The sequence below is a fragment of the Acidithiobacillus sp. IBUN Pt1247-S3 genome (assembly GCF_041146875.1).
In the GTDB taxonomy this organism is placed as follows: Bacteria; Pseudomonadota; Gammaproteobacteria; order Acidithiobacillales; family Acidithiobacillaceae; genus Igneacidithiobacillus.
On record NZ_JBFRXP010000020.1, the window covers coordinates 1 to 53,898 of the forward strand.

Annotated in this window: 56 protein-coding genes and 1 tRNA gene; 25 read left to right on the forward strand and 32 right to left on the reverse strand. The window is 57.1% G+C overall.

Annotation, left to right across the window (positions count from 1 at the left end; genetic code table 11):
* The first annotated feature begins 391 nt into the window (after positions 1-391).
* The 3 genes from AB4090_RS12320 (at position 392) to AB4090_RS12330 (ending at position 4,333) form a co-directional block, all read left to right on the forward strand.
* Positions 392-2,728 (forward strand): TonB-dependent receptor, encoded by a 2,337-nt coding sequence (locus AB4090_RS12320; protein WP_369574182.1) that lies wholly within the window; start codon positions 392-394, stop codon positions 2,726-2,728.
* A gap of 219 nt (positions 2,729-2,947) precedes the next feature.
* On the forward strand, positions 2,948-3,862 hold the full coding sequence (locus AB4090_RS12325) for a hypothetical protein (RefSeq protein WP_369574183.1): 915 nt from the start codon (positions 2,948-2,950) through the stop codon (positions 3,860-3,862).
* A gap of 165 nt (positions 3,863-4,027) precedes the next feature.
* Positions 4,028-4,333, forward strand: a complete 306-nt coding sequence (locus AB4090_RS12330) for an Lpp/OprI family alanine-zipper lipoprotein (protein ID WP_369574184.1) — start codon at positions 4,028-4,030, stop codon at positions 4,331-4,333.
* Between the two features lie 49 nt (positions 4,334-4,382).
* Here the strand turns inward: AB4090_RS12330 and AB4090_RS12335 are convergent, their stop codons facing one another.
* From AB4090_RS12335 to glgA, 6 genes are all read right to left on the reverse strand, one after another.
* Positions 4,383-5,309: a L,D-transpeptidase family protein gene (locus tag AB4090_RS12335; protein ID WP_369574185.1), complete on the reverse strand. Its 927-nt coding sequence runs from the start codon at positions 5,307-5,309 to the stop codon at positions 4,383-4,385.
* A 61-nt stretch (positions 5,310-5,370) separates the two neighbouring features.
* Entirely contained in the window at positions 5,371-6,420 is a 1,050-nt protein-coding gene (locus tag AB4090_RS12340; RefSeq protein WP_369574186.1) for a hypothetical protein, read from the reverse strand.
* Positions 6,413-7,048, reverse strand: a complete 636-nt coding sequence (gene nth, locus AB4090_RS12345) for an endonuclease III (RefSeq protein WP_369574187.1) — start codon at positions 7,046-7,048, stop codon at positions 6,413-6,415. Before nth ends, AB4090_RS12340 begins: the two co-directional genes overlap by 8 nt.
* Before the next feature lie 34 nt (positions 7,049-7,082).
* Entirely contained in the window at positions 7,083-7,505 is a 423-nt protein-coding gene (locus AB4090_RS12350; RefSeq protein WP_369574188.1) for a hypothetical protein, read from the reverse strand.
* A 73-nt stretch (positions 7,506-7,578) separates the two neighbouring features.
* Complete coding sequence (locus AB4090_RS12355) at positions 7,579-8,970, reverse strand: MBL fold metallo-hydrolase (protein WP_369574189.1); 1,392 nt, start codon at positions 8,968-8,970, stop codon at positions 7,579-7,581.
* A gap of 35 nt (positions 8,971-9,005) precedes the next feature.
* The gene (gene glgA / locus AB4090_RS12360; protein WP_369574190.1) at positions 9,006-10,445 is read right to left on the reverse strand and encodes a glycogen synthase GlgA; all 1,440 of its coding nucleotides are present in this window, start codon (positions 10,443-10,445) and stop codon (positions 9,006-9,008) included.
* Positions 10,446-10,573: 128 nt separating this feature from the next.
* Here glgA and AB4090_RS12365 point away from each other — a divergent pair, with 128 nt between their 5' ends.
* The gene (locus AB4090_RS12365; protein WP_369574191.1) at positions 10,574-11,149 is read left to right on the forward strand and encodes a 3-deoxy-D-manno-octulosonic acid transferase; all 576 of its coding nucleotides are present in this window, start codon (positions 10,574-10,576) and stop codon (positions 11,147-11,149) included.
* 3 nt (positions 11,150-11,152) lie between these two features.
* Here AB4090_RS12365 and AB4090_RS12370 read toward each other — a convergent pair whose 3' ends face one another.
* The 8 genes from AB4090_RS12370 to AB4090_RS12405 form a co-directional block, all read right to left on the reverse strand.
* Positions 11,153-11,662 carry a hypothetical protein gene (locus AB4090_RS12370; protein WP_369574192.1) on the reverse strand — a complete coding sequence of 170 codons (510 nt, stop codon included), beginning with the start codon at positions 11,660-11,662 and terminating at the stop codon, positions 11,153-11,155.
* Complete coding sequence (locus AB4090_RS12375) at positions 11,662-11,991, reverse strand: DUF3579 domain-containing protein (protein WP_369574193.1); 330 nt, start codon at positions 11,989-11,991, stop codon at positions 11,662-11,664. The genes AB4090_RS12370 and AB4090_RS12375 overlap by 1 nt, the downstream gene beginning before the upstream one ends.
* 83 nt (positions 11,992-12,074) lie before the next feature.
* Positions 12,075-12,974 (reverse strand): UTP--glucose-1-phosphate uridylyltransferase GalU, encoded by a 900-nt coding sequence (galU, locus tag AB4090_RS12380; RefSeq protein ID WP_369574194.1) that lies wholly within the window; start codon positions 12,972-12,974, stop codon positions 12,075-12,077.
* Between the two features lie 27 nt (positions 12,975-13,001).
* Positions 13,002-13,658, reverse strand: a complete 657-nt coding sequence (locus AB4090_RS12385) for a DUF502 domain-containing protein (RefSeq protein ID WP_369574195.1) — start codon at positions 13,656-13,658, stop codon at positions 13,002-13,004.
* Between the two features lie 89 nt (positions 13,659-13,747).
* Positions 13,748-15,130 (reverse strand): sigma-54-dependent transcriptional regulator, encoded by a 1,383-nt coding sequence (locus AB4090_RS12390; RefSeq protein WP_369574196.1) that lies wholly within the window; start codon positions 15,128-15,130, stop codon positions 13,748-13,750.
* On the reverse strand, positions 15,127-15,372 hold the full coding sequence (locus AB4090_RS12395) for a hypothetical protein (protein WP_369574197.1): 246 nt from the start codon (positions 15,370-15,372) through the stop codon (positions 15,127-15,129). Before AB4090_RS12395 ends, AB4090_RS12390 begins: the two co-directional genes overlap by 4 nt.
* Positions 15,373-15,629: 257 nt before the next feature.
* Positions 15,630-16,583 carry an IS1595 family transposase gene (locus AB4090_RS12400; protein ID WP_369574198.1) on the reverse strand — a complete coding sequence of 318 codons (954 nt, stop codon included), beginning with the start codon at positions 16,581-16,583 and terminating at the stop codon, positions 15,630-15,632.
* Between the two features lie 94 nt (positions 16,584-16,677).
* Positions 16,678-18,153 (reverse strand): ATP-binding protein, encoded by a 1,476-nt coding sequence (locus AB4090_RS12405; protein ID WP_369574199.1) that lies wholly within the window; start codon positions 18,151-18,153, stop codon positions 16,678-16,680.
* A gap of 165 nt (positions 18,154-18,318) precedes the next feature.
* Between AB4090_RS12405 and AB4090_RS12410 the strand changes: the two genes are divergently transcribed.
* Positions 18,319-18,831, forward strand: coding sequence for a hypothetical protein (locus AB4090_RS12410; protein WP_369574200.1), 513 nt, complete (start codon positions 18,319-18,321; stop codon positions 18,829-18,831).
* Here the strand turns inward: AB4090_RS12410 and recN are convergent.
* The 3 genes from recN to AB4090_RS12425 are packed head-to-tail and all read right to left on the reverse strand — an operon-like array spanning position 18,808 to position 21,733.
* Positions 18,808-20,493 (reverse strand): DNA repair protein RecN, encoded by a 1,686-nt coding sequence (gene recN / locus AB4090_RS12415; protein ID WP_369574201.1) that lies wholly within the window; start codon positions 20,491-20,493, stop codon positions 18,808-18,810. The two genes, AB4090_RS12410 and recN, sit on opposite strands and share 24 nt — an antisense overlap.
* A complete protein-coding gene (locus AB4090_RS12420) occupies positions 20,493-21,368 on the reverse strand; it encodes an NAD(+)/NADH kinase (RefSeq protein WP_369574202.1) in 876 nt (291 codons plus the stop codon). The genes recN and AB4090_RS12420 overlap by 1 nt, the downstream gene beginning before the upstream one ends.
* Positions 21,369-21,382: 14 nt before the next feature.
* On the reverse strand, positions 21,383-21,733 hold the full coding sequence (locus AB4090_RS12425; protein WP_369574203.1) for a superinfection immunity protein: 351 nt from the start codon (positions 21,731-21,733) through the stop codon (positions 21,383-21,385).
* Positions 21,734-21,939: 206 nt separating this feature from the next.
* On the opposite strand from AB4090_RS12425, the gene AB4090_RS12430 reads away from it, so the two are divergent.
* From AB4090_RS12430 to AB4090_RS12460, 7 genes are all read left to right on the forward strand, one after another.
* Positions 21,940-22,206: an HPr family phosphocarrier protein gene (locus tag AB4090_RS12430; RefSeq protein ID WP_369574204.1), complete on the forward strand. Its 267-nt coding sequence runs from the start codon at positions 21,940-21,942 to the stop codon at positions 22,204-22,206.
* Positions 22,203-23,924, forward strand: coding sequence for a phosphoenolpyruvate--protein phosphotransferase (gene ptsP / locus AB4090_RS12435; RefSeq protein WP_369574205.1), 1,722 nt, complete (start codon positions 22,203-22,205; stop codon positions 23,922-23,924). Before AB4090_RS12430 ends, ptsP begins: the two co-directional genes overlap by 4 nt.
* Positions 23,914-25,167: a hypothetical protein gene (locus AB4090_RS12440; RefSeq protein WP_369574206.1), complete on the forward strand. Its 1,254-nt coding sequence runs from the start codon at positions 23,914-23,916 to the stop codon at positions 25,165-25,167. Before ptsP ends, AB4090_RS12440 begins: the two co-directional genes overlap by 11 nt.
* Positions 25,164-26,204, forward strand: coding sequence for an A/G-specific adenine glycosylase (mutY, locus tag AB4090_RS12445; RefSeq protein ID WP_369574207.1), 1,041 nt, complete (start codon positions 25,164-25,166; stop codon positions 26,202-26,204). Before AB4090_RS12440 ends, mutY begins: the two co-directional genes overlap by 4 nt.
* A 96-nt stretch (positions 26,205-26,300) precedes the next feature.
* Entirely contained in the window at positions 26,301-26,576 is a 276-nt protein-coding gene (locus tag AB4090_RS12450) for an oxidative damage protection protein (RefSeq protein ID WP_369574208.1), read from the forward strand.
* 320 nt (positions 26,577-26,896) lie between these two features.
* A complete protein-coding gene (locus AB4090_RS12455) occupies positions 26,897-27,280 on the forward strand; it encodes a hypothetical protein (protein ID WP_369574209.1) in 384 nt (127 codons plus the stop codon).
* Between the two features lie 615 nt (positions 27,281-27,895).
* Positions 27,896-28,138 carry a hypothetical protein gene (locus AB4090_RS12460; RefSeq protein WP_369574210.1) on the forward strand — a complete coding sequence of 81 codons (243 nt, stop codon included), beginning with the start codon at positions 27,896-27,898 and terminating at the stop codon, positions 28,136-28,138.
* Positions 28,139-28,217: 79 nt separating this feature from the next.
* On the opposite strand, the gene AB4090_RS12465 is transcribed toward AB4090_RS12460, so the two are convergent.
* Positions 28,218-29,915, reverse strand: coding sequence for a hypothetical protein (locus tag AB4090_RS12465; protein WP_369574211.1), 1,698 nt, complete (start codon positions 29,913-29,915; stop codon positions 28,218-28,220).
* A gap of 177 nt (positions 29,916-30,092) precedes the next feature.
* On the opposite strand from AB4090_RS12465, the gene AB4090_RS12470 reads away from it, so the two are divergent.
* From AB4090_RS12470 to AB4090_RS12485, 4 genes are read left to right on the forward strand one after another with little or no spacing between them, the layout of a single operon-like run.
* Positions 30,093-30,539 (forward strand): DUF1841 family protein, encoded by a 447-nt coding sequence (locus tag AB4090_RS12470; protein ID WP_369574212.1) that lies wholly within the window; start codon positions 30,093-30,095, stop codon positions 30,537-30,539.
* 11 nt (positions 30,540-30,550) lie between these two features.
* Entirely contained in the window at positions 30,551-32,335 is a 1,785-nt protein-coding gene (locus tag AB4090_RS12475; protein ID WP_369574213.1) for a M3 family oligoendopeptidase, read from the forward strand.
* Positions 32,335-33,723, forward strand: coding sequence for a class II fumarate hydratase (fumC, locus tag AB4090_RS12480; protein ID WP_369574214.1), 1,389 nt, complete (start codon positions 32,335-32,337; stop codon positions 33,721-33,723). The genes AB4090_RS12475 and fumC overlap by 1 nt, the downstream gene beginning before the upstream one ends.
* Before the next feature lie 24 nt (positions 33,724-33,747).
* Entirely contained in the window at positions 33,748-34,869 is a 1,122-nt protein-coding gene (locus AB4090_RS12485) for a 3-deoxy-7-phosphoheptulonate synthase (protein WP_369574215.1), read from the forward strand.
* 72 nt (positions 34,870-34,941) lie between these two features.
* On the opposite strand, the gene metG is transcribed toward AB4090_RS12485, so the two are convergent.
* Genes metG through AB4090_RS12500 form a run of 3 tightly spaced genes read right to left on the reverse strand, consistent with a single transcriptional unit; the run spans position 34,942 to position 38,794 of the window.
* Positions 34,942-36,969, reverse strand: coding sequence for a methionine--tRNA ligase (gene metG / locus AB4090_RS12490; RefSeq protein WP_369574216.1), 2,028 nt, complete (start codon positions 36,967-36,969; stop codon positions 34,942-34,944).
* Positions 36,970-37,018: 49 nt separating this feature from the next.
* Entirely contained in the window at positions 37,019-37,798 is a 780-nt protein-coding gene (locus tag AB4090_RS12495; protein WP_369574217.1) for an HAD family hydrolase, read from the reverse strand.
* 3 nt (positions 37,799-37,801) lie between these two features.
* On the reverse strand, positions 37,802-38,794 hold the full coding sequence (locus AB4090_RS12500; RefSeq protein ID WP_369574218.1) for an aminoglycoside phosphotransferase family protein: 993 nt from the start codon (positions 38,792-38,794) through the stop codon (positions 37,802-37,804).
* 106 nt (positions 38,795-38,900) lie between these two features.
* Here AB4090_RS12500 and AB4090_RS12505 point away from each other — a divergent pair, with 106 nt between their 5' ends.
* On the forward strand, positions 38,901-40,238 hold the full coding sequence (locus tag AB4090_RS12505; RefSeq protein WP_369574219.1) for an aminopeptidase P N-terminal domain-containing protein: 1,338 nt from the start codon (positions 38,901-38,903) through the stop codon (positions 40,236-40,238).
* A 25-nt stretch (positions 40,239-40,263) separates the two neighbouring features.
* On the opposite strand, the gene AB4090_RS12510 is transcribed toward AB4090_RS12505, so the two are convergent.
* The 8 genes from AB4090_RS12510 to AB4090_RS12545 all read right to left on the reverse strand — a co-directional run bounded on the left by AB4090_RS12510 (position 40,264) and on the right by AB4090_RS12545 (position 48,224).
* Positions 40,264-40,818: a hypothetical protein gene (locus AB4090_RS12510; RefSeq protein WP_369574220.1), complete on the reverse strand. Its 555-nt coding sequence runs from the start codon at positions 40,816-40,818 to the stop codon at positions 40,264-40,266.
* Between the two features lie 154 nt (positions 40,819-40,972).
* Positions 40,973-41,719, reverse strand: coding sequence for a type III pantothenate kinase (locus AB4090_RS12515; RefSeq protein WP_369574221.1), 747 nt, complete (start codon positions 41,717-41,719; stop codon positions 40,973-40,975).
* A complete protein-coding gene (locus tag AB4090_RS12520) occupies positions 41,716-42,549 on the reverse strand; it encodes a biotin--[acetyl-CoA-carboxylase] ligase (RefSeq protein ID WP_369574222.1) in 834 nt (277 codons plus the stop codon). The genes AB4090_RS12515 and AB4090_RS12520 overlap by 4 nt, the downstream gene beginning before the upstream one ends.
* Before the next feature lie 67 nt (positions 42,550-42,616).
* Positions 42,617-43,879 carry a glutamate-5-semialdehyde dehydrogenase gene (locus AB4090_RS12525; protein ID WP_369574223.1) on the reverse strand — a complete coding sequence of 421 codons (1,263 nt, stop codon included), beginning with the start codon at positions 43,877-43,879 and terminating at the stop codon, positions 42,617-42,619.
* Positions 43,880-43,958: 79 nt separating this feature from the next.
* Positions 43,959-44,966, reverse strand: coding sequence for a DNA polymerase III subunit delta (gene holA, locus AB4090_RS12530; protein WP_369574224.1), 1,008 nt, complete (start codon positions 44,964-44,966; stop codon positions 43,959-43,961).
* On the reverse strand, positions 44,966-45,457 hold the full coding sequence (gene lptE / locus AB4090_RS12535; protein WP_369574225.1) for an LPS assembly lipoprotein LptE: 492 nt from the start codon (positions 45,455-45,457) through the stop codon (positions 44,966-44,968). The genes holA and lptE overlap by 1 nt, the downstream gene beginning before the upstream one ends.
* The gene (gene leuS / locus AB4090_RS12540; protein ID WP_369574226.1) at positions 45,457-47,925 is read right to left on the reverse strand and encodes a leucine--tRNA ligase; all 2,469 of its coding nucleotides are present in this window, start codon (positions 47,923-47,925) and stop codon (positions 45,457-45,459) included. Before leuS ends, lptE begins: the two co-directional genes overlap by 1 nt.
* On the reverse strand, positions 47,922-48,224 hold the full coding sequence (locus AB4090_RS12545) for a YhbY family RNA-binding protein (RefSeq protein ID WP_369574227.1): 303 nt from the start codon (positions 48,222-48,224) through the stop codon (positions 47,922-47,924). The genes leuS and AB4090_RS12545 overlap by 4 nt, the downstream gene beginning before the upstream one ends.
* 74 nt (positions 48,225-48,298) lie before the next feature.
* Here AB4090_RS12545 and AB4090_RS12550 point away from each other — a divergent pair, with 74 nt between their 5' ends.
* Both AB4090_RS12550 and AB4090_RS12555 read left to right on the forward strand, forming a co-directional pair.
* The gene (locus AB4090_RS12550) at positions 48,299-48,925 is read left to right on the forward strand and encodes an RlmE family RNA methyltransferase (protein WP_369574228.1); all 627 of its coding nucleotides are present in this window, start codon (positions 48,299-48,301) and stop codon (positions 48,923-48,925) included.
* Positions 48,926-48,937: 12 nt separating this feature from the next.
* Positions 48,938-49,014: transfer RNA gene (locus AB4090_RS12555), tRNA-Arg, on the forward strand.
* A 156-nt stretch (positions 49,015-49,170) separates the two neighbouring features.
* On the opposite strand, the gene AB4090_RS12560 is transcribed toward AB4090_RS12555, so the two are convergent.
* Entirely contained in the window at positions 49,171-49,374 is a 204-nt protein-coding gene (locus AB4090_RS12560) for a helix-turn-helix domain-containing protein (protein WP_369574237.1), read from the reverse strand.
* 178 nt (positions 49,375-49,552) lie between these two features.
* Between AB4090_RS12560 and AB4090_RS12565 the strand changes: the two genes are divergently transcribed.
* Genes AB4090_RS12565 through AB4090_RS12580 form a run of 4 tightly spaced genes read left to right on the forward strand, consistent with a single transcriptional unit; the run spans position 49,553 to position 52,211 of the window.
* A complete protein-coding gene (locus AB4090_RS12565) occupies positions 49,553-49,789 on the forward strand; it encodes a hypothetical protein (protein WP_369574229.1) in 237 nt (78 codons plus the stop codon).
* On the forward strand, positions 49,782-50,996 hold the full coding sequence (locus AB4090_RS12570) for a DUF3596 domain-containing protein (protein WP_369574230.1): 1,215 nt from the start codon (positions 49,782-49,784) through the stop codon (positions 50,994-50,996). Before AB4090_RS12565 ends, AB4090_RS12570 begins: the two co-directional genes overlap by 8 nt.
* On the forward strand, positions 50,989-51,294 hold the full coding sequence (locus AB4090_RS12575) for a hypothetical protein (protein WP_369574231.1): 306 nt from the start codon (positions 50,989-50,991) through the stop codon (positions 51,292-51,294). The genes AB4090_RS12570 and AB4090_RS12575 overlap by 8 nt, the downstream gene beginning before the upstream one ends.
* Positions 51,291-52,211, forward strand: coding sequence for a TraI domain-containing protein (locus tag AB4090_RS12580; RefSeq protein ID WP_369574232.1), 921 nt, complete (start codon positions 51,291-51,293; stop codon positions 52,209-52,211). The genes AB4090_RS12575 and AB4090_RS12580 overlap by 4 nt, the downstream gene beginning before the upstream one ends.
* Before the next feature lie 181 nt (positions 52,212-52,392).
* On the opposite strand, the gene AB4090_RS12585 is transcribed toward AB4090_RS12580, so the two are convergent.
* Positions 52,393-52,731, reverse strand: a complete 339-nt coding sequence (locus tag AB4090_RS12585; RefSeq protein WP_369574233.1) for a YbjQ family protein — start codon at positions 52,729-52,731, stop codon at positions 52,393-52,395.
* Positions 52,732-52,970: 239 nt separating this feature from the next.
* Between AB4090_RS12585 and AB4090_RS12590 the strand changes: the two genes are divergently transcribed.
* Together AB4090_RS12590 and AB4090_RS12595 are read left to right on the forward strand one after the other, a co-directional pair.
* Positions 52,971-53,249, forward strand: coding sequence for a BrnT family toxin (locus AB4090_RS12590; RefSeq protein WP_369574234.1), 279 nt, complete (start codon positions 52,971-52,973; stop codon positions 53,247-53,249).
* Positions 53,209-53,529, forward strand: coding sequence for a BrnA antitoxin family protein (locus tag AB4090_RS12595; protein WP_369574235.1), 321 nt, complete (start codon positions 53,209-53,211; stop codon positions 53,527-53,529). Before AB4090_RS12590 ends, AB4090_RS12595 begins: the two co-directional genes overlap by 41 nt.
* Here the strand turns inward: AB4090_RS12595 and AB4090_RS12600 are convergent.
* A partial coding sequence (locus AB4090_RS12600) for a BrnT family toxin (protein WP_369574236.1) occupies positions 53,496-53,898 on the reverse strand: 403 nt, incomplete at its 5' end. The genes AB4090_RS12595 and AB4090_RS12600 overlap by 34 nt on opposite strands.

Sequence of the window (53,898 nt, forward strand, 5' to 3'; positions counted from 1 at the left end):
CACTGGTATGACCTGGAAGTGCAGACTCACAGCCACCGCTGGCAGCTTGCCGGCCATGTGGAAACCGGCGAGGAAAGCTGGTCCGATCCCGCCAATACGAAGCCGGTTTTGGTGCTGTAAATTTATGTTGTTGTACTGTGGTGAGAGATGGGCATGGCCTCATTTTTGGCTACTGGATCTCTCCCTGTCTGCAACACTCCATTGCGTTGCATTTTACGAATCTCTAATAAGCGAAAATAGCACTTTATCGATGACTATTGCCCGTTGTTAACTAACCACAACAGCCACTGGTGACTGTCTCATCAGAGCCCCGCTCAGGGTGCAAGACGGGATTCATGGTCGCCTCCGGCTGTTTCATTGTGAACCATCAGCAGATAAAGAGGGAGAAAATATGGACCACCATCCACAGCAAGTAGTAGGGAAAATAAGTAGGCGGGCGACGTGGACAGCAGTCTTGTCGGCCTTATCTTTGTTGTCTGCTGCCCACGCTATGGCGGCCGATGGTGCACCAGTGGCCGCTGTTGCCGCAGATACACAGAGCACCGCAGCGGTTACCGATATTGGCGGTGTCAAAAAAATTGCCCCACCGGAGAAGGCGGTTACGTCCGTGAGCAAAAAGACCGTCGATCATGCCTCTCCAGCACAGAACTTCCAGTCGGTTTTGAAACATGTGCCGGGCATGAACGTGATTTCCCAGGGGCCAGGTAATCTGTCGGCGACAGACAATGAGTTTACCTATCAAGGATTTACCAGTAGTCAGATGGCTTCCAATTTTGATGGTGTCCCCATCATCAATACATTCCGTGGTGGCGCCGGCGGAACCGGCGATGATCACGCCTATACTCCCCTGACGATGGGCCAGATCTCCACGGTCAAGGTCTACAGTGGCGCCAACCAGCCGTCCCAGAATGGAATCAACTCGTTGGGCGGTACGATTTCCTATGAGCCAGCTCTACCCACGCCCGATTTTTATGTGGATCTGAATTCCTCTGGTGGAAAATATGGTTATCGTGGCGGAAACTATACATCGGGCTTTGCGGTGAACTCGGGTGCGTTGCCAGGTACCGGTACAGAAATGTTGTTTAAGTATTCCTATACGCACGCGCCCAGTTTTTTGAACAATATCTACGCGGACATCAACTCTTACTATGCGGCCATTGTCCAGCCATACAATCATGGGCTATCGCAGATCAAACTTATCGCGGTTTATAATAACGAGCAGGCGCGCCAACCGTCGTTGGTGCCACTGGCGTTGATTGACAAATACGGGCGTTCCTATCAGGCGCCCCTGGATGTCGCCTATAGTGCAACCCATACCCATGCGCTGAATGTGATCCTATCCTGGAAGAGCCTGCTAAACGAATACATGATGGCCAAAACCAAAGTCTTCATTCAGCAGCAGTCTGCAAACCGTACATCTTTTACTAGCGCCGCATATTACGACCCTAAGCACTATGGCTACGCGATCTATGATGGGTATCCGGTAGGAACAAGCCTAGAACCTTGGGCCTCCCCGCCATCCACTAACAACAGTTACGATCCTGCCGCGTTGTTTGGTTCTGGCGTGAACGGTACTCAATATCACAATTATATTGATGATATTCAGAGCGTGGGATTTTTGCCATCTGTTTCCTTCTTTGTTCCACATAACACGGTAGAATTAGGCGCCATGGTGGACTATAGCCAGGACCACAGTGCCGAGTATTGGTATGGAAGCAGCCCCGTGCCGAATATCGATGGCTATAACAACGCCTGGAATGAGCATGATACCAGAAACTACAACTATGTTTATCTTCAGGACAATATCGATTTGTTGGATGGAAAACTGCACGTGTATCCAGGCGTGAAATACAACATTGTCACTACTGGTTGTGATGATGTGGCTGGGTACTACTACACCTATGGCGGGCATGTGGGAAATACCTACAATTTCTGGGAACCATCTTTAGGTTTTTCCTATACACCTATACACGATGTAAATCTGTTTTTCAGCGTGGGAAAAACTAATAAGGTACCGAACATCAGCGCCTACTATTCGGCTATTGGCACAACGCCAACGCCAGCGGCAATTAGTGTGAAGCCGGAAGGTGATATCAGCTATGATTTTGGTGCCCGCTATTCGAGTGCTGTGTTCTCTGGGAGTCTGTCCTTTTTTCGCAGAAACTTCAGCAATATATTCAGCGAATATTATAATTCTGCGACTGGGCAGACGTTTGAGTACAACAATGGCTCTGCGCTTTACCAAGGCGTGACTCTGGGGTTGGAGGTTCCTGTTGTAGACCATGTTGGTTTGTTCGGAACCTACAACTACACCAGTGCGAAATATGCCACTCTATCTGTTGGTACCAATGGCACTTCTTATCCTGGCGAATATCGACCCTATGTCCCGACTTATACCGCCACTGCAGGTGTGCGGTATCAGAATGGTGGGCTGTACGCTGCATTGACAGGACATTTCGTGGGTAGGCAATATATGGCCACCAACAAGGGGCAGACCATCGGTTTGACACTTCCGGCTTACGATACGTTGGATTTTTCCGCCTCATATGAAATGCCGGTGCATTGGGAAATGATTGAGTCGGTAAAATTGGGTCTGTATGCCGACAATATTCTCAATAACAATTACTTGGTATATGCCGAGCAAATGCTCGCGCCGTACTCCTACTTGCAAGGCCAGGCTGGTGCGCCAGTGTTTGTTGGTGGAAATGTGCAGGTGCGCTTTGATTGACTCTTGACCGGTTACATCGCCGTCGCGAGGTGCGCCGCAGGGCGCCCTCGTTTTCTTTTGGAGGGTACAATGTTTTGGGCAATACGAAAGACTGGTAGATTTTTCGTTGGCTTGGTGAGCCTTTGTATTTTCTTCACAGGTCCGGCCTGCGCGCGCGCGACATCAAGTTTGGCCTTTCCAATACCGGCACGGCTGCACTCTGCTGTGGTAGTCGGGGTTATGTTGCCCGCCAGTCCGGACACGTACGAGCAGTACACATCGCGCATGCAACACCGTGAACGGTATCGGGTGGGGGCTTTTACCTACGATGTCGGAGACATCGACGGTGTAGCGGTGGTTCTTTCTTCCCCGCCTCCCATTGGCAGTTTCAGTATGACGGCCATTGATACCTATTTGATGGAACAGGTATTTCATCCCCGGATTCTGATCGATCCTGGCACGGCCGGTTCGCATCTACCCCTGTTGTCAATGGGTGATGTAGTAATCGGCGCCAGGGTCGTTAATTTTAGCAACTACATGTCGCGGGCGGACGGGACCATCGTGCCAGGGCAGTTCACGGCGCTCGTCAGCGACCATGAAGGCTATGCCGATGGGAATCCAAACCCAGAATATCTTTACTCTGATCCACAACTGGTCCACATGGCGTATTCTGCGGCCCAAGAGGTCGCAAAATACACGCCAGCCCTCATTCTTCATGGAAAAGTGGGACGCAAGCCATGGATCATGGAATATGGCACGCAAGGTTCTGGTGCGGCTTGGCTGCGAAACGTGCGGGCAATCAAAGAGAGCACGACAATTTTCCACGAGGTAGACGAAGCGGGGAACTATCCCATCGCCTTGGTATCCACTATAAACCGCACGCCCTTTGTGGAGATCCACACCATATCGGATGCTGCAATCAATGTCCCAACCAAGATGGACAAGTATTTTCATCAGTGTTCTGTCTATGCGCAGGACAGGTCCAATCGAATTGCTCTGGCGATGATAGCTCAACTGGCAGCGAAGACCTATGACAATACCCTTGCGTTTTTCGGTGGAAACCGAGATCCCTACCCGCCCGGATCTTTCTCGGCATCTGCCGTGGCACCCAATTATGTTCAGGATTGGACTCGGGCTAACGGTATTCATCGCTAATGGGATTCTGTCTATTGAATTTTGTTGTGTTTCCGCAATAAAATGCGCGTACGGTGTGCGATGGATGATCCGCGGCCTGTGTGTTTCAAAAGCGGGATCAGTGCGGATGCCGTTGTTTTATTTTGATTTTTTGCTCGTTATTCCACCCGAAATGAGGAGACCGTTATGAGCAAGCTGACCACCACGTTGAAAGTTGCTGCCCTGATCCTGCCTTTGGGTCTGGCTGGCTGTGCCACCAGTTCCGACCTGGCCAAGGTTGCTGCTAAGGCTGATGCCGCGCAGTCTACCGCCAACGAGGCGCTCGCCAAGGCCAATGGCGCGCAGAACACCGCCAATGATGCCCTGAGCAAGGCCAATGCCGCGCAGAGCACTGCCGACCAGGCGATGAGCACCGCCAATGCCGCCAACCAGAAGGCTGAAGAGGCCAATGAGAAGGTGGAGCGGATGTTCAAGAAGGCGATGATGAAGTAAGTTTTGCCACACCGGTAAAACGAGAAGCCCCGCTCTTGCGGGGCTTTTTTTATCTACTTTCTCGATCTGCGGGGGTGTATTGGTCACGAATTGCTATCAGCGTTGGCACCCCATCGGCTTGGTGGAAAACCAGCAGAGCCTTTTCCCAGGATATGGAAATGCCATCAGGAACCTGCCCTTGCAGCCAGTGGCGAAAGGCCCCTTCTTGATCCGCCCCACCTTGCTTGTCCTGCAGTGGCGGAAATACCTGTAAATAATAAGAGCCGTCCCGCTGCCCCCAAAGCCAGGGTTGGTTGACGACGTGTACGCTGGTGCCGGGTGTGACCTGTTCAAACAACGTTTCGATGTCGCGCGGCAGTAGTCGAATACACCCATGGCTGACGCGCATACCGACGCCATAAGGCTTGTTGGTTCCATGGATCAAATACCCCGGCCAGGCAAGGCGGAGCGCGTATTGCCCTAGAGGATTATCGGGGCCAGCGGGCACGACGGCCGGCAGCGGATCGCCATTCTCTGCGTGCTCTACGCGAATGCTAGCGGGTGGCGTCCAGCTCGGGTTGCGTATTCTTGCAGCGATTTTTGTGGTGCCAATTGGCGTGTTCCACCCTTCTCGGCCAATGCCGATGGGAAATGTCTCTACCGTTTTCCCACCTGCAGGATAATAGAATAGACGCATGGCGGGTAGGTCGATGACGATACCCTGATGGGGCGCGACCGGTAGGATGTATTCGCTGGGGAGCAGGATTTGTGTTCCCGCCCCAGGAAGCCAAGCGTCTACTTGGGGGTTGGCTGCGCGCAAGGCGTCATAACCAATATCGTGATCGCGCGCGATATCGACTAAGGTGTCGTCGTGGCTTGCGCTCAGGTAACGAATTTCCCCTACCACATTGTCGTTGTCATCCGCTAGCGGATAGGTGGCAGCCGCCGCTACGCCGCTGAAACAGGAAAGAAAAAATAGCAGAAGCGCTGGGCGCATAGGAAAATCTCTTAGCGATAACCGTATCAGGAGTTTGCCAGAGCTCATTCGCAGGTCAACCTTACTCGCCATCTTCTCGATAAAACAGGTCGAAAACCGCACTGAATCGTGTGAGCTCCGATCCCGTTGCTCCCACAGAGACTTCTGCCTGCGCAAAACTTCCCAAAATCGGACAGTGAGGGAAGTGCTCCCGCCACAATGTGAGGTCGTTTTCTGCTTGCGGAAAGAACTCCGGAGCCCGAGCGCCAGAGCAGCTGATCCAGGCAAAACAGGGCGTGCCCCACTCGTTTCGGGCACGCTCCAGAACAGTGCGCGTGTCGCGCAAAGCTGTTTCTGGATTGCGCCAGGCGATAAAGGCCTGGGTGTTGGCGCGCAGTGGGCGTTCCAGCCAGAGTCCACTCCGGTTGGCGTCGGTAGCCACGATATGCAAATAACGGGTATGAGAGTCCTTATCGCGCTCGCCAAGCAATAGCCGGTCTAGCGGTAGCCGTGGTGCCTCCCGCAGCGCAAAGGGAATATTGCGCGCCAAAAGAGGAAGAGCGGAATAGCGTTCCAATTGCAGGAGTAAGGCGCCTTCCTGGCGAACATAGGGGAAGAGTGGGGTCAGGGGGCTGATGCCGGAGGATACGAATTGTCGATGTCGTAGCGGCCCGAGAAAGGTGCTGCGCAGCATTGCCTGTTGCTCGCGGTATTGCCAAAACCACGCATGTTTGTTGCTGATGAGGCCGCAGTCTGCGCGCGCCTCTGCGCTCAGTTCGCCGTCTACTAATTGCTGTGGCCCAGCCCAGAGCAACGTATTAGCGCCTCGGCCAGCCAATCCAAGCGGTGGGGAAAACAGCAAGACGGCACAGGCGGCTTGCCCCACTGTGCTGCCTTGGTCGCTGATCACTCCAGGGAAGGAGGCGGCACGGATTTGTAGACAGCGTAAGCGCCCGGCAAGCTGCTGTAAGGCAGCATGCGGGAGCGGCAGGTGGCTGGGGCTGAAAGCAATGAGCGCGCCGCTGATCGGTCTGGCCATCCTGCCCAAGGCCATTTCCACCGCTTCGTTGAGGAGAGACTCTGGCCCCCGATTGCCTATCGCAAAGCCGGATTGAACGGCGTCCTCAGCCAAGATTTTTGTCGGGCCAGGTACAACAGCTTTGTAGTGGGCAGGCGCGACACTGCGGTTTACGTGCCGTGCAGGTGTAGCGACCGTGCAGGATCAAGAGATGATGGGCGTCGAGTAGGTATTCTGGTGGTACGACCTGCAACAGCTTGTCTTCGACCGCACGGGGGGTTTTGCCTGAAGCAATGCCGATCCGATTGGCGACGCGGAAAATGTGCGTATCGACAGCGATCGTAGGCTCGGCAAAGATCGTGTTGAGGATGACGTTGGCGGTTTTGCGCCCAACTCCCGGCAAGGACTCCAATGCCTGTCGGTCTCGCGGCACCTCGCCATGATATTCGTGCAGCACGATCCCGGCCAAGGCATGTACATTGCGCGCCTTGGTATTGAAGAGACCGAGATGACGGATGAATTCACGGATTTTCTCTTCTCCCAGATCCCACAAGCCTTGTGCATCTGGCGCGGCGGTGAAGAGGTTGGCGGTGCAGAGGTTGACCGTTTTATCCGTACTCTGCGCCGACAACACTACAGCAACCAGGAGCTGAAAGGGAGAGGCATAGTGCAACTCCGTGCGCGGCTCCGGAATTGCGGCCCGCAGGGCGGCAAAACAATGTGCTATCGACTCCTGGTCCATCACAGATCCCGCGCTTGCTGCGGGATGCTATCTATCAGACGTGCCGGTAACGGCCGATTTCTGGTGCCTCGGGACGGGGATGTTCAGCACCGACAGCGTCCGTTGCCTTTACCCACTCGTGGTGTTCGTGCTCTAACGCGTGCATGGCATCGTGATCCATCTTCGGGAAAATGGCGCCCTTGATGAACTCGCCGAGATCCAATAGCCGGGTGGCAACGGCATAGCCATGGAGATGGAAGTCGTGGTCAGCGTGAGTGCCAAAATGGAAATGTTCGCCGGTAAAGAGCACACCTTTGCTAGCTTTCAGATCTGTATCACTGAGAACGTAGTTCTTCGTCCATTCGTACCACTGTTCAAAATATTTCTCCTGCGCTTCCAAACTCCAGTCATGCGCCTCAAAGAAGGCATAAACGGAAACGCGGTTGGCTTTACCAGAGAACGGAAAATGACCTGCCATGGACTGCTCCTATGTGCGGAAAAACTGGGTGATTATAGACTGCTTCCCGCTTTTGCGGATAGTTAGGGATTTTTTAGAGGGAATAATGATCTCCAATGACCGGGCAGTGGTACGCTAGATCACGCTCACGCAGAATCTTGGCGATGCCCTCGCGGCCGTTGTCCTCACCATGAACCAAAAAGGTATGCGCAGGACGCTGCTTGGCACCGTACCAGCGGAGCAATTCGTCGTGGTCGGCATGGGCCGAGAAACCACCGATGGTGTGTACCTTGGCGCGCACCTGGATTTCCTCACCAAAGATATGTACGGTCTTGGCGCCGTCGATGATGCGCCGTGCCAATGTCCCCTGCGCCGCATAGCCGACGAAGATGACGCTACTGTCCGCGCGCCAGAGATTATGTTTGAGATGATGGGTAACGCGGCCGCCGCTCGCCATGCCCGAGCCTGCCATGATTACTGCGCCGCCGTGAATTTGGTTGATCTGCATCGATTCCGCCGTTTCGCGGGTGAAGTGCAGATTGGGCAGGGCAAAAGGGTCAATCCCATGATGGAAAATCTGGCCGGTACTTTCGTTGAAGCACTCGGGGTGGCGTCGAAAGATCTCCGTAGCGGAGATGGCCATAGGAGAATCCAGAAATACTGGGAGCTGTTTGGGTAGTTCGCCCGCCTCAATCATCTCGCGCAGAAAATAGAGTAGATCCTGGGCACGTTCGAGGGCGAAGGTCGGGATGATGGCGTTACCGCCGCGCTGCATGGTGTCGAGGATGGCGTCACGCAACTCACCGATGGAGGGCTGCATGGCCTTGTGCAAGCGATCGCCATAGGTACATTCCATCACCAAAACATCTACTTCGGGCGCTGGACTGGGGCTACGGATAATGGGTTTGCCGGCGTTGCCCAAGTCGCCAGAAAATACGAAACGCTGGCGTTTGTCACCTTCTGTAGCGTCGATGTACACCCAGGCCGAGCCGAGGATGTGGCCGGCATCACCAAAGCGCACGCTGATGTCTGGGCAGAGCTTGATGACTTCGTCATAGTTGGCAAGACGACCGAAGCGATCCATGGCATCGAGTACGTCCTGTACCTCATACAGTGGCTCCTGTAGCTCATCTCCATGACGTGAAAAGCGGCGATTGGCGCGTTTCGCCTCTTCGACGGCGAGCCCGGCAGAGTCGAGCATTACCAATCGCGCCAGATCACGGGTTGCCGCCGTGCAAAGAATTTCGCCGCGGAAGCCACGCTTTACGAGCAGGGGGATGCGCCCACAATGATCCAAATGCGCGTGGGTGAGCAATAGGTAATCGATGTCTTTGGGATCAAAACCAAAATCAGCGGCATTTTCTTTGGCGATGTCTCCCTCACCCTGAAAAATACCGCAATCCACTAAAATCTGTTGTTCACCAATTTGCAGGTGATGGCAAGAACCGGTAACACCGCCGGCGGCGCCGTGAAAGGAAATTTCCATGATGAGTTCTCCTCGTTGTTATCGTCTTTTCTTGATCATGCGCCGGGCCGCAGTTGTCTGTAAAGTGCTACATACTCCCGCGCTGCATGTTGCCAACCGTAGTCGCCTCGCATGCCTCGGCGTTGCAATTCTCGCCAGTGTTCTCGGTGTTGAAAATGGCGCAAGGCCCGCTGGATGGCATCGCGCAAACCCTCGATGTCTGCTGGAGCAAAGACAAAGCCATTGCCCGCACGCGCATCCTCATCGATGTCGCGTACCGTATCGGCAAGCCCTCCAGTCGCGTGAACGATGGGCGGACTGCCATAGCGCAAGCTGAACATCTGATTCAGCCCACAAGGTTCGAAGCGCGAGGGCATGAGGAAGGCATCAATGCCCGCTTCGATACGGTGCGCGAGTCCCTCATCAAATCCGATATGCACTGCCACCTGTCCGGGATGTTCAGTTGCCAACTGTCGAGCCCGATTTTGATAGTCCGCCTCGCCACTGCCGAGCAGGACCAACTGAATACGTTCGTGCAGAAGTTCTGGAGCAAGCTGCAGTATGAGGTCGGTGCCTTTTTGCTCGACGAAACGGCTAATGACACCAAGGAGCAACACCTCGGGATCGGGATAGAGCCCTAGCTGGCTTTGCAGGGCACTTTTGCAGCGCGCCTTGCCGGCGAGATTGTCGGTGTCATAGTGGGCGACCAAATAGGGGTCGGCCGTAGGATTCCAACGGGTGTCATCAATCCCATTGAGGATGCCGGTTAGGTCCCCGCTGCGTGCTTGCAAGAGGCCGGCGAGTCCCATACCAAAGGTCTCCGTCTGGATCTCCTGGGCGTAGCGCGGACTGACGGTACTCAAGGCGTCGGCGTAGATCAGTCCCGCTTTCAGGAAAGAAAAACTGCCATAGAGTTCCGTACCCGCCGGGTGAAAGTCTTCCGTTGGCAGGTGCAAGGCACTAAGTAGCGACGGCAAAAAGCGCCCTTGGTAGGCCAGATTGTGGATGCTGAGCAGGGTTGCCGGGCGTGGCGCGCCAATACGACTTTCCAAGGCCAGGAGATAAGGTGCCAAGGCTGCCTGCCAATCGTGCGCGTGCAGTAGGTCCATGCGCCCCGGCAAAAAGGGGATACGACCTTGGGCAAGTTCCACGCCCATGCGATTGAGATAGGCGTAGCGCTCAGCGTTGTCTGGCCAATCCTGTCCATAGAGATCTTGGTAAATGCCGCCGCGCTCGTAGTAGCCAGGTTCGCGCAAAAACAGCGTGTTCGGCTCCGCAGGCAAACACCAGATCTCTCCCTGGTGCTCGGTATAGGGAGGGGTGAAGCTGCCTAAGTAGCGTAGGTGTGGTATTTCTGGTTTGCCATAGTAGGGCTGTAATACCCAAGTTTCGATCCCCTCGGCCCGCAGTTGTCCGGGAAGGGCACCGATTACGTCACCGAGCCCCCCAGTTTTGGCGTAGGGGGCCATCTCCGAGGCAAGAAAGAGAACACGCACACTGCACTCCTCAACCAGTAAAAACTGTGGTGAAAATAACACTACCAGCTATCGGCGCCAATTTTGAAAGTTCTCCCGGCCTGCCGTAGTATGCCGGAAGCTAAATTTCAAAACCGGAGAAGACGAAAATGGAAGTCTGTGAGCGCTTCAAGGAATTTCGCGACCGCAACCGTTGCGTGGTGTATTTCCCCAACACCCACAACGAAGAAGAGCCTGAGGCCTACAGTAGCTTTCTTGCCATGATGCGGGTACAGATGGGGATCATGATTCTTGCTCCCGACCGCGAAGAGCGCTTCGAGCCGGTCTACCGCGATGCCCTCAAATACCATCTACAAACCATTCGCCATAGTCGCTTGTTCACCAGTTACGTGCCGATCAAAACGCGGGTGTACTTTGTCGAGACGATTGCCATGCGCGATGCCTTTTACGCCTGTGCCGATTTCTGTGTGCCTGGTGGCACCTTAAATGGGGGTGCAGTGGACTTGGAGAGCCCTATTCGTGCTGGCTGTCCACTTCTCCTCGGACCCCAAATGCCGGACAGCGCTGAGCGACGCGGCCTACTCGAGGCCGGCGGCGCTCGCTATGCGGCAACAAATGAAGAGATTGTTGAGCAGGCGCGGGATTGGCTCAAAGACCCCACCAGCGCAACAGAGACCGCGGCCAAGGCACAGGCTTGGTGGCGTGGCCAAGGGCGGAGTTTGTAACGGTTAGTGTGTGGGATTGCTGTCTACGCGAAAGGGATACAACGACTCGTAGAAATTATCCATTGCCGCGCCCTGCGTGTCGTATCCGGTAACCTGGATGCGGCCATCGACAATTGCCAGATACACATGGCAAGCCCGCGCGCTTTTGTTCGCCGGCACCTTGCCTAATATGAACGCCGCTCCCGCTGCCCCGCAGGCGGGTGGAACTGCTGCGTTGTTCCATTCGCTGAGAAAGGCTTGGCTCCAGCGCTGCGCATTGCTGCCCACCCACAGGGCACGGTGGTTTTCCCAAGCCGATAGGATGTCCTGGCGACTGCTCGGGTTGGTATCCAGATCCAGTTGGCGCTGATGCAGGAAATCAATGGAGTTCAGCGCGATACTGAGGTTGTTGCGCACGCTGTCTTGCTTCTGGATGACTTGCCAGCTAAGGATGATTGCAAAAATTCCGTACAGGCCAATCGCCGCAAAAAGGAAGATGGCGAAACGCCGCCGTGCGGCTTGGTTAGGAGTCATCAGGAAGAACGCCGGGAGTCGGCCTGTTTGGCGGCTTTCTGTGCGGCGCGGCGCTCCGCCAGGGTGCCAATTTCGTAATGAATCATTAAGCGGTTTTCCTTGGCAAAATGGAGGATCTCCTTGTACGCCTCGGGACGCAACTGCTCCAGGGCCTCGTCCATGATGATCGCGGCATTGCCGTTGATGGTGGCCGGCTCGATCATCGGTAGGTAGTGAATCTTGTGGTCACTGCCAAAGTGCGCAAGGCCTACCCCTTCGATGAGCATCTCTGCCCAAGCCGAGGGGCGGAACTTGCCGCCCTTGTCATTGACACCCTCAATGATGATCATTACGCCCCCTTTCTCTTCAGCGCGGCATAGCATAACCCAAGAGGCGCCGGAGCGAAAAACCTGGGGGCGAGATCACCGCCGGATCACTCCACAATTTTTTCTTGCACCATTTGACACATCCCGCTTTCATACAGATATTTTGCAAATCCCCGGCCGATTTCTGGATGATGCAAGGCAAAATTTACAGTGGCTTCGAGGTACCCCAGTTTGTCTCCGCAGTCGAAGCGCTGTCCCTGAAAGCGATAGGCCAAGACCTGACGCTCGCTTAGCAACTTGGCAATGGCATCAGTGAGCTGGATCTCGCCTCCCGCACCGGTTGCGGTATTTTCGAGAAAGTGAAAGATACGCGCTGGTAAGATGTAACGACCAACGACGCCAAGATTGGATGGTGCTTCCTCCGGCTTGGGTTTTTCCACGATACGGCTGACCTGATAGATTTGTTCGTCCCAAGCACGCGCTTCGACAACGCCATAGCGCGTACTATGCTCATAGGGGATTTCCTCCACTCCCAGTATGCCAGCCTGATAACGATGGTACTGATCTACCATCTGTGCCAACACAGGTTCTTTAGCCAACATAAGATCATCAGCTAATAGCACTGCGAATGGTTCATCGCCCACCACAGGCTGTGCCATCGAGACGGCGTGACCGAGCCCCAGGGGGTAAGGTTGGCGCAGATGAATGATGCTGACGTTGCTCGGGACGATCGCTCGCACTTGCTCGAGCAAGGCGTGTTTTCCCTTTTTTTCCAGCTCCACCTCAAGTTCATAGGAAACATCGAAGTGATCGGCAATGGCGCGTTTACCCCGCCCGGTGATGAAAATCATCTGGTCACAACCCGCAGCGATTGCCTCCTCGACGGCGTATTGAATGAGAGGTTTGTCGACTACAGGTAGCATTTCCTTGGGGCTGGCCTTGGTGGCTGGCAAAAATCTGGTGCCGAGACCAGCTACGGGAAAGACTGCTTTGCGTACACGATCCATGTTACCTCCGCTGGGATGATGAAAACATTAACTTTGTTCCGGATTTTCCGTTTGCAGGGCCTTGTCGCGTGCCGCTCGTCCACTACCTACTCCGCCTGCCATGGCAAAGCGCAGTGCTTGCTGCGGGCTTAGATCTGGCAGTGGGATGATCTTGCTGCGCGGCACTACGCAGGTAAATCCGCCCACGCCGTAACTCATGGGGATGAATACTGCTACACAATCCTCGTCGGCAATCGTGGGTAGCTCCGCCAGATGATCGCGGGTAATCAGCCCCACCAGATAACCCATATCGCCGCCCTGCCGCAGCAAAACCGCGCTACGGAAACCGCGTTCTTTGCCACCAAAAAGGAGTTCTACGGTTTCTTGAATGGTGCTGTAGATACTGTGTAATACCGGGATTCGTTCGAGCAACATATTGATGCGTTCGAAGATCCAGGCGGTAAGTACGTGGGATGCCAAGAAGCCCACGGCAAAGATGCAGAGCAAGGTGAGGATAATGCCTAATCCGGGGATATCCATGCCGAAGATGGCCTGGATAGGCGCGGCAAAGATACTGTCCACCCAGCCACCCACCATGAGGACGACATAGATGGTCAAGCCAATCGGCAGGGAAATGAGCAGGCCCTGGATGAACCAACGGCGCGGGTGCCAGCGCCGCTGCAGGGTCACCTTGGGGTTCGGCATTGGCAGCATAGTGTTATGAAGGCCTCAATTAGCAACTCGCAGACAAGTATACCCGCGACTGCAACAGTTTATCACCCGCAGTTGGCGTGTCATGCCTCTGCCGCATCTTTGAAGTCCTCCGGTCGTAATTGATGTTTGCGCATCAACTTATAGAGGTCAGTGCGGTGTCGTCCGGCAATGCGCGCGGCTCTCGATATGTTGCCGTCGGTACTACATAACAAGCGTTGCAAATAGTCGCGCTCAAATTCGGCCTTGGCTTCCTGTAATTGAGTGAAGGCGGGTGTTGCTGCTCCGCGCCCCGAATCAGGGATGGCGCCGTTCGGAATCCAGGTTTCGTTACTCAGGGCCACGGCTTGCACAACGACATTTTCCAATTCACGAACGTTACCAGGCCAGGGGCGTTGGAGGAGCTTGTCCATTGCCTCGGAAGCAAAGCCATGTATCTCTCTGCCGAGGCGCGTGGCCTCGCGATCAAGGAAATGCTGCGCGAGTAGCAAAATGTCTTCGGGGCGCTCGGCTAAGTTGGGGACGCGCAAGGGAATGACGTGCAAACGATAATAGAGATCCTCACGAAAGCCACCGCCGCTAAGTAGTGCATGAATATCCTGGTGAGTGGCACTAATAACGCGCAGGTCCACAGGGTATTCCTCCCGTCCACCGACGGGCCGTACCCGTCCCTCTTGCAATACCCGGAGCAATTTGACCTGCAAGGGAAGGGGGAGATCGGCTACCTCATCGAGAAACAGCGTCCCACCGTGTGCGCTGCGAATTAATCCGGGATGGTCGGAGCTAGCGCCGGTAAAGGATCCTTTCACGTGGCCAAAGAGTTCGCTCTCGGCGACATCGGCAGCAATTGCCCCACAATTGATGGCCAGAAATGGCCCACTCTTGCGTGGGCTGGCGCCATGGATGGCGCGTGCAACCCGCTCTTTGCCAACGCCGCTTTCGCCAGAGAGGAATACGCTCGCCTGGGTAGCGGCCACGCGCGCAACGTCTTCCATGAGTTCCGTCATCGCTCGGCTGCGATAGAGGAGGGAACGATTTGCCTGTTGGCGTATGGCCTCGCGCAAATGTCGGCTTTCCTGTTTGCTCTGCCATTGCTCTAGGGAAGACTGGATGAGCTCTTGCAATTCCTCATAGCGAAATGGCTTGGCCAGGTAGCCAAAAGCATTGGCACGCATGGCGGCCACGGCGTTGGGGATACTACCGTGTGCCGTAAGTAATAGTACGGGAAGGTCTGGGTCTTGCTCTTGCACACGCTCGAGGAGCTCCATACCGTCGATCTCCGGCATGCGTAGGTCGCTGATCAGTAGATCGGGCAATTTCTTGCCTAGCTGTTCGAGTAACGCTGCTGGGTGGTCGAAGGTAACGACTTGATGTCCCTCGCTTTCTAGCCATAAGCCCAGTACACGCAAAAAATCCGGATCATCATCGACCACATAGATCGTTGCCAGGTAAGGCTCTTCCTTCATTTGGCTTTCTCCTGCAGGCTCTTTTTAGCCTCGGACTGTAACAAAGAATTTAGCTGTGTGAGTTTGGCCTTTTGTGCAGCATTTTCTGCGGCTAGCTTCTCCATCTGCTCAGCAAGTACAGGCGTGTCAACGCGCTGGTGTGCGCTTGGGTAATCTGAATGTGCGGCAAGTTGTAACCAGGAAGCACTTAGGTTGCGCCATCCTTGGACTTGTTTCACCAGGTCTGAATTTTGCGCTGCCATTTGTAGCTCCGAATGTGCCGCCGCGACATTCGATCGGCTGAGTGGTTGCTGGCGGAGGTAGTTCTGGGCCAGTGCGAGATGAATTTGTGCACACGCTAGCGAATTTGCCGCGCCACAGTTGCCGAGGGCATGGAGCAACGCTCTTTCACTATTGGCTGGAATAGGCGCCGACGTGGTCGATAGAGGTAGTTGCTGTGCGCAAGCACTCAGCAACAGAGATAAACCAACAGAAAAAAGAGCGACATAATGCTTCCTGATTAGCACGATGATTCCGCTGCGCGTAGCCAGCGCTCTGGCCGGGGTCCTGTGTTGATGGCTGCACGAAGCAAGCTCATAGGTAATGTTGCCAGGTTAAAACGGCGGTTGAAGCGGTAAGTCATGGTGGAGAGATAACGTTGCGCATATTTCCGAAACTTAAAGGCATGGTAAGCACCGGAAAGGCCGGTTTTGAGATTGCCCAGCACGGTATTGACCCATCCGAACTGGGGCAAATCCCGGGGTTTGCGGCCACCAGCGACGACCACCGCATGGGAACGCCCCGCATCGGCTATCCCGTTGAAGCAAGGGAGACCATCGGTCAGGACCTGACAGCCCGTATCGAATGTGCTGCGTGCCCAGCCTTCTATGGCGGTACTGGTAAATTCCTTGATTGCGGTAAATCGCGCGTAGACGGGATGACCCTTTGCATCGACCGAGACCGCGGCGACAAAGGGCACTTTGTTCTCGGAGCCCCGTCCAGGCTTGCCACCGGGATTTTCTCCTCCCAGATAGGCATCATCGGCTTGTACCGCGCCTTGGAGCGTGTAGAGCGCTTCCCGCTCCAGCATGGACTGCATGAGTTTGTGATGGATGCGCCAGGCCGTGGGATAGCTGACGCCCAATTGGCGCTTCAGCGCCAGTGCGGACAGCCCCGTTTTGGCCTGGCTGATCAGATAAAGTGCCAGAAACCAAGTCGTCAGGGGCAAGCGGGTACCTTGAAAGAGGGTTCCGGCAATCAGGGAAGTCTGGTGACGACAATGGCTGCACTGAAACGTCTTGCGCGAACCGCCTTTCAGAACAGAATGCTGGGTACCGCCGCACTGGGGGCAATGAAATCCGTCCGGCCAGCGGGCCATTTCCAGTGCCGCAGCGCACGGCTCCTCCGTACCAAAGCGCTGTATGAATTCGGGGAGAGACAACCCTTTCTGAAACTGCACACGATTCATCGCCATGGGACACCTCTATGCCATAATAATCAACGCATTATACCACAACGGCGCACCGAACCGAAAATGCAGCGGAATCATCGTGCTAATCAGGTAATGCTTAGGCATCGGTATCACCGTAGGGTAGCCAGAATTCTGCCAAGAGCCCTGGTTCTGCATTGCGTAACAAGATTTTTCCACCCTGCGCCTCGACCAACTCCCGCGTGATGGGTAGACCCAAACCGGTACCCTTGCTGAGCACCCCTTTCTCTCGCACCTGAAAAAATTCCTCAAATACCTTCTCAAGCAAGGATTCAGGAATTCCTTTGCCATAGTCACGCACTCGAAAGTGTACTCGGTGCCGACCTTCCGCAACAGTAATCTCAATCCGGCTCCCTGCCGGTGCATACTTGTAGGCGTTGGTGACGAGATTGCTCAAGATCTGTAGGAGACGTTGGGGGTCGGCGCTTACCTTTTTGCGCGTTTGGCAGTTGACTAGTAGTTTTTGGCCTTTCTGTTCGAGGAGGCTACGAAAACGTAGCTCAAACTCCCGAAGCAACGACGCGGGCTCGATTGACTCCAGATGATAATCCAGGTTGCGCGCGCGCAGGGCATGCAGGTCGAGCATTTCCTGAATAGCAAGGAAGAGCTCATGCATTTGCCGGGTGATGATCTCAAGAATTTCTCGCTGCCGAGTGTCCAGCGCGCCAAAACGTTCACTGAGGAGCAGGTCTGCGCCGGAACGGGCGGATGCCAGAGGGGTCTTTAGCTCATGGGAAATCTGGCTCAGAAAGAGATGGCGCAATTTTTCCTCTTCCTCCAAGCGTTGTTGCATGAGCGAAATGCTCTTTGCTACTGCGCGCAATTCTGGTGGTCCAGCCTCGGCGACCAAGGCACTTTTCCCGGCAGCGATCTCCTCTAACGCCATAGAAATGGAACGGAGTGGACGGGTAAGGCTGACTTTTACCCGCCAACTCACCAAAATGGCGAGAATTGCACTAAAACCGACCAGTGCCAGGATCAGCCAAGTGGCATGCTGGCGTGCCGCTGCGGCTCGATCTGCTTCTTGCTGAAACATCTGTTGCAGGTCGGCACTGAGTTTTGCTAAACGTTCATCGAGTGCTGTCTGCAGTGGATGTAGTTGTTCGGCATCAGCCTGGCCGAAGCTCTGCAATTGCGCTTGAATGGCGCGGACGTCAGCCGCGATCTGTGGATGCTCCACCAATTTGGGCAATAGCTGTGCCAGTTGATTCTGTTCTTGCTGCAGCAGGCGCGTACTGGTCTCATGGTAGCCTTGTTGGGGTAGAACCTGCGCCAGACGTTCATAAAACTCCGCCTGCTGTTGCAAAGCACTTATGCGCAACGCATCACGCTGTAGCGGAATGGCTACTTGGAGCAGGGTGTTGCTACTTTCCTGCAAGGTGTGGACCGCTTGCAATGCGAGTGCGCTGATGGTGGTCACCGCGATGACAATGGCGAGAGCAAACCAGAGTACCCGCCGCAGTAACGAGCCATGTGGGGGAGTTGCGTCCGAGCTCGCCGTCGTCGTGTGTTCGCTGACCATGGTGGAGATACTGGATGCTTCGAGATCTTGCATATTCGACAGTCTACCCGTTCGCTAGCTTTCCGCCACTGTAGCCTTTTGGCCACGGCAGGAAGGGTATGGGAAAATATAATTCGTTGATCTGTATGCTTGCGAGGCAGTGGCATGCGAGTTGCATTAGAATAATTGCATATTCTCATGCGTACCAGGAGGTCTGCCATGCGTCTTTTCATTTTACAGAAAACAGGCTATGCCAACCGTTACGCCATCGTCACCAGCAAAGACGAGGTGTTGCTCATCGATTTTCACTGCGACACTCTGGAAGACGATTTAGATACGGTTTTGGAATCTCTGCCTGAGCCAAAGCGGGTGATGATTCTGCAAACGCGTCAGGAGCCGGCGCTGCGCGCGGCGCGTGAGCGTCTGGAACTGTTGTTGCCGAAGGCGGAAAGCCTGAGTCCAGAGGCTGATGTTACGGCGTTGGCACCCCGTCGATTCGCCGGCCATCTGCTGCAGTTGTTGCCTATGGGCAGTGGTTTGTGGGCCTTTGCACTGCATGATTACCTGTTTTTGGGAGCGGCGCGCGACGCGCGCGGGCGTTGGCGCGGAGATGATTTGGGGCGCAAGATTTTGGCACAACACGGCGCGCGACGACGTCGCCTCTGGGCGTTTCCCGCAACTGCTGAGAAGGTGGTTGATCTATCCGTGCTACGCGCCCTGCGTGCTGCCTGAGCCACGCGCAGCATCTTCCAGGAGTTTTCGCGCGGCTATCTGCAGGCTGGCATCGATCTCGCTGCCACCCAACATGCGGGCGATTTCGTAGCCCCGTTCCGCCGCTTGCAGTAGCCGTAAGCGGCTTTCGGTTTGGCCGTTGGCTACCGTTTTTTCTACCTGTAGATGCTGATGCCCCTGGGCCGCCACCTGGGGCAGGTGGGTGACGCAGAGAACCTGATGGGTTGCGCCCAATTGACGTAGCAATTTGCCAATGCGCTCGGCGACGGCACCACCGACCCCAACGTCGACTTCGTCAAAGATCAGGGTTTCGACTCCTTCCAGCTTGAGCAGTACCTGCAGGGCGAGGCTGATACGTGCCAATTCGCCCCCAGATGCCACCTGCGCAAGGGCTTGCGCCGGGTGACCGGGATTTACGGAAATCCAAAATTCGGCCTGATCCCAGCCGTGGCTCGTCCAAGTTTTTTCTTCTGACCTGGGCTGCAGACGAAGCTCTACGACCGCATGTTGCATGCCCAGTGAGCGAATCTGCTCTTGCAGCGCTTTGGCTAGGCGGGGTGCCGCCTCTTGGCGCGCAGCACTAAGGATTTCTGCTTGCTGTGCGTATGCCTGCCGGCAACCTTCCAGCACTGCTGCTGCTTGGGCCACCGGGTCGCTATTTACGCCATCTGTGGCAAACTCCATCGCCAACTGCTCGCGTAAGGCAAGGAGGCCGTCCATGTCACTGCGATGCTTGCGTTGTAGATCTTGCAACTCCTGTAAACGACGAGCGACCTGTTCGAGGCGCTCGGGTTCTGCCTCCAAATGATGTAGGTAGGCGCGCAGTCCTTCGACCACGTCATTCGCCTGAATCGCAGCGGCATCGAGGAGCCGCAGCGAATCTTCCAGGCGTGAATCTTTTTGTGTTGCCTGCACCAGTCCGCGTTGGGCTTCTGCCAGATGTCTCAAGGCCCCGCCTTCCTCATCCAGGGCATTGAGCGCCAGGTCGACCCCGGCGCGAATCTGCTCGACCGCTCCCAGGCGTTTCTCTTCTTCCTGTAACTCTTCCCATTCTCCGAGACGCAACCGCGCCTGTTGCAGTTCTTGATGGAGAAATGCCCGCCATTCCCGTTGTGCGGCGTCCGTGGCTTGCGCGTTGCGTTGCCGTTCCCAGTTTTGCTGTGCCTCCTGCCAGCGGCGCCAATGTTGGGCAACGGCGGGGAGCAGAGTTTCGCAGTTGGCGAATCGGCCCAACAGCGCGAGTTGGCGATCGGGCTTAAGTAGTTGAAGGTGCGCATGCTGGCCGAGAATGTCGAGCAGCAAGGTACCGAGCTCGCGCGCTTGCTGGCTGCTTATGGCACGGCCATTGAGAAAGAGGCGGCTACGCCCCTGGGCAGGCAGAATGCGGCGCAGGATGAGAGTGTCCTCTGCCGTGAGCTCCTGTTCTTCTAGCCAATGATCAGTTGTTGTTCCGCCGGAAAAGCTGCCGATGATTTCTGCCTGCTCGGCGCCATGACGCACCATCTGCGGGCTGCCTTTGTCTCCTAGTAACAAGGCGATGGCATCGACGAGAATGGATTTGCCCGCGCCGGTCTCTCCCGTTAGTACTGTAAGCCCGCTGTGAAACGCAACATCGAGGCTGCGAATCAGGGCAAAATCGCGTATCTGTAGGTCCAGTAACATCAATCCTCGCCGGGGGGCTCGGCCCAGTGGAGTTTACTGCGCAGGATGGCAAAGAAATCTTGCTCCTGGGGGTGAATGAATAGGGCATCGCAGTTGGCGCGGCGCACGTGGATTTCGTCACCACAGACCATGGGAAAAGAGCTATGGCTATCGAGGCTGAGGGCCGCCGGGAAGCGCGCCGCTATCAGTTTAAAGCGTAGCGGAAGGTGATCCGGTAAGACGATGGGGCGGGTGCTCAGGGTGTGCGGACAAATCGGTACGAGCAGGAGTGCGCGTAGCTCGGGCGTGAGGATGGGGCCGCCAGCGGACAGGGCGTAGGCAGTGGAGCCGGTGGGAGTGGACAGGATGAGTCCATCGGCACGTTCGGTGTAAAGCTGGCGACTGCCCAGCTGTACCCCAAGCTCGATCATGCTCTCGCCGCAGCCCTTATGCACAAAGACCTCGTTCAGGGCGAGTCCAGAGCCGATCAAGGCGCCTTCGCGCCAGAGTTCGGCATGCAAAACGCTGCGCCGGTCCTCGACGTAAGCGCCCGCGAGTATCGGGGGGAGAGTCTGGCCGATGGCTTCGAAGGCGATGTCGGCAAGAAAACCCAAGCGCCCCATGTTGATACCTAACACGGGAACATTGCGCCCAGCGAGCTCGCGGGCAGTGCTGAGGAGGGTGCCATCACCACCTAAAGCGATGACCAGATCGCCGGGCACTGCTTCGCTTAGGGAAACAAAAGAAAGGAGTTGGGGAAATTGGCTGTGATAGCGAGCATCGATGCGCAGGTCGCAACCCCAATTCTGCAAGGAAGTTGCGAGCTGGACCAGAGAGGGGATGACTTCGCTGTCACGATATTTCCCCAGCAAAAAGATCCGAGCAAAAGATGCCATGGAAATCCTTGTCCTTATGGAACCGGTTGTAGGGCGTGACCGCAGTGGGCACAGAATCGATCATCCGGGCCGACAGTCTGACCACACTGCGAGCAAAACGCGATCGATTTTTCTGACGTGCTTGCTATTGTCGCGAGGGCCTGCGGCTGGGCAGCAACGGCCTGCGGGCTGGTTGCGGCTGGCGCATGCGGGAATGGTACGCATGGATATCCCTTTTTTTCGTCGAGTAAGGCCCAAATCAACGAACCCACCCAGCCCAACAGGCTCCAACCGAGAAAGAGGTTGAGCAGGAAAATGGCGAGAAAATTCTGTGCACCCCGAGAGTAGGCGACAATGCTCGGAACGAAGTAGATGACAATAGCCAAGGCGATTGCAAAAAGCATCACTATCAACATTACCGGCCCGAAAGAGGCGTAATCCATAAACATAGATGTCTGGTCCAAAGAGCGCGATCCTCGTCGAGTTTGGAAACAATGGTGATTATTTCACAAGCGACATGATCGGGCGACTTGGCCCTTTGCCCGCGCGGCGCTATCCTCGCAAATAGCGTTCAGCAAAAGGAATACCGTTTATGCAAGTCGACTATCCCATCATTAACCGTCTGGGCTTGCATGCCCGGGCCTCGGCGAAGTTTGTCAGTATTGCTGCGCGCTTTCCCTGCCAAGTCTGGCTTGAACGTGATGGGCAGCGTGTCAACGGCAAAAGCATCATGGGCTTGATGACTCTGGCGGCGTCGCAGGGCACCGTGCTTACCCTGGAGACCGAGGGCGAGCAAGAAGCCGAGTGCAGCGCCGCTCTGAGTTCTTTGGCGGCGGACTATTTTGGAGAAGGCGAGTGACCTTCGAGCTTGCTGGCATCGGGGCGGCAGCGGGTATTGCCATTGGTACCGCCGTTGTACTCGAACCGGCCAGCATCGATATTCCCGACTATAGCGTTGCCATTGCCGATCTCGACGCTGAGGAGCAACGGCTGCGTACAGCCCTTGCCCTGGCGCGTGACGAGCTCCTGCGGGTGCGCGAGGCCATCCCCAAGGATGCCCCGCAGGATACCCGCCTGTTCATTGATGCCCATTTGCTCATGCTGGATGATCCCGCCCTCCGGGACCGGCCAATTCGCTTGATCCGTGAACAACGGCGCAATGCCGCCTGGGCGCTGCATCATGAACGGGAGCGCCTGGTAGAGATCTTTGAGCGCATGGAAGATCCGTATTTGCGCGGCAAGCGCGAGGACATCTTGCAAGTGACCGACCGTGTTCTGCGTCATTTGCTCGGTGCCCAGGTTCCCAGTCTCACGGCGGCGGCAGATCGTATCATCGTTGCCTCTGAGCTGAGCCCTGCGGATACCGTCATGCTCAAAAACGGTTCGGTCCTTGGCTGGGTGACTGACTTTGGCGCGGCTACTTCCCATTCTGCGATTTTGGCGCGCAGCCTGGGCTTGCCGGCGGTGGTGGGTACCCATCAGGCGACACGCCTGCTGCGTAGTGGCGACCAACTGGTCGTTGACGGCGAGCATGGCACGGTACTGGTTAACCCCAGTCCAGAGCTCTTACTTGCGTATCGAGAGATGCAGGCACGTCGGGAGCGGCGTCGGCAGCTCTTGGAAGAAGAGCGCGACCTGCCGGCGATCACGGTCGACGGTACTGCTATCCGCCTCTTCGCCAATATCGAATTACCCGAAGATGTGGAGTGGGTGCAGCGCAGTAATGCAGAGGGAATTGGCCTGTTTCGCAGCGAATTTCTATTTATGAACCGGGCGGATAGCCCCAGCGAAGAAGAGCAATTCCAGGCTTTTGCCAAAGTCTTGCGCGGCTTGCCGGGGGCCGAGGTCACCATTCGCTCGGTAGACGTGGGTGCGGACAAACTCCTTGCCGACAGCGACTTACAATTACACGCCACTGGCCTCAACCCTGCCCTGGGACTGCGCGGTTTGCGTCTGTGTTTGCGCCGACCGGATTGGTTTCGTCGGCATTTGCGGGCGATCCTGCGCGCTTCTGCCATCGCCCCCATTCGTTTGATGTTGCCCATGGTCAGCACCGTGCATGAGGTGCATCAGGCGCGACAGCTCGTTGAGCAGTTGCGCACGGAGTTGTGCGCCGAGGGGTACAAGGTGGCCGAGCGTCTACCCGTTGGTATTATGGTTGAGGTTCCGGCGGTGGCGATGGCGGCGCATTGCTTCACTGCGGTCGCCGATTTCTTTTCTATTGGCACCAATGATCTTACACAATACGCCCTCGCGGTAGATCGCGGTGATGATGATGTCAACGGACTCTTCGATCCACTGCATGTGGGCGTATTGTCGATGATCCAGCACACGATTGCGGCTGGTGAGGCAGCCGGTATTCCCGTGGCAATGTGCGGTGAGATGGCTGCGAATCCACAGTGGACCCCCTTGCTGGTGGGTTTGGGCTTGCGCCAGTTCAGTATGTTTCCGGGTGCCATTCCGGAGGTGAAGGCAGCAATTCGCCACACGGTGGTCGATGAGGCGCAAGTCATCGCCTTGGCAGCACTTGCGGGTACGTCCGACCTCTTCACCCAAACCTACGACGTTGAAGCATAAGCGTCTGCGCTGGCTGGCGCTGGGCCTGCTTGGTGTGGCCCTGCTCGCCTACTTATGCGTCTTGGTTGGGCTACCGCGCTTACTCTTGGCGTGGGCGCTGAGTGCTGAGCTGGGACAGCCGGTTACGTTAGCGCAAAATCCGCGCATCGCACTGAATTTTTCCCGCGTTGGCATTGGTCTTCGCGGCCTGCAAATCGGCAAGCACCTGCTCCAGGTGCGTCGCATCGATGCAAACTGGTCTTGGGCGGCCCTGCGCGCTGGTCATTGGTTAGACATGGGTTTGCTCGTTGATGGCCTGAATCTGCAAGGCCCCTGGCCAAAGACGGTTTCTAGTAGTAGCAAGAGAGTTGCTATCATTCTGCCGCAGAATTTTGTGCTGCGGGACAGTGCCGTGCGCTGGCCAATCGGCAAATATCCTCTGGTGATCTCAGGGTTGCAGGCGAACTATCGCGCTGGGCAGGGTGCTACGGTTATCAGTCAGCTAGCCTATGCCGGACAGCAGTTTTCCTTGCATGGGGCCTATCGTGCCCCGCAGCCCGGACGACCAGGCGTGGCGTCCTTGCTGGCGCGAGCTCGCGACGGTGTAGTGGATCTCCGCGTGGAAGAATGTACGGCGCCCAGCGCAAACACGCTCGAAATTCCGCATGGCACATTGCGACTGGTGTGGAAGAAGATCAATGGCAACTTGGCTTGGACGGGGCTGCGCTATGCCTCGGCCCAGCACAGCCTGACGATTGCAGCATGGCACCTGATGGGGCAACCGCAGCTGGAAGGGCATGGGAATCTTCTGCTGCAGTGGCAGCACGCTTTTACGGTATCCAGCCAGTTCCAGTTGCAATCGAAAAAATTGCTCAATTGGTTGCGCCTGGCAGGCGTAGCGTTGCCTGAAATCAAGGTGCAAAAGGTACTAAGGCCAGCGGCTTTGTCTGGGGCCCTGCTCTGGACCCAGAATGGCCCTGTTCATCTCGATCATCTGCACGGCGTATTGGGGACTACCCATTTTCAAGGCACCTTGGCACGCATAGAGCCTGAGCGGCCATGGCAGATTTCGGCGGTTATCCCGCGTTTGGATCTCAATCCCTGGCTGCCTTCTTCCCGCCCTGGCGCCGCAACTCAACTGGTCATGCCGCCATTGCCGAAAAGCTGGCCACCGCTACGGGGAAAGTTGCAGGTGGGAGAACTGCGCTGGGGGCAATGGCAGGCGCGCGATCTCCAGATTCGTCTACAGGCGGCACAGCAGTGAAGCGACCGAGTATTGCCAGTCGCCTCCTGCCTTGGTATCGGCAGTTTGGGCGGCATGATTTGCCTTGGCGCCAGAGCCGCAATCCCTATGTTTTGTACCTTGCCGAGATCATGCTGCAGCAAACAAGAGTGGAGACGGTGAAACCGTATTTTCGTCGATTTCTTGCCCGCTTCCCCAGTTGGCAGGCATTGGCGGACGCTCCTATCGACGACGTGCTGACGTTATGGAGCGGCCTGGGTTACTACGCTCGAGCACGCAATGCCCACTCCGCCGCGCAAATGGTGGTGGAAAAATTTCACGGAGAGTTTCCCAGGGAGCTGACGCAGGCATTGGAGCTGCCAGGGGTGGGGCGCAGTACTGCGGCGGCAGTGCTAGCGAGTGCCTATGGGCAAGAGCAAGCCATCCTCGACGCCAATGCGCGGCGCGTCCTCTTCCGCTACCACGAATTATCTGGCGCGGCGCGTAGCCCGCAGAATGAGCGTTTGCTCTGGCAGCTAGCGGAACAGGAAACGCCCAGCAAGGCCCATGATTATAACCAGGCAATTCAAGACTTGGGCGCGCTGCTCTGCGTGGCGCGCAAAGCCCGTTGCGCAGAATGCCCGTTACAAGGCCCGTGTGCTGGTCCTGGCGCGACAACGAGTCAATCGCGTACAGAAAAGCCAACCCGTTTCGCCTATTTTTTGTTGGCACGTTCTGACGATGACCGAATCTTACTGGAGAGGCGCGCGCACAAGGGAATTTGGGGAGGGCTCTGGGCTTTGCCTTGGTATGAAATGCCTGCTGGAGAGGAATCTCCAGAGCTGCTGGCAGGGTTCCGTAATTGGGCAGAGCAGGAGTATGCCTTGCGCTTGCAAATGCAAGAGCTGCAACCCTGGCAGCGCCATAGCTTTACCCATTTTCATCTGGATTATCGTGTTGTTGTGGCGCGCATGGCTGGATCTGCTGTTGCCGAGGCGAGAAGGGCAGCCTCACTCCATGCACCGGAACAACTTGCGCAGCTTGCCTTGCCCAGCCCCTTGCGTCGTTTGTTTTCTTGAGTGCTATATCCTGGACATCCCTTGGGGCTACCGCTACCCTGCGGGCTGATTGGGGTATGACTTCAGATTGGTATGGTTTTTTGGGAGATATTCGGTATGGCAAGAATGGTGCAATGTGTGAAATTGGGTAAGGAAGCCGAAGGTCTCGACCGTCCGCCTTATCCCGGTCCCCTGGGCGTTCGTATCTATCAGGAGGTATCCAAAGAGGCATGGCAGGCCTGGCTCAAGCACCAGACCATGCTCATTAATGAATACCGCCTGTCGCCAATCGACCCCAAGTCACGCTCCTTTCTGGAAAAACAGATGGAGGCTTTTTTCTTTGGTGAAGGGGCGCAGACCCCGGAAGGATTTGTGCCCCCGCAGCAGGATTGAACTGTCGTGCCCTCGCGACAACAGGGAGGGGTTGGTTTCGTGCCCCCGCTTTTGCTCTTCCGGTTGCTAAGAAATTGTATAATAAGATTAATAAATCGTAATATCTCCGTAAGTGGCAACGGTAGCACGCACGTTCTCCGATACACCCCCTCTCGTTGTCGCTTTTGCGCGACGCTTGCTTACGTGGACGCAGTGCGCGAAACCAATTTTTTCTTTAGTTTTCAATGGCTAATATATATGGCACGAAATGTGCTGTATCTTCAGTGCTGAAAATGTATCAGCCCGCTCAGGCGGATTTATACCTATGGAAGGAGTGTCCTATGAAGAAGATTGTTGCCCTTACAGCTATCCTCACGGTTTTGATGGCAAGCGCTAGCTTCGCGGCGGAAGAAGCGCCTGCAGTTTCTCAGTCAGCTGGGAAGACTGCCTATGGTAGCCAACTCATGACGCAGCAGGAACGCGCGGAGCATCGCAACAAGTTGCAATCTGCGAAAACGGAACAGGAGCGCAAGCAGATCCGTGCAGAGAAACATGAGGCCATGCAGAAGCGTGCCGAGGAGAAAGGACTTAAGCTCCCCGAGAACGCCCCATCCACGGGCATGCATCAGGGGGGAATGCGAGGTTCTGGCATGATGGGTGGAGCTGGTGGTGGTGCCGGCATGATGGGAGGGGCTGGTATGGGCCGTGGTCCCGCTACTCATTAAAGACTTTTCCCTGGGGCGATAGATCGCCCCTACCCAATGGATGTTTTCCTTCTCCGGCCGGGAATGCTTATCCCGGCCCATTTGTGTGCGCCGATGTAGTTGGCATAGCTATCAGCGTTCCCAAGGCTGTTGCTCGCTGTCTGGCGAGGCACTATTGTGCCGACCTTCTGTGTTTGCTCGGCAGCAAAATTTCTATCGCCCGTGCATTACCGACAGCACGTCTTTCTGGAACTGCGATGGAATGACATTCTCTACGGCAATGGAATGCGGTCGCCAGAAAGCGATGTGCGTAAATAAAGCTTGTTTTTGTCGTGACTACGCGACAGGTGAAGGGGCATGCTCCGTTCTCCAGGTGTTGCCCTTGCTCCTGTATAGATCTCGGCCGATCAAGCAGATAGCCCAGTTAACTGACCATACTTCCTGCTGTGGCGCTATTTTTGGGTAGCTTTCCCTTTCGCTTTTTCCCGACAGATTTTGGCTTGTGGAAACCGTATAGAAGTATAACTTATTGAATACATAAATTTAAAAACGTGGCATGAAATATGCTTAGAAAACATTGCTGAATTTGACTCAGCCCGCGCGAGCGGATTTCTATACCTATGGAAGGAGTGTGTTATGAAGAAGATTGTTGCCCTCACGGCTGCCTTGACTTTCCTGACTGCCAGCGCCAGCTTTGCGGCGGAGGAAGCCCCCGCTGGTGCAGTTGCCCCTGCGGCACAGCAGACTGTGGAGAAGGCCCCGATGAAGAAGGTGGAGCATCATTACAAGAAGCACCACCACGTGAAGAAGCACGAGGCCGCCAAGGCAGAGAAGAAGGCGGAAGCTCCTGCTGCTGCCGAAGCGCCTGCGGCTGAGTAAAATCTGCCGGTAGGGTAGTAAAAAAGGCCGGGACTCACGTCCCGGCCTTTTCGCTGTGCTGTGCAGCAAAACCGCAGATTTACGCCTGCTTCCACGCCTTTAGGAAGATGCTGGCGAAACGCACGGCGAACTTCAGCACGAATTGCGTATCCTTGGCGAAGACGATCTTCACCAAGCCGAAGATGCCACCGCCCTTGTTGGCCTCGTCCTTCATCTCCACTTGAGTCTGCTCCAGGGCCTTCACCGCTTTGTCTACACCACTGGCAAAGACCGCGTCAGAAGGAATTAGGGGCAGGGCCTTGTCGAAGACCAAATTGACTTTGTGCAACAAGCCGGCTTTTTGTAGCTTGCTGACCAAGGCGAGGGCCTCGGGCACCATGTCCATCAAATTGGCCTGATGTAGATCCTTTACCAATCCTTTGACGCGCGTGGTGATGTCCGGCGCATCGCCCTTGACCATCGCCATGCCTAATTGCGCAATCTCCATCCACGCGAGTGCACCCTGGCTGATCTCTGCGCCGATATTTTTGACCGTGCCGTCGCGCCACATTTCACCGAGGAAATCCGTAGCGGTGCAGGCGGCAATGCTCAGGTCGCCGCGGGGGGAGAGGATGTCACCCAGGTGAATCCCTTGGCGCTCAAGGTTGCAGGCGAGGTTGCGCATGGTCTCGGCAATGGTTTCGGCGTGATCAAGCAGGCCATTGACCTGGTCTGCCACATCACCGACTTTGGCGTCGCCAAGCGCGATCTTCTTGGCACGCATGGCGATCTTGGCCCACTTTTCTGCCTCTTCGGCGAGGATGTCGAGCTTATCCGGGAGGTCGAGATCGGTCAGGATTCCCTGCACCGCCCCCAAACCGTCTTTGCCGGCCTGCAGGAAGAAACCAGCGTTACCGGCGAGGCCCGCAACCTTTTCTACTTGACCAAGCAGCATCTCCACACGGCTGACCAAGTCACCATCCGGGCCAGCAGCCAGATTCTTGACCCGCATGGCCACCTGCAGCCAACGCTTGCCGGCAACACCCACGGTACCAATGGCGCCACTCAGGTCGGCACTGTTGAGCAGCTCCGGGGCGGTATCCTTCAGAGTACCCAAGGCCACACTCATCTGGCCACCGAGTATTTCCGCCATGTCGAGCAGCCCTTCCAAGCGGGCCTGCACGCTGGGCGCGTCGCCCTGAACCAACTTCTGGGCGCGCTTGGCCATTTGCAGCCATTGGTCGGCCATTTCCTGCAGTTCGTCGAGGCGATCTGGCAGGTCGAGCTCGCCGGCCATATTGCCGATGACGCCAACGCCTTGTTTGGCACTCGCCCAGTAGTACTGCAGGTTCTCCACGGCCCCGCGCAGCTTGTTGACCATGTCTTCGGGGTTTTCGCCGATGAGGGGGCATTTGAGCTCGCCGCTCAGGGTGGCCAGAGAGCCAAAGAAGCCAGATTTTTGCAGGTTATTGAGGATGGTTAGCAGCTCACCAATGGTTTTGTCGAGCTGAGCGTCCTTGACCTCGCCGAGGAGCTGCTTCAGACGATCGACGCCGCCGTCGACGGTGAGCATTCCCTGCAGGGACTCGGCAGTATCCCGTAGGGCGTCGAGCTGCGGCTGGTATTTGCTAAGGAGCTTGTCGGTATCAATGGCGTTGGGAAGTTCGTTGAGCACGTCGCGGAACATTTGCAGTAGGCTCTGTAACTGGAGGGCGGCATCCCCCACCTTACCGAGTCCTTCCCACTGTTTGGGGGTAAGAGCCACTACTGTTTCCGCTGCTGCATTTCCGTTGGCCATGACGTATTCATCTCCTGCTGAATGATGCTGATCCAAGCCTAAATTGGCCGAGCCACGCTTATTTAACACAAAGAAGTGCTATTTTTCCAGTTGCCGAGCCCGGAACTCTGGAATGCGCGTGCTTCTTGCCCCAGTTTTACGGGGACGTATGATGGAAGAATCTGATGCAGATGGGTAATGAATATGCTTTATGGAAGCAGGAGAGAAACCTATCGTCAGTTATTTGTTGATTACTGGCAGCGGTTTCGCGCTGGGCAACCCCTCGACGCCATGGCGCAGCGGGTGGTAGACGTTATTCGTGTGCACCCAGAGTACCATGCCTTGTTAGAAAATCCCGATCTGGCTCTGGAGGCAGACTTTCCACCGGAACTGGGGCAGAGTAACCCCTTCGCCCATATGTCGTTGCATGTGGCATTGCTGGAACTCTTGGCGACAGGACAGCCGCCGGGTATCGTGCATGCTTATGAGCGTCTGCGGGCGCAACAGGGGGAAATGGCCGCCCAGCATCTGGTGGTCGACTGCCTGGGAGAACTGATTTGGCAGGCGCAGCGCGCCGGTCGAGAACCGGAATTGGATGCCCTGCTGCCGTGTATGCAAGCGGCTGAGGGGCGCAAGAAATCGTGAGGAGAGGCTAGATGGCGGAAGGAAAAACGGGCGCGGAATCGGTGCATTGGCATTTGGAAGATCTGTATGTCGGCCGGGAAGACCCGCGCCTACGCGCGGATATGGACTGGGCGGCAAGTGCCGCTACAAATTTTGCTGGCCGCTATCGTGTTGATTTCGCTACCCTGAGCGCCGCCGAGTTGGCACAGGCGATGGCGAACCTGGAGGAGCTACGCAGCCGTCTCGCGCGCGTCGGTGCCTATCGTTATCTGAGCTATGTCACCCACGCCGATGATCCACTCTATGGCGCGGCACTGCAGCAGTACCAGGAACAGGCGACGCAAATTGGTAACCAACTGGTCTTTTTCGATATCGCCTGGAATGGCCTGGCGACAGAAAAGGCAGATGCCCTGTTGCAGGCGCCGGAATTGGCGCACTGGGTGCACATTCTGCGCAACTGGCGCAATTACGCCGCACATTTGCGCAACGAAGCGGAAGAACAGATCCTTGCCGAAAAAAGCGTCACCGGGCGTAGTTTGTGGGAGCGGCTTTTTGATGAAACCCTCACCGAAATGCGCTTCTCCCTGCGTGGTAAGGAATTGAGCGAGCAGGAGCTGCTCAGCAAGCTCTCCCATCCAGACCGCAACTTGCGTAAAGACGCGGCGGAGTCGCTGAGCCGGGGCTTGCAGGGCCGTATGCATACCTTGGCCTTTTGCTTCAATGCCGTGCTTGCCGACAAAGCGCTGGACGATCGCCTGCGTCGCTACCCCCATTGGCTGGCGGACCGCAACCTTGCTAACGAGATTGATGATGGCATGGTCGAGGCCCTGGAGGCTGCGGTCGTGGCTCGCTATCCCCTGGTCGGGCGCTATTATCGCCTGAAGGCGCGTTTGCTGGATATCAGCCCTCTGCAGGACTACGACCGCTATGCGCCCCTACCCGGCTCTTCGCGGCCCTATCCCTGGGAAGAATGTCAGGCCATCGTACTCGGCGCCTTTCAGGATTTTTCCCCAGAACTCGCTGTCATCGGCAAGCGCTTCTTTGACGAACATTGGATCGATGCCGCCCTGGCGCCGGGCAAGCGTGGTGGTGCCTTCGCCCATCCCGTCACCCCGGATGTGCATCCTTACCTGATGGTCAACTACACCGGCACCGTGCGCGATGTAATGACCGTCGCCCATGAGTTGGGGCATGGCATCCATCAGTATCTCGCGCGGGAGCAGGGCTTTCTCAACTCCGACACGCCGCTCACCACTGCCGAGACGGCATCGGTATTCAGTGAGATGCTCACCTTTGAGCGCCTGATGCGCAATGAGCCCGATGCAGGTAAGCGCTTGGCATTGCTCTGCGGCAAGATTGAGGACACCTTTGCCACGGTCTTTCGGCAGATGGCCATGCATCGCTTTGAGGCGCTGATGCATGGGGCACGACGTAGCGAGGGCGAACTGAGCAAGGAACGCTTGGCGGAATTGTGGATGCAGACCCAAGAAGAACAGTTCGATGGCTCCATACAGTTCACCGAGGGCTATCGCTGGTGGTGGAGCTATATCCCCCATTTCATCGGCTCCCCCGGCTACGTCTATGCCTACGCCTTTGGTGAACTCCTGACCCTGGCGCTGATCCAGCGTTACCGGGCCGAGGGCGAAGCTTTTGTGCCCAAGTACCACGCCATGCTCAGCCTGGGGGGTAGCCGCTCGCCGGTAGAGGTGGTGGCGGCCTCAGGTGTGCGCCTGGATGACCCGCAGATCTGGAATAGCGCCCTGGATTACCTGGAAGGTATGGTTGCCGAGGCCGAGCGTCTGGCGGGGGCACATTGATGCGGCGGGAGCGCGACAGCCTCGGGGAAATCGATGTAGCTGATGATGCGCTGTGGGGCGCACAAACCCAGCGCTCCCTGCAGTTCTTTGCCATTGGCGAAGAGCGCATGCCCTTGCCGATCATCCATGCCCTGGCGCGGATCAAAGCGGCGGCGGCAAAGGCAAACGGCGAGCTCGGTGTACTTCCGCAAGAACTGGTTATGCCCATCTCGATGGCCGCAGAGGAGGTTGCCGCTGGCCAATGGGATGTACAGTTTCCCCTGCGTGTTTGGCAGACCGGTAGTGGCACCCAGAGCAACATGAATGTCAATGAGGTCATTGCCAATCTGGCCAGCGAGCGTCTGGGCAGCGCCCGCGGTAGCAAAAGCCCGGTACATCCCAACGATCACGTGAATCTGGGGCAGTCTTCCAACGATGTCTTTCCCAGCGCTTTGCACCTTAGCATTGCCGAGGCGGTTCACGCGCAGCTCTTGCCCGCCTTGACGCAATTGCGAGAGATCTTGCACCAACGCAGTGAGGAGTTCGCCGGGATTCTGAAAATCGGGCGCACGCATTTGATGGACGCAGTGCCCATGCGTCTTGGCCAGGAGTTCTCGGGCTATGTTGATCAACTGCGCCAGGGGGAAGAGGCGATTTGTTCCGTGTTGCCGGCGCTGTATGCACTTGCCCTGGGCGGGACGGCGGTAGGTACCGGCCTCAATACCCATCCAGAATTCGCGTTGCGGGTCTGTGCATCGCTTAGCGAACAGTTTGCCCTACCGTTACGGCCGGCGGACAATCCTTTTGCGGCCCTGGCCGGGCAGGAGGCGCTCTGCCAGCTCAGTGGCCAGTTACGTAGTCTCGCCATGTCTTTGTTGAAAATCGCTAATGACATCCGTTGGATGGGCTCCGGTCCGCGCGCTGGGCTAGGAGAGTTGGTCCTGCCAGAAAATGAACCCGGCTCTTCCATCATGCCAGGCAAGGTCAACCCCACCCAAGCCGAGGCCTTGAGCATGGTCTGCGCCCAGGTCTTTGGCAATGATGCGACGGTGGCTTTTGCGTCCTCGCAGGGCAATTTTGAACTGAATGTCTATAAACCCGTCATAGGCTACAATGTGTTACAGAGCATTACGCTGCTGGCGGACGCCATGCATTCCTTTGCGGTGCATTGCGTGCGCGATCTGCAGGCGCGAGAGGAAAAGCTGCGCGACCATCTCGATAGCTCGCTGATGCTGGTGACTGCCCTGGTGCCGAGTTTGGGTTATGAGCGCGCGGCCAAGATTGCCCAGCGTGCGCACCAGGAGGGCACGACCTTGCGTGCGGCGGCACTCGCGACGGGCTGGATTACGGCGGCGGAACTGGAGGAAATTTTGCGTCCGGAGCGGATGTTGGCGCCGGATAGAGCATAGCTTGGGCGACGAAAGGAAAAGACGATGATATTGATTCTTCAGGAGGATTTGCAGGAGAGTGCGCCGGAATATCAGGCCCTGCTGCGCTATCTGGATGGGCTGGATAGCATCGAGTACCGCGTGCATCGGGTGCAGGGAGCAGAGCAACTGCTCAGCGAAATCTACCTGATTGGCAACACCAAGGCCCTCGACCTGGAGCAGATGGAGTCTCTGCCGGGGGTGGCTAAGGCCATTCGTGTGTCGAAGGAATACCGGGTGCTGGGGCGGCATCAGGACGACGCGCGCGCCAACGGCTTTACCTACAACGGCGTGGAATTCAGTCAGGATACGTTGCACGTCTTCGCCGGGCTTTGTGCCGTAGACACCCCGGAGCATGTCGAGCAAATGCTGCGCGCCTTGCAGGACAGCGGCCAGGTCTGCACGCGCATGGGCGCATACAAGCCGCGCACCAGTCCTTACGCCTTTCAGGGGCATGGCAAGGAATGTTTGCCCTGGGTTTTTGAGCTGGCGGGAAAATACGGCATCAAAGTCATCGCGATGGAGATCCTGCATGAGCAGCACATGGACGAGATTCGCGAGGCGTTGGAGCGAACCGGCCATCCCACCGGGGTCATGTTGCAGATTGGCACGCGCAATACGCAGAATTTCGAGCTGCTCAAGGCCGTGGGGCGCCAACAACAATTTCCCGTGCTGCTCAAGCGCGGTTTCGGTATCACGCTGGAGGAATCCCTCAACGCCGGCGAGTATCTGGCCTCGGAAGGCAACAGCCGCGTAGTGTTTGGCCTGCGCGGCATGAAAACCAATCTGGGAGATCCACATCGCAATTTCATTGACTTTGCCCAGGTGCCGGTGGTGAAACGCCTGACGCGTATGCCGGTCTGCATTGATCCGTCCCACTCTGTGGGCAGCCGGGACGTTGGCCCGGACGGTATCATGGACGTTTTTCATGTGACCGCGCAGGGGGTAGTGGCGGGTGCCAATATGGTTTTGGTGGATTTTCACCCGGATCCGGCCACGGCTCTGGTGGATGGCCCGCAGGCACTACTGCTCAAGGAGCTGCCGTGGTTCCTAGAAGATGTGCGTTTGGCACGAGAGGCCTACGAGGACCGTCGCCTGTTGGCGGCCGCGCAGTCCAGCGCCGAATGACATCTTGCCTATAACTGCCCGCTTGTTGTAGGCCGGGTTCGGCCCCGGCTTTTTCTGCAGTGGCTGAGCCGCTTACTTCACCCGCATCCCCGGCTGGGCGCCGCTGTCGGGGGAGAGCAGGAAGGGGCCGCCCTCGGGGCCGCTGGCGGCCAGGACCATGCCTTCGGAAAGGCCAAAGCGCATCTTGCGCGGGGCGAGGTTGGCGACCATGACCGTGAGCCGGCCCACCAGGGTGGCGGGATCGTAGGCGCTTTTGATACCGGCAAAGACGGAGCGGGTGGCGGCCTCACCAATGTCCAGGGTGAGGTGCAAGAGCTTGTCGGCGCCTTCCACGCCCTCGGCGGCAACGATACGGGCGATGCGCAGCTCCACCTTGCTGAAATCGTCAATACTGATGGTTGCCGGGGTATCGACTGCGGGTGCCGGACTGGGGGCCGGTGCGGCGGCTGCGGCAGGCGCCGGGGCGGGTGTGGGGGTCTGAATCAAGGCGTCCACCTGGGGTTTTTCCATACGCTGCAATAAATGGGTGTAGGGCTCAATGACGTGATCCGTCAGGGGCTGCTGCAGGCCGTCCCAATTTAGGGGGCTGCGTAAAAAGGTCAGCGCCTTCTGGGTCAGCTCCGGGAGCACTGGGCTCAGCAGGGTGATGAGCACCCGAAAGCCGTTGAGGGTGACCGTTGCCACCCGGTGCAGGGCCGCCCGTTGCTCCGGGTCTTTGGCCAGCAGCCAAGGAACGTTCTGATCGACATAGGCGTTGATCTGGTCGGCCAGGGCCATGATGTCGCGCATGGCGCGGCCGTACTCCCGGCCCTCGTAGGCGGCACCGATGGCCTCCTGCTGGGCGAGGAGGGTGTCATAAAATGCCGCGTCGGCGCCGAGGTTGCTGGCCAGACGCCCGTCAAAGTAGCGGTGGATGAAGCCCGCCGCCCGCGAGGCCAGATTCACCACCTTGCCCACCAGGTCGCCATTGCCCTTCAGGAGGAAATCCTCGAGGTTGAGGTCGATGTCTTCCACATGGCTGTTGAGCTTGGTGGCGATGTAGTAGCGCAGGAACTCGGGGTTCAAGTGCTCCAGATACTGGCGGGCGGTGATGGAGGTGCCCCTGGACTTGCTCATCTTGGCGCCGTTGACGGTGAGATGGCCATGGGCAAAGACCCCCGTGGGCAGGCGGTGCCCCGATCCTTCTAGCATGGCGGGCCAGAACAGGGCGTGAAAATAGATGATGTCCTTGCCGATGAAGTGATAGAGCTCGGCATTGGAGTCCTTGCCCCAGAACGCGTCAAAGTCGCGTCCGTGTGCGCGGCACCAGTGCTGGGTTGCGGCCATGTAGCCGGGTAGGGCGTCGAGCCAGACATAGAAGAACTTGCCGGGGGCATCGGGGATGGGGATACCAAAATAGGGCGCGTCGCGGCTGATGTCCCAGTCGCTAAGCCCCGCCGCAAACCACTCGTCCAGCTTGTTGGCCATTTCCTCCTGCAGGGTGCCGCTGTGGATCCACTGCTGCAGGAAGGCGGAGAAATCGCCCAATTGGAAAAAATAATGTTCGGAGCTGCGGCGTACCGGCGTCGCCCCGGAGACGGCGGAACGCGGTTCGATCAGGTCGGTGGGGCTATAGGTGGCACCACAGACTTCGCAGTTGTCGCCGTATTGATCGACCGCCTTGCAGCGCGGGCAGGTGCCACGGATGAAGCGGTCGGGCAGGAACATCTCCGCCACCGGATCATAGGCCTGTTCAATCTCGCGCACGGTGATGTGCTCGTTGGCGCGCAGGGCACGGTAGAGGTCTTGGGAGATGGCGAAATTCTCCGGCGAATGGGTGCTGTGATAGAGATCGAAGCCGATGCCAAATGCGGTAAAGTCGCGCAGGTGCTCGCCGTGCATACGGCCAATCAGCGCCTCGGGGGTAATGCCCTCGGACTGGGCGCGGAGCATAATGGGGGTGCCGTGCGCATCGTCGGCGCAAAAATACACGCAGTCATGGCCGCGCAGGCGCTGGTAACGCGCCCAGATGTCGGTTTGGGTGTACTCCACCAAGTGGCCCAGGTGGAGGGGGCCATTGGCGTAGGGGAGGGCGCTGGTGACGAGGATGTGCCGTTTCATGGCTTGCTAAATTACCTGCCTTTCTGTGCCTGGGCAATGCTGCTGATGATCAGTGCCGCTCCGCGAGAAAACGTACGCCCTCCAGTACCTGGTAGAGATCTCGCGCGTCATAGTCGGCGCGCACATCGCGATACTCCTTGCGCCCTTGGTCGGACCAAACCAAAATCGTTTTCAAACCGGCCTGGCGTGCGCCGGAAACGTCTCGGTACATATCATTCCCCACATAGATGCTCTCTTCCGGGCGCACCTGTAATGCGTGGCAAGTTTCAGTAAAAAGCCGCGGATCTGGCTTACGGAAGCCGTAGGCGCTGGAGATGGTCTTTGCAGGAAAGTATTTGCGGATTTTGGTGATGCGCATTTCCGGTTTGGCAAACTCTACCTGGGCATCGGACACAATGCCCAGATGAAACTCGCCTGCAATGCTCTGCAGCAGCTCTTTCGCGCCGGGGTAGCGCTCGATGCTGCGGCGCGACAGGGCGCGATGTAGGCGCACCAGCTCTTTGGCCAGATGATCGCGGCGCTTCTCAACTTCTTTTACGCGGTGCTCGCCCTCGCTGGCCACGCTTTCGGGGCGAAAATGTTTGCTGCCGGTGCGCAGAATCTCGCGCCAGGCGCCGCGGGCGTCCAGCTCGGGATAGGTCTCGGAGGAATTGCGCTTTTGCTGCTTGGCGAGGTCAAAGTAGCGCTCCCGCAGGCTATCCGGGCTGATGTGAATACGGTGGTAACTCAGGTAGCGCGCCATCGCCCAGTAGATTTCCCCTTGGGATTCATCGGTTTCGATATGGATAAGAGTGCCATACAAGTCAAAAAGAACAGCGCGAATGCTCATGATTTATCTCCCCAGGCAAGCGATGGCCTCATGGATGAGGGTGTGGGCGTAGTGATCACCGAGGTAGCTGTTGCGCGCGATGCGCAGCAGGGTTAGCCCCATATAAAAAGGTAGACGATGGGTGATGGCCTGGAAAGCCGCTGGCTGATGGGGAAAATGCCGGCTGTATTCCCAGAGGAAATGGCCAATGTAATTTTCTGCCGCACTGGCATCACCATGTTGGCGTAGCGCCCAGTGTTTTAATTCGCCGGTAATCATCCCGAGATCGTATACCCGGTCGCCAAAATGTGAGCGCTCAAAGTCGATGGCGGTAAGCTGATGGTGTCCAGTGACCAAAAAATTGGCCGGAGTGGCATCGCCGTGCAGACGCACGCAGTGGTCGGAGTACATCGCGCCATCGTTCTCCCATAGATGACGCAGATAGTAGAGCTGATCAATGTGCTGTTGTCTGGCGCGACCGCGGCGCCACAGACGGGCAATGATCTTGTCGAAGTACGGAAATATTTCGACAAAACGTACGGGGTCACCGCGCACATTGTGGTTGTGCAGACGCGCGAGGAAGTAGGCGAGATCCGATAGGCTATGGTACATCAACTGATCGTCATGCCCGGGCAGGCTGCGTGCCCAAATGCGATGCAGTGGTTCGCCCAGCACGAAACATTCGAAGAGGACATCGGCAAAATCCGGATTCACGCCCAAGGGTTCGACCACCCGGTGTTGCCCCTGGCCGAGACCATTGCCGTGCAATAGCGACAACACCTGAAACTCGTGTTGTGCGGCTGCCGCGTTGTTGTGACCGCTGTGGCGATCGAAAAATTTGCCCAGGACGCGCCGCTGATGGCGGCGATCTTCGTACAGGTACACGGCGTTGGAGCCGTTCAGGGCAAAGACGCGAAAGCCTTTGTCTGGCGTAATTCCCAGCTCGCCAATGAAGATCTTGAAATACAAATGATCATAGAGGGGATCGGAGCGCTGCAGGTGTCCCAAGTATCGCAATCTCAATCCTTCGCTAAGCGAATATGCAATGGCAGTTTAGCATAGGAGGTAGCCCCCGTGGGTTCTGTGTCATACTGTCATCTTTCGCAAAACAATGCAGGTGCTTATGTCTGATCTCGATCTTCCGTGCCCCGATACCCTCGCTCGCCGTCATCGCTTGCTGGCGCAAATCGGTGAGAAGGGGGTTCTGATTCTTCCTACGGCGCGCGAGCAGATTCGCAATCGCGATGTGACCTACCTCTTCCGGCCAGACTCTGATTTCTTTTATCTGACTGGTTTCGCGGAGCCCGAGGCGGTGCTGGTACTGGCACCGGGGCATGCGGAAGGGGAGCAAATACTCTTTTGCCGTCCGCGTGACCCGGAGCGCGAAACCTGGGACGGTCGCCGCGCTGGTATAGAAGGGGCGAAAGAATTGTGCCAGGTCGATCAGTGTTACTCGATCCATGAGCTGGACAGTATTTTGCCCAAGCTGTTGGAGAACCGCGAAGTACTCCTCTATCCCATGGGGTTGGGCGCGGATTTTGACGCCCGTGTGCAGCTCTGGCGCAATCAGGCCCGCGCCCACAGCCGGCAGGGTATTGGTTACCCGATGGAATTGGTCGACAGCAGCTATTTTCTCGGCGAGATGCGCTTGCACAAGGATGCTGTGGAGCAGCAACTGATGCGGGCGGCAGCTGGGGTGAGTGCTGCCGGGCATCGCCATGGCATGCGACAAACGCGGCCGGGGATGATGGAATATCAACTCCAGGCCGAAATTGAGTATGTCTTTCAGCGGCAGGGTGCGGCGCGTTTGGCTTATTCCAGCATCGTGGGTGGTGGCGTGAATGGCTGTATTCTGCACTATGTGGAGAATCGCGCGGTGTTGCAGGATGGCGACCTGGTCCTTGTTGACGCCGGCGCGGAAATTGCCGGTTACGCCGGTGACATCACCCGTACCTGGCCGGTCAACGGCCGTTTTTCCGGCCCGCAACGGGACATCTATAGCTTGGTTCTCGCTAGCCAAGCGGCAGCAATCGCCACGGTACAGGTTGGCCGACCAGTGAGCGATTATCACGATGCTGCGGTCGAGATTTTAGTGGATGGCCTGCGCGAGCTAAAAATTCTGCGCGAGGGTCGCGAAGAGATTCTGGATAAGCAGCTATACCGGCCTTTTTACATGCATCGCACGGGTCATTGGCTAGGCATGGATGTGCATGACGTCGGCGCTTATCGCCAAGGCACGGAGCAGACCTGGCGCCCGCTCGCTGCCGGTATGGTATTGACGGTGGAGCCTGGCCTCTATTTCGCTCCGGGGCAAGACGGTGTGCCCGAGGCCTACCAGGGGATTGGCATCCGGATTGAGGATGACCTGTTCCTTACGCCAGACGGCCCAGAGATTCTGAGTGCTGGCGTGCCCAAGGAGATAGAAGAGATTGAGAGTCTGATGGCCGGCGGGTGGGGGTAGAGTTAGCGGTAACCCCCGGTGCCTGCTAGGAATCGATGGTCTTGGGCTGGTCCTTGGGAAGGATGCGCAGCTCGGCCCGCTGCACGCCAAAGTCCACGGCCCGCTGTATGCTATTCATCAGAATATCTGCGGCCATGTGGTAGCGCGGATTCATCATATCCCATACCACGCCGTGAATGACTTGTCCTGAACTCAGCAGGATATCCACGTGCTCGCCACAGCGTGTGCTGCCATTACGGCGAACAAACAGATCCTGCGACAAGGCAATCTGATTGGGGCGAGTAGGGCCGCAGGCGGACATGTCAGGATCACTGCTGGTTTGCCAGGAAACCGCGTTGTAGGCAGTCACCCGGTGCAGATAAATCAAACGATGCCCGAGCATGAGCGTACCGTTAATCGGGGTCGTGGTATCGCTTTGTACATCTAACTGTGCTTTGGTAGCTGCGAGTTCTGCGCTTTGCTTGTCCATGGCCTGATGCACTAAGGTGATGGGCAATTCTGGCTGTGCCAAGGAAAGCGCATTCGGTATGACCGCTGCCAATAGGGCTACGGAAATACCCATACCAATTTTTTCGAGCAAAGCAACTATCTCCTTCTATCCCAGGGCCTTCTCAGCGGCTAGGGTGCCTGCAGACACCTTCTCCCAAGATAACTGTTTTTGGGGCGAGAACTATCCCAAAATTGTCAATAAAAATCAATTGGTTGATAAATATAATAAAAAACAGTATGTTACGTTATATTTTTGATGTAAAACGATTCTCGGAAACGAGTAGGAAGAAGCCACGCAGTAACAGCAGTGGATCGCAGGTAACGGGGGCGATCTGCGCAAGCAGGAGATTTGCGTCGCCGCCGGTGAGAAAGACTCTGCCTGCCGGGTGTTCCCGCTGAAAATCCACAATCGTTTGCCGGATGGCCGCGATAGTTCCATACCAGACTCCTGCCAGCATGCCATTTACGGTGTCGTTTGCCCGCGCCTCTGGGGTTGGGCGCAGGTCTATTTGGGGCAAGAGCGCGGTCTGTCGCTGCAGGCAGTCCAACTGGCTCTGTAAACCGGGCATGATTCTGCCACCACAGAAGCGACCCGCCGCCAGGGTGTCGATGGTAATGGCAGTGCCTGCGTCGATCACCAGTGCGGCGTCGTTATGCACCTCTTTCCAGGCGCCCAGCAGGCAACAACGGCGGTCGAAACCCAGAGATTCCGGTGGCTGGTAGTCATTGGGCAGGATTTGATGGAAAACACTGGGATCCCAGCCGGGCAAGTTGCAATCCTGTAGTTCTTTCAACCAAGCTTGTTGTGCCTGCGGCACCACGCCAGCCAGAAAAATTTCTTCTGACCGCCACCATTTTGCCCAAGACGCGGGCAGGCCGGCGCGAATTTGTGCGGGGCTGCGTGTCGTGGCGAATCGTTCACTGGTAAATAGCTCACCATCGCTGGTATGGGCCAGGAGGGTACGGGTATTGCCGATGCTGATGAGAATCATGGGCGCGGACGCAGACGAACTTCGCCGGCATGAATGGCCTGTTGCTGGAAACCATCGTCGATCTGCAGTCCACCATCGTTGTCCACGTCCAAGACACGCCAAGGTTTCACTTCTCCGGCCATTTCCAGTTCCACCCAGCTGCCACATAGACGATCCGCCTGCTGCCAACGCTGGCGAAAAGCAGAAAATCCGTCTTTTCGCAGGCGTGCGAAATCCTCTTGCCATTGCTGAAGAATCGCGACCAGCAACTGTTGGCGACCGATCGTGTAGCCTGCATGGGCAAGGCTGGTCGCTTCGGCAGGCAGCTCTGGGTCGGCCAACACATTGATTCCACAACCCAGTACCCAGTGTTGTCCGCTCGCCCCGTGGCGACCTTCCAGAAGCAAACCAGCGACCTTCTGTTGCTCAATCCACAAGTCGTTGGGCCATTTGAGCCAGAGTGTGGGGAGGTGCTGGTGCAGCACTTGGTAGATTCCGAGGCCCGCGACCAGCGGCAACACAGACGCCTGCTCGGCAGAAATTTCTACGGCCATGCTGCAGTAGAGATGCTTCCCGAAGCTCGAGTGCCAAGCCCGGCCGCGTCTACCATGTCCAGACCACTGTGCCTCGGCGATGCCCAGACGTAGCCCGCTGTCTTCCAGCAGGCGAGTATTGCTGGAGTCGCAAAGTGGCCAGATCGAAATTTCTTTTTTTTTCTGGAGGCCCAAGGCGCTAGCCAAGCTTTGTTGTTCCCAATGGCGCTCTGGATGCTCTACCTTCCAAAGCCCGTTGTGCGCAACGAGCGGAATACCCCAGCGGCGTGCCTCCTGCTCCCAGTTGGCGCCGTTCACATCCCTCGCAATGAGTTGCCCGGCGTAGACTTGCTGCAGAAACTGGAGAAATTCTGCGCTTGGGGATTCAGGAGCGGATATGACCGTCCCCTAAAACAATCCATTTTTGCAGCGTCAGCCCTTCCAAGCCCACCGGGCCGCGCACGTGCAAGCGATTGGTAGAGATGCCAATTTCCGCGCCCAGGCCGTACTCGAAGCCATCGGCGAAGCGGGTGGAGGCGTTGACCATCACCGAGCTGGAGTCGACCTCACGCAAAAAACGCCGGGCGTTGCTGTAATTCTCCGTGATGATGCTCTCGGTATGCTGCGAGCTGTATTGGCTGATATGGGCGAGAGCGGCGTCCAAGTCATCAACAATCTTCAGAGAGATGATTGCTGCCAGGTACTCAGTGCCATAGTCCTCCTCGCTGGCAGCGACGGCGCCAGGAATGAGTGGCAGAGACTCCGCGCAGGCGCGAATCTCGACATCTTTCTCCTGCAAGGCCTGGGCGATAGGCTGCAAGAGATCACCAACCCGTGCGCGATGGATGAGCAGGCTTTCGGCGGTATTGCAGGTACCAAGACGCTGGGTCTTGGCATTGACCACGACCTGCAGGGCCTTCTTGGGGTCCGCATCCTTGTCGACATAGACATGGCAATTGCCATCCAGGTGCATGATCACTGGCACCGTTGCTTCCTCCCGAATGCGGGCCAGCAGCCCCTTGCCACCGCGGGGAATGACGACGTCGACAAATTCATCCATGCGAATCAGTGCGCCAACGGCCTCGCGATCGGCGGTGTGCACATATTGCACGAGATCAAGGGGCAGGCCTGCCTTGCCGAGGGCGGCGCGCAGGCGTTCGGCAATGGCCATGTTGCTGTGCAAAGACTCCGAGCCGCCGCGTAGGATTACGGCATTGCCGGATTTGACGCAGAGCCCAGCGGCGTCGGCGGTGACGTTGGGGCGGGACTCATAGATCATGGCGATCACGCCCAGGGGCATGCGCATGTGGCCCACCTGGATGCCGCTGGGGCGTGTTTTCAAATCCGTGATTTCGCCCACAGGATCAGGCAGCGCAGCAATCTCTTCCAGTCCTTGCGCCATGCTTTCGATGCGCTTCTCGTCAAGGCGCAGCCGGTCGATGAAGGCGTCGTCGCGACCGGCCTGCTCGGCATTGCGCAGGTCTTTCCGGTTGGCGCGCGACAAATCATCGGCATCGCGGCGCAGGAATTCGGCCATCAGGTACAGGGCATCATTTTTGCGGCCGGGCTCCAGGGCCAGGGCACGGCGCTGCGCCTGGCGGGCGCGCTGGCCCGTGTGGTTCATCAAGCTTTGTAGGTCTTCAGACATAGTCGCTCCTCGGCTGGGGCGAGATCATGGCGGCGCCCACCGGATGGGCGCGGCGATGCTTTCGCGAGTGAATTCCCATTTATTGTGCCGGGACTTTGTCCGGCTGGCAAAACAGCAGTGCGAGATCTGCCAGTGCTGGCCACAGCGGGCGCGCGTCTTGCCCTTTGATACGCGCATCAATCTCCTGACACTGAAAGAGTGCCTGGCGCAGACGTTGCCGGGGCAGACGGCGAGCGGTGGCCAGCAGTCGCTCGCTGCGCGGTGGGAATAGGCGTTCCTTGCGCATTACCTCCTGCACATTTCCTTCCTGCAGCTGTAGGAGCAGAGTGATGTCGCGATGCAGAGTCCAGAGGATCAGGACCGGCTCGGCTTCGGTTTCGCGCAGACGCGCGAGACTGCGCAGAACGCTGCGTGGCTCGCCCTGCAGGGATGCGTCACTGAGATCGAAGATGGAAAACTGGCTGCTGTCACCCAGTAGGTCGGGCAGGTCTGCGGCCTCCAGGGGCTGCCCCGGATAGAGTTCTGCCCAGCGACGAATGGCTTGATCTGCGGCGCTCAGATTACCCAGGCTGTGTTCTGCCAACAATGCGCTGGCCTCGTGACTGGCGACGATCTTTGCCTGGCGCAGCCGTTGTTCGATATAGCGTGGCCAGTCGCGCGCCTCCGGTGGGTAGAAAATTACACAGCCCACCTGCGCGGCGCGATCCAGGGTCTGAAACCATTTGAGTTTTTGCGTATTTGCGTCGGGGCGTGCGCCACTGATCAGCAGACGCGCATCTTCGGGAGGGTGGGTGAGCCAAAATTCGATGGCGGCGACAGCATCCTTGCTCAGGCGTAGGTCGTTCAGTCGCAACAATAATATCCGTGGCTCGGGGAAAAGAGAGAGGGCATCGCGCTCTTCGCGTAGGACGGGCCAGGGATTGTCTTGCGGCAGGCGCTGCAAACGCAGAAAACCTTCCTTCTGCCAACGGTTGCGTAGTTGCGTTTCGGCCTCGGCGAGCAGGAAGGGTTCATCAGAAAACAAGGCATAGACCGGCTCCTTGCCCCGCGCCTGCTCCGTTGGCCAGTCGCGTGCCTTGATCCGCATCAGCGCAGCGCGGGGGCGAGCAGGACCCGGCGCAGTACGACGCGTGCGGCCTCGTCCATCAGTTGCCGCTGGCTTTCAATTTGCTGCGCGTTGGTGGCAAGGGGGCTGCCGCTGTTAAAGGTGAAACTCTGTTCGACCAGGAGTGGCTCGGCAGGCAGTAGTATCTTTTTTTCCTGCCGCACGCTGACACTACCGCGGACAGTGTTGAGAAATTCCAGGGCAACGCCACTGCTGGGGCTGATGCTGATGGCGCGTTGGCTGATACCGACATTATCGAGCTGTAAGATGGGGCCATTATTGCTGGCTACGTTGCCATCCCGCTGCAAGGCACGCTCTACCGCTTGCGCGAGTTCCCCGCCGGCTGGGCCGCTGGCTTCGACACGCAAACCCTGCAAGCGCGCGGGAATGGTGCTACCGCCGGGTAGATGAAATCCACAACCGCCGAGGAGGGTAAGGGCAGCGAGGCTCGAGAGAAAGTGGCGCCGCTGCATCAGGACACCACGATATTGATCAGGCGCCCCGGCACAACGATCACCTTGCGTACCGTCTTGTCTTGCAGGTGACGCGCCATCTCTGGGTGAGCAAGGACTGATGCCTCCAATTCCTTGGTCTGGCTCGCGATGGGAAAATCCAGGCGCTCGCGCAGCTTGCCATTGATTTGGATGACCAGGGTAACGGTGTCGCTGTGCAGGGCCGCTGGGTCGGCTACTGGCCAGGGATGGGTGAGGATGGTCACCCCATCGCCAATCTTGTCCCACAATGCCTCTGCCAGATGCGGGGCAAAGGGATTGAGCAAGAGCAGCAGGGTGCGCAGTCCCTCGCCCAGCACTGCATGCTCGTCACTGCCCGGCGTAGCCTCGGCCCTGGCGAGCTGGTTGCTGAGCTCCATGCAGGCGGCAATGACGACATTAAAGTGCTGGCGATCTTCCATGTTGAGAGTCACGCGCTCGATGCACTGATGTATGGCACGGCGCAGATCGCGGGCGGCATCGCCGAGCGGTTGCGCCAGGGTAGGGACCGGGCCGGTGTAGTCCTGCACCATGCGCCAGATGCGTTGCAGAAAACGATGCGCCCCTTCGACGGCGCTGTCTGACCATTCCAGAGACTGTTCTGGTGGTGCAGCGAAGAGGATGAAGAGACGCGCGGTGTCGGCGCCATAGCGATCGAGAATCGCCTGCGGGTCGACGGTATTCCCCTTCGACTTGCTCATTTTGCTGCCATCCTTGAGCACCATGCCTTGGGTTAAAAGGCGGCGGAATGGCTCGTCGTGGGCGCCATCCTTGGGCAAGAGGCCGACGTCGCGCAGCAGCCGATTGAAGAAACGGGCATAGAGTAGATGCAAAACGGCATGTTCGACGCCGCCCACATACTGGTCCACGGGCAGCCAATCGGCAGCGCGTGCATCAAGCATTTGCTCAGCATCCGGACAGGCGAAGCGGGCGTAGTACCAGGAACTCTCGACGAAGGTGTCCATGGTGTCGGTTTCTCGCTGTGCCGCCGCACCGCACTGCGGACAGTCCACTTGCAGGAACGCCGGATCGTCGAGCAACGGCGAACGCGGGTCGTGCAGTTGATAATGGGTGGGCAGTTCAACAGGAAGATCCTTTTCCGGTACCGGCACTACGCCGCAATGCGGACAGTGGATCATGGGTATCGGATTGCCCCAGTAGCGTTGGCGGGAGATGCCCCAGTCGCGCAGACGATAGTTGACGGTTTTCTGCCCTAATCCCCGTGCTACCAATGCTTCGGTGATGGCACCCTTGGCGGCCTGGCTATCCAGACCGGTAAAGCTCTGGGAATGAATCAGTTGACCGGGCGCGGTCAGTGCGGCCTCCAATTCGTGGGGATTCTCTGGGCTATTCTCGGCACTCTGAATGACGATGCGAATGGGTAGCTGGTATTTGTGAGCGAATTCAAAGTCGCGCTGGTCATGGGCAGGTACGCTCATGACTGCACCCTCACCATAGCCCATAAGGACGAAGTTGGCTGTCCAGACGGGCAGCAGCGCGTTGGTCAAGGGATGGCGCACTTGAATCCCCAGAGGAACGCCTTCTTTTTCTTGTGTCTCCATACTCGCTTCCGACACCGCAACATGCTTGCAGCGCTCGATAAATCGGGCAACGGTTGTGTCACTCTCTGCGGCTTTCATCGCCAGAGGGTGTTCGGCAGCAACGGCTAAATAGGTGGCGCCGAAGAGGGTATCGGGACGGGTACTGAAGACCTTGATAACGTCATCGCCATCGGCGAGGGGGAAGTGAATTTCTGCGCCTTCCGATCGACCAATCCAGTTGCGTTGCATGGCCAGGACCTGATCCGGCCACTGCCCTTGCAAGGTATCGAGGCCCGCCAGCAACTCATCGGCATAGGCGCTGATGCGCAGAAACCACTGGCGAATTTCGCGGCGTTCCACCAGCGCCCCGGAGCGCCAGCCACGACCGTCCACCACCTGCTCGTTGGCGAGCACCGTCTGGTCGACCGGATCCCAGTTGACGGTGCTGAGCTTTTGATAGGCTAGGCCCTTTTCCCAGAGTTGCAGAAACAGCCATTGCTCCCAGCGGTAATAATCGGGAGTGCAGGTGGCAATCTCGCGCTCCCAGTCGTACGACAGACCCAGGCGTTTGAGTTGCCCACGCATGTGCTCGATATTGGAGAAGGTCCAGGCTGCTGGCGCGCTGCCGTTTTTTAGTGCGGCATTTTCCGCGGGCAGGCCAAAGGCATCCCAGCCCATGGGGTGCAGCACGGTTTTGCCGCGCATGCGCTGATAGCGGGCAATGGCATCGACAATACTGTAGTTGCGCACATGCCCCATGTGCAGCTGCCCGGAAGGGTATGGGAACATGGCCAGAGCATAGAACTTTTCGCCGCTGGGGTGGGCGGGCGCATGAAAATAGCCGTCGCGTTCCCAGCGTTCCTGAATGGCAGGCTCGAGGCTCTGTGGGTGATAAGCGTTCTCGGTCATGATTTTGGCTGTAAGGGAACGAAGACGTTGTTTGCTGGACGAATCCGGTAGAGCATCAGGATGCGTCCGACGCGACCGATAATTTCTGCTTGTGCGCCGCTACTGAGTTGCTCAATGCAGCTATCACGCTCTTCCTTATCCAGTGCGGGGAGGCGGACTTTCAGTAATTCATGATCGAAAAGTGCGCGATCGAGCTCGGCGAGAAGGGTGGGAGTGACGCCCTGGGCACCCACGGTGACAATGGCTTTGAGGTGATGGGCGCGGGCGCGCAGGTCTTGTCGGGCTTTGCTGTCCAGCATGTTATGCTCTAGGGTCCGGTCTTAAAGATCGGAAGTGTACGGTTCGCCGCAGATGGGGTCAAAAGGAGAGACGGGTGGCGCGTAGCAAGTCGAGTGGACGCTGGCTCAAGGAGCATTTTCAGGACCCCTATGTGCAGCGCGCAGCGAAGGAGGGCTATCGCTCCCGCGCCAGCTACAAGTTACTGGAAATTCAGGAGAAAGACCGAATTTTGCGGCGTGGCATGCGGGTGCTCGACCTGGGTGCGGCACCGGGCGGTTGGACGCAGGTGGCGGCACCCATTATTGGTGCGCCAGGGCGCATCGTAGCCGTCGATCGCTTGGCGATGGACCCGATCGCTGATGCCTTGGTAATCGAGGGTGATATTTACGATGAGGAGGTGATCGCACAATGTCGCGACGCGTTTCCCGATGGTGTGGATCTGCTGATGAGCGATATGGCGCCCAATATGTCTGGTATCGCCAGTAGTGATCAGGCGCGCGCCATTGGCTTGTGCGAGCTATCGCTGGATCTGGCGCGGGAGTGGCTGGTGCCCGGCGGCGCGTTACTCATGAAAGTCTTTATGGGTGCTGGCGCAGAAGAGTTGCGCCGGGAACTACGTACCAGCTTCGGCAAAATCGTCGTGCGCAAACCCGACGCCTCGCGCGCCCGCTCCGCAGAACAATACTGGCTGGCGCTGGACTTCCGCCCAGCGGCCAAATAAACTTGGCCTTGCGCGCGGTTAGCTCAGCTGGATAGAGCGTTGGCCTCCGAAGCCAAAGGTCAGAGGTTCGAATCTTCTACCGCGCACCAATTAAATCAATAAGTTATGAGAATCCCGGCCAAGCGCCGGGTTTTTTGTGCCCTGCTGGTGCCTTACTCGTGCCATTTGGTGCCCATGCAAACACCACCATGTCAGACAAATGTTTGAAAATGATCCTTAGCCGCCGCGCCAAAGCCAACTTCTCTTCAATTCTCCTTTTTTGGTGCTGGACTATCATCAATAAACTCCAAGAGATCGCCAACTCCGCATTGAAAGAGCTCGCACAGTCGGTTGAGCGTGTCCAGCTCTATCCTTGCCGCGGTTTCCTTATATAAGAGTGCGACAGTATTTCGATGTAGGCCGGCTTTCTCCGCTACATCAGTGATCCGCATTTTCTCCTCTCCCATCATACGAGATAGATGGCACTTAATCACGTTGCGACTCCCCAATGGTTCTCTAGAAATCTAAATGTTATCCAGAATGACAAAAGTTCTTGCAAAATGTCATATTGTGGGATATATTGTCATTCAGGATGGCATTTAGCCTTTCTACCTGCCGTCCATGTTTGGAACTATAGAGGAATCTGAGATGCAAGAAAACTTGACGTACATGACTACTAGGGAGCTTTCGTCCCGTATCAAATACGACGAAAGAACTATTCGTAATCGGCTCAAGGACTCGGTATTGATAGAGGGCATACATTACATCCGTCCGTTTGGTGGCCGAAAGATTCTTTATGTTTGGGAAGCTATAGAACGCGACATGGGAAAAGCGACAGGTAGGGAATCTATTCCTATGGCCAATGGGAGGGTCTGTCATGGGTAGCATCCGTTGTCGAAAGAGTAACAATAAGCTTTTTTTTGACTTTCAATATGCGAATGTACGTTGCCGCGAGCAGACCACACTCTCCGATAGCCCAGCAAATCGCAAGAAGATGCAAAAGGTTCTCGATCGCGTCGAGGAGGAGATTTCCTTGGGTACCTTTGACTACGCTCACTACTTTCCGGGCAGCAAAGTTCTGGAAAAGCTTGCTGAACAGCATGGGCAGAGCCGACAATCGGCGCATATCCAAGAGGATCGCGACCAAACGCCGCTTTTTGCCGAGTTCGCCCGGGAATGGGCGGACGAGATGAGGATCCAGTGGCGCAACACACAAATCAAGACAGTGGCGAACACCTTGGACAAGTATCTCCTCCCGACCTTTGGGGAGAAGAGAGTTGGCCTCATCACCAAGAGAGAAGTCATGGCGTTTCGGTCGGGCCTCGCCAAAGTCCCCGGCCGAAATGGAAAAGCACTTTCCGCATCCCGGATCAACCATATCCTCACACCCTTGCGGATGATCCTCAATGAAGCGGCCAACCGGTATGAGTTTACCTCACCGTATCATGGAATCAAAAGCCTCAAGGTTCCGCGCAGTGATGTGCAGCCATTTTCGTTGGAGGAAGTGGATGCAATTCTGCGCACGGTGCGCAAGGACTTCCGTAACTACTACCTGATTCGCTTTTTCACGGGCTTGCGGACCAGTGAGATCGACGGCTTGCGCTGGGAAAAGGTCGATTTGCAACGGCGCCAGATTTTGGTGCATGAGGCACTGGTAGACGGGGAGGTGGTGGCAACCAAGAACGATGGTTCCTTTCGCGCGGTGGAGATGTCACTCCCAGTCTATCAGGCCTTTTTGGAGCAACGAGAGCTAACCGGGCAAGGGGATTTTGTGTTTTGTACGCGCGAAGGCGGTCCACTGCAGCATGGCAATGTCACCAAGCGTGTGTGGTATCCGCTTTTGCGTTTCCTCGACTTGAAACAGCGGCGTCCCTATCAAACCCGACACACTGCTGCGACCCTGTGGCTTGCGTCGGGAGAAAGCCCGGAGTGGATTGCCCGGCAAATGGGGCATAGCACGACGGAGATGCTGTTTCGCATCTACTCGCGCTATGTTCCCAATCTTACCCGGCAGGATGGCTCGGCTATGGAGCGACTGCTGCTCTCCCGTCTTGCTACCTTGCCGGTCAAGGAGGAGGGCGATCATGATTGAAGCGAATCGGCCACTACTCACAACGCTGCATGCATCGGCACCTGCTCGTCCCCCGGAAGTCCCAAGGAATCGCGTAGTGGAGAGAATGGCGGTTGCGATTTCCTGCGCATTTGCGCTACCCGAAGCGCAGAGGCTGGCAGAGTTGTTACAGGTGTCAGCGGAGCAAGATGTGGGCACGGTTTTACAGATGTGGATTTGCCGTTGCCTCCTGGAGATTGACGAGACGCAGGCCGCGCAGATGTTGCCAAGTTTGGTAGCGCGGCTCGACGAAATACTGGCTGCCCGGAGGGATTCATGAGTATGGAACTGCGACGAGAGACGTTTGTGCTGCAAAAACTTCGCCAGAGCACCAGTCGTTTTGGCCAACCCTATACGGTGTGCGAGCTGCATGACTCTGCCGGGCAAGTTTGGCCGGCCTATGCGTGGCAACGATTCCCGCACCCAACGCTCTGGCCTGATGGGGTAGAGGTTTTGGCGACGGTACAAGAACGAAGCTTCGGTACCCGGCAGGTATTGGATGTGCTTGCGATGGACCTTGCCGCACTTTCTGATTCAGTTCAGGGAAAGACGCAACCCCAGCTTCCATTCCCGGAATGGTTGGTGTCACAAGCGACGCAGCCGCGCTTGCTACGCGAACTTTGGGTGCAGATCACGTTGATGGATGACCCCTGGCTGTGCCATTTCAATCAGCGCATTCTCCATGATCCTGACATCAGTCTTCGCTGGGTCACGATTCCGGCGAGTCGAACGCACCATCACGCCGAGGCTTCAGGACTGCTGCGCCATAGTCTGGAGGCGTTTCGTTTGCTCAGCAAAAGCCCGCAAATGTCATTGCTGGAATGGGACATCGCTCGTACGGCTCTGCTTTGGCATGACGTTGGGAAGATTCTCACCTACCCAGGCGGGACACGGCGAGCTGCGGAGGGATTTCTGGTTCCGCATGAAACGGCCACGGCAGAGGTGCTTGCTTGGCATTTGGCGTGGTTACGGCAGCGCGCCCCGGATTTGGTTACCGCGCTGAAATTACATTGGTATCCTCCCCGTCATGGGCGCCCTCTTATGCCGGGGCAAATTTTTGTCGAAGCATGCGATCGAGTCAGTGCCGCGCTGGACAGTCGACAGCAAGCCTTCCAGGAGGAACCGGCATGGCGCCAAATCGGAACAGTAGAGGGCCCTGGACCCGCCTCGCGCTTTTGGCGTCTTCGGGAGGGGTAACTTCCCGCGGGAGGCGTGAAATAGGAGGGCAGGAACGCTGAGTGGACCAATCCCCTTTCCAAGACGTGCCGTAGCAGCCAGAACACACATCCTGGGCGCGCAGTTCCTGGGCAAGAAGGGGACGAAAAACGGGTTGGTTCCGGCCTGCCAATGAGTAGGCCAGGATCAAAGGCAGGAAGATTTACCCGGCAACGACGATTGCCGCCGTGCCATAGGCGGTGACCTGCTCCATCACCTGCCCTTGACCAGAGTCGAACTCTCCGGAGTCAAAACGCATGGCGAGTACGGCATTGGCACCCGCTGCCCTTGCGGATTGGGCTAGCTGCTCCAGGGCGTCGCTGCGGGTTTGCTGGACCATGTTGGTGGCGCCTCCCTGTTTGCCCCCAAAAATGGCTGCAACCCCGCCCATGAGATTGCCTACGACATTCCGGGAGCGAACAGCGGTACCGTAGACCGTCCCGATGATGCGCTCCACCCGGTACCCGGGAAGCGTTTCCGTAGTGACGATGAGGATATGCATGCGGTCTGGTCTCCTATGGATTGATCACGCAAATGCGCCGACACAGAGGCACCCCTTGTTCGTTAGTACATCCCAATGAACAAAAAAGTCAGAACGAAGGCGTACATCAGGAAATGCGTTGCCCATATTTTGGCAATCGTACATGCCAATGCCCAGCAAGGGGAAGCAACTGGCTAAAAGCTGGCTAAAAGCTCCGACCAGTTTACGTAGCTACAAAATGAATATACAGTATTGCCGCAATGGAGCTTGAATGGGACGCCGACAAAGAGGCGCTAAACCTGCGGAAACACGGCGTGCGATTCAGCGTCGCGGCGCAAGTCCTGTTCGACCCTTACCGCATCGAGGTGTACGACGGGCGCGAGGACTATGGTGAAGATCGATGGGCAACCATTGGCTATGCAGCCCCCGCCTTGCTGTACGTGGTTTATACCGTCCGGCATGAGGAAACCATCCGGCTAATTTCAGCGAGAAAAGCCAATGAGCAAGAACGCAAGCAATACCGTCAAGCTCACCCTTGACCCCAAGAATTTGCCACCGTTGACGGCGCAACAATGTGCGGAGCTTGAGGCGGTCGCGGCCATGCCTGATGAGCAGATCGACTACAGCGATGCACCGTATCTACCCAATGCCGTTTGGATGAAGGCGGCAACGGAGTTGCCCCATACCAAGAAGCAAATCACGTTGCGCATTGACGCCGAAGTGTTGGAGTTCTTCAAGCACACCGGCAAGCGGTATCAATCCCGCATGAATGCCGTGTTGCGCTCCTACGTTGAGGCGCACAAGGCGCACACGAAATGAGCAGATACCGTCACCGCCGGACTTGTGGCGGTTGCCTTTCTTGCAGATATTATCCGGATCACATTCCCTGATTTCCGGTAACAGTGACACACCAGTAGCAATTTTGGCGTGCTGCTCGACCCGAGGATGACAAAACGCTCTTCATCTTCGGAGTGATCTGGGTCGTCAATCAATTTGGCCTGCTCATCGTAGAAGACTGTTTTGGCTTCCGCGAACGTGACGCCATGCTTTCTTGCATTGGTGGCCGCCAGCCTTGGTGGCCGCCGCCAGTTCTTTCCAATCCAGAGATGAGCCTGAAGGAGGGGCAGGAGTGAGGCTGTCAGGCGGCTGAGTGTTGGGCATTGTTGATGGAACGAAAGAGCTTTGCCC

What these genes read in the sequence shown, in the direction of transcription:
- AB4090_RS12320 (WP_369574182.1), top strand. Translation starts at nt 392, where the DNA reads ATGGACCACCATCCACAGCAAGTAGTAGGGAAAATAAGTAGGCGGGCG.
- AB4090_RS12325 (WP_369574183.1), top strand. Translation starts at nt 2,948, where the DNA reads ATGTTGCCCGCCAGTCCGGACACGTACGAGCAGTACACATCGCGCATG.
- AB4090_RS12330 (WP_369574184.1), top strand. Translation starts at nt 4,028, where the DNA reads ATGAGCAAGCTGACCACCACGTTGAAAGTTGCTGCCCTGATCCTGCCT.
- AB4090_RS12335 (WP_369574185.1), bottom strand. Translation starts at nt 5,309, where the DNA reads ATGCGCCCAGCGCTTCTGCTATTTTTTCTTTCCTGTTTCAGCGGCGTA.
- nth (WP_369574187.1), bottom strand. Translation starts at nt 7,048, where the DNA reads ATGGACCAGGAGTCGATAGCACATTGTTTTGCCGCCCTGCGGGCCGCA.
- AB4090_RS12350 (WP_369574188.1), bottom strand. Translation starts at nt 7,505, where the DNA reads ATGGCAGGTCATTTTCCGTTCTCTGGTAAAGCCAACCGCGTTTCCGTT.
- AB4090_RS12355 (WP_369574189.1), bottom strand. Translation starts at nt 8,970, where the DNA reads ATGGAAATTTCCTTTCACGGCGCCGCCGGCGGTGTTACCGGTTCTTGC.
- AB4090_RS12365 (WP_369574191.1), top strand. Translation starts at nt 10,574, where the DNA reads ATGGAAGTCTGTGAGCGCTTCAAGGAATTTCGCGACCGCAACCGTTGC.
- AB4090_RS12370 (WP_369574192.1), bottom strand. Translation starts at nt 11,662, where the DNA reads ATGACTCCTAACCAAGCCGCACGGCGGCGTTTCGCCATCTTCCTTTTT.
- AB4090_RS12375 (WP_369574193.1), bottom strand. Translation starts at nt 11,991, where the DNA reads ATGATCATCATTGAGGGTGTCAATGACAAGGGCGGCAAGTTCCGCCCC.
- galU (WP_369574194.1), bottom strand. Translation starts at nt 12,974, where the DNA reads ATGGATCGTGTACGCAAAGCAGTCTTTCCCGTAGCTGGTCTCGGCACC.
- AB4090_RS12385 (WP_369574195.1), bottom strand. Translation starts at nt 13,658, where the DNA reads ATGCCGAACCCCAAGGTGACCCTGCAGCGGCGCTGGCACCCGCGCCGT.
- AB4090_RS12390 (WP_369574196.1), bottom strand. Translation starts at nt 15,130, where the DNA reads ATGAAGGAAGAGCCTTACCTGGCAACGATCTATGTGGTCGATGATGAT.
- AB4090_RS12395 (WP_369574197.1), bottom strand. Translation starts at nt 15,372, where the DNA reads ATGGCAGCGCAAAATTCAGACCTGGTGAAACAAGTCCAAGGATGGCGC.
- AB4090_RS12400 (WP_369574198.1), bottom strand. Translation starts at nt 16,583, where the DNA reads ATGGCGATGAATCGTGTGCAGTTTCAGAAAGGGTTGTCTCTCCCCGAA.
- AB4090_RS12405 (WP_369574199.1), bottom strand. Translation starts at nt 18,153, where the DNA reads ATGCAAGATCTCGAAGCATCCAGTATCTCCACCATGGTCAGCGAACAC.
- AB4090_RS12410 (WP_369574200.1), top strand. Translation starts at nt 18,319, where the DNA reads ATGCGTCTTTTCATTTTACAGAAAACAGGCTATGCCAACCGTTACGCC.
- recN (WP_369574201.1), bottom strand. Translation starts at nt 20,493, where the DNA reads ATGTTACTGGACCTACAGATACGCGATTTTGCCCTGATTCGCAGCCTC.
- AB4090_RS12420 (WP_369574202.1), bottom strand. Translation starts at nt 21,368, where the DNA reads ATGGCATCTTTTGCTCGGATCTTTTTGCTGGGGAAATATCGTGACAGC.
- AB4090_RS12430 (WP_369574204.1), top strand. Translation starts at nt 21,940, where the DNA reads ATGCAAGTCGACTATCCCATCATTAACCGTCTGGGCTTGCATGCCCGG.
- AB4090_RS12450 (WP_369574208.1), top strand. Translation starts at nt 26,301, where the DNA reads ATGGCAAGAATGGTGCAATGTGTGAAATTGGGTAAGGAAGCCGAAGGT.
- AB4090_RS12455 (WP_369574209.1), top strand. Translation starts at nt 26,897, where the DNA reads ATGAAGAAGATTGTTGCCCTTACAGCTATCCTCACGGTTTTGATGGCA.
- AB4090_RS12460 (WP_369574210.1), top strand. Translation starts at nt 27,896, where the DNA reads ATGAAGAAGATTGTTGCCCTCACGGCTGCCTTGACTTTCCTGACTGCC.
- AB4090_RS12465 (WP_369574211.1), bottom strand. Translation starts at nt 29,915, where the DNA reads ATGGCCAACGGAAATGCAGCAGCGGAAACAGTAGTGGCTCTTACCCCC.
- AB4090_RS12470 (WP_369574212.1), top strand. Translation starts at nt 30,093, where the DNA reads ATGAATATGCTTTATGGAAGCAGGAGAGAAACCTATCGTCAGTTATTT.
- AB4090_RS12475 (WP_369574213.1), top strand. Translation starts at nt 30,551, where the DNA reads ATGGCGGAAGGAAAAACGGGCGCGGAATCGGTGCATTGGCATTTGGAA.
- fumC (WP_369574214.1), top strand. Translation starts at nt 32,335, where the DNA reads ATGCGGCGGGAGCGCGACAGCCTCGGGGAAATCGATGTAGCTGATGAT.
- AB4090_RS12485 (WP_369574215.1), top strand. Translation starts at nt 33,748, where the DNA reads ATGATATTGATTCTTCAGGAGGATTTGCAGGAGAGTGCGCCGGAATAT.
- metG (WP_369574216.1), bottom strand. Translation starts at nt 36,969, where the DNA reads ATGAAACGGCACATCCTCGTCACCAGCGCCCTCCCCTACGCCAATGGC.
- AB4090_RS12495 (WP_369574217.1), bottom strand. Translation starts at nt 37,798, where the DNA reads ATGAGCATTCGCGCTGTTCTTTTTGACTTGTATGGCACTCTTATCCAT.
- AB4090_RS12505 (WP_369574219.1), top strand. Translation starts at nt 38,901, where the DNA reads ATGTCTGATCTCGATCTTCCGTGCCCCGATACCCTCGCTCGCCGTCAT.
- AB4090_RS12515 (WP_369574221.1), bottom strand. Translation starts at nt 41,719, where the DNA reads ATGATTCTCATCAGCATCGGCAATACCCGTACCCTCCTGGCCCATACC.
- AB4090_RS12525 (WP_369574223.1), bottom strand. Translation starts at nt 43,879, where the DNA reads ATGTCTGAAGACCTACAAAGCTTGATGAACCACACGGGCCAGCGCGCC.
- holA (WP_369574224.1), bottom strand. Translation starts at nt 44,966, where the DNA reads ATGCGGATCAAGGCACGCGACTGGCCAACGGAGCAGGCGCGGGGCAAG.
- lptE (WP_369574225.1), bottom strand. Translation starts at nt 45,457, where the DNA reads ATGCAGCGGCGCCACTTTCTCTCGAGCCTCGCTGCCCTTACCCTCCTC.
- leuS (WP_369574226.1), bottom strand. Translation starts at nt 47,925, where the DNA reads ATGACCGAGAACGCTTATCACCCACAGAGCCTCGAGCCTGCCATTCAG.
- AB4090_RS12545 (WP_369574227.1), bottom strand. Translation starts at nt 48,224, where the DNA reads ATGCTGGACAGCAAAGCCCGACAAGACCTGCGCGCCCGCGCCCATCAC.
- AB4090_RS12560 (WP_369574237.1), bottom strand. Translation starts at nt 49,374, where the DNA reads ATGATGGGAGAGGAGAAAATGCGGATCACTGATGTAGCGGAGAAAGCC.
- AB4090_RS12565 (WP_369574229.1), top strand. Translation starts at nt 49,553, where the DNA reads ATGCAAGAAAACTTGACGTACATGACTACTAGGGAGCTTTCGTCCCGT.
- AB4090_RS12570 (WP_369574230.1), top strand. Translation starts at nt 49,782, where the DNA reads ATGGGTAGCATCCGTTGTCGAAAGAGTAACAATAAGCTTTTTTTTGAC.
- AB4090_RS12575 (WP_369574231.1), top strand. Translation starts at nt 50,989, where the DNA reads ATGATTGAAGCGAATCGGCCACTACTCACAACGCTGCATGCATCGGCA.
- AB4090_RS12580 (WP_369574232.1), top strand. Translation starts at nt 51,291, where the DNA reads ATGAGTATGGAACTGCGACGAGAGACGTTTGTGCTGCAAAAACTTCGC.
- AB4090_RS12585 (WP_369574233.1), bottom strand. Translation starts at nt 52,731, where the DNA reads ATGCATATCCTCATCGTCACTACGGAAACGCTTCCCGGGTACCGGGTG.
- AB4090_RS12590 (WP_369574234.1), top strand. Translation starts at nt 52,971, where the DNA reads ATGGAGCTTGAATGGGACGCCGACAAAGAGGCGCTAAACCTGCGGAAA.
- AB4090_RS12595 (WP_369574235.1), top strand. Translation starts at nt 53,209, where the DNA reads ATGAGCAAGAACGCAAGCAATACCGTCAAGCTCACCCTTGACCCCAAG.